General features: G+C 41.2%; 43 protein-coding genes, 12 tRNA genes, 9 rRNA genes and 1 riboswitch (2 of these 65 cut by a window edge). Of the genes, 14 read left to right on the forward strand and 50 right to left on the reverse strand.

What is annotated here, in order from left to right; genetic code table 11:
- The 9 genes from rplA to AVFI_RS12690 all read right to left on the reverse strand — a co-directional run.
- Nucleotides 1-469, reverse strand: partial view of a 50S ribosomal protein L1 gene (gene rplA, locus AVFI_RS12650; protein WP_005421325.1) — the 5' portion only. It extends 236 nt beyond the left edge of the window; the window shows 469 of its 705 coding nt (coding positions 1-469); its start codon is at nucleotides 467-469; its stop codon lies off the left edge, out of view.
- A 4-nt stretch (nucleotides 470-473) separates the two neighbouring features.
- On the reverse strand, nucleotides 474-902 hold the full coding sequence (gene rplK / locus AVFI_RS12655) for a 50S ribosomal protein L11 (protein WP_005421326.1): 429 nt from the start codon (nucleotides 900-902) through the stop codon (nucleotides 474-476).
- 120 nt (nucleotides 903-1,022) lie between these two features.
- Complete coding sequence (gene nusG / locus AVFI_RS12660; protein WP_005421327.1) at nucleotides 1,023-1,568, reverse strand: transcription termination/antitermination protein NusG; 546 nt, start codon at nucleotides 1,566-1,568, stop codon at nucleotides 1,023-1,025.
- A gap of 12 nt (nucleotides 1,569-1,580) precedes the next feature.
- Complete coding sequence (gene secE / locus AVFI_RS12665) at nucleotides 1,581-1,958, reverse strand: preprotein translocase subunit SecE (RefSeq protein ID WP_005421329.1); 378 nt, start codon at nucleotides 1,956-1,958, stop codon at nucleotides 1,581-1,583.
- A 216-nt stretch (nucleotides 1,959-2,174) separates the two neighbouring features.
- The gene (gene tuf, locus AVFI_RS12670) at nucleotides 2,175-3,359 is read right to left on the reverse strand and encodes an elongation factor Tu (protein ID WP_005417220.1); all 1,185 of its coding nucleotides are present in this window, start codon (nucleotides 3,357-3,359) and stop codon (nucleotides 2,175-2,177) included.
- A 98-nt stretch (nucleotides 3,360-3,457) separates the two neighbouring features.
- Nucleotides 3,458-3,533 (reverse strand) — tRNA-Thr (locus AVFI_RS12675).
- Nucleotides 3,534-3,545: 12 nt separating this feature from the next.
- Nucleotides 3,546-3,620: transfer RNA gene (locus tag AVFI_RS12680), tRNA-Gly, on the reverse strand.
- Nucleotides 3,621-3,655: 35 nt separating this feature from the next.
- Nucleotides 3,656-3,739, reverse strand: a tRNA-Tyr gene (locus tag AVFI_RS12685).
- 34 nt (nucleotides 3,740-3,773) lie between these two features.
- Nucleotides 3,774-3,849: transfer RNA gene (locus AVFI_RS12690), tRNA-Thr, on the reverse strand.
- A 193-nt stretch (nucleotides 3,850-4,042) separates the two neighbouring features.
- Here AVFI_RS12690 and coaA point away from each other — a divergent pair.
- Complete coding sequence (gene coaA / locus AVFI_RS12695) at nucleotides 4,043-4,966, forward strand: type I pantothenate kinase (protein WP_188863968.1); 924 nt, start codon at nucleotides 4,043-4,045, stop codon at nucleotides 4,964-4,966.
- On the opposite strand, the gene birA is transcribed toward coaA, so the two are convergent.
- Both birA and murB read right to left on the reverse strand, forming a co-directional pair.
- Nucleotides 4,967-5,926 carry a bifunctional biotin--[acetyl-CoA-carboxylase] ligase/biotin operon repressor BirA gene (gene birA / locus AVFI_RS12700; RefSeq protein WP_017019192.1) on the reverse strand — a complete coding sequence of 320 codons (960 nt, stop codon included), beginning with the start codon at nucleotides 5,924-5,926 and terminating at the stop codon, nucleotides 4,967-4,969. It abuts the gene before it with no gap.
- Nucleotides 5,910-6,959, reverse strand: coding sequence for a UDP-N-acetylmuramate dehydrogenase (gene murB / locus AVFI_RS12705; protein ID WP_017019191.1), 1,050 nt, complete (start codon nucleotides 6,957-6,959; stop codon nucleotides 5,910-5,912). Before murB ends, birA begins: the two co-directional genes overlap by 17 nt.
- 71 nt (nucleotides 6,960-7,030) lie before the next feature.
- Between murB and AVFI_RS12710 the strand changes: the two genes are divergently transcribed.
- Nucleotides 7,031-7,462: a GNAT family N-acetyltransferase gene (locus AVFI_RS12710; RefSeq protein ID WP_017019190.1), complete on the forward strand. Its 432-nt coding sequence runs from the start codon at nucleotides 7,031-7,033 to the stop codon at nucleotides 7,460-7,462.
- 72 nt (nucleotides 7,463-7,534) lie between these two features.
- Complete coding sequence (pssA, locus tag AVFI_RS12715; RefSeq protein ID WP_011262800.1) at nucleotides 7,535-8,887, forward strand: CDP-diacylglycerol--serine O-phosphatidyltransferase; 1,353 nt, start codon at nucleotides 7,535-7,537, stop codon at nucleotides 8,885-8,887.
- A 488-nt stretch (nucleotides 8,888-9,375) separates the two neighbouring features.
- Here pssA and AVFI_RS12720 read toward each other — a convergent pair.
- From AVFI_RS12720 to AVFI_RS12800, 17 genes are all read right to left on the reverse strand, one after another.
- A tRNA-Asp gene (locus tag AVFI_RS12720) sits at nucleotides 9,376-9,452 on the reverse strand.
- Nucleotides 9,453-9,533: 81 nt separating this feature from the next.
- A 5S ribosomal RNA gene (rrf, locus tag AVFI_RS12725) occupies nucleotides 9,534-9,649 on the reverse strand.
- Between the two features lie 94 nt (nucleotides 9,650-9,743).
- Nucleotides 9,744-12,634: ribosomal RNA gene (locus tag AVFI_RS12730) — 23S ribosomal RNA — on the reverse strand.
- A gap of 281 nt (nucleotides 12,635-12,915) precedes the next feature.
- Nucleotides 12,916-12,991: transfer RNA gene (locus tag AVFI_RS12735), tRNA-Val, on the reverse strand.
- A gap of 31 nt (nucleotides 12,992-13,022) precedes the next feature.
- Nucleotides 13,023-13,098: transfer RNA gene (locus AVFI_RS12740), tRNA-Ala, on the reverse strand.
- A gap of 24 nt (nucleotides 13,099-13,122) precedes the next feature.
- Nucleotides 13,123-13,198: transfer RNA gene (locus tag AVFI_RS12745), tRNA-Lys, on the reverse strand.
- 2 nt (nucleotides 13,199-13,200) lie between these two features.
- A tRNA-Glu gene (locus AVFI_RS12750) sits at nucleotides 13,201-13,276 on the reverse strand.
- Nucleotides 13,277-13,371: 95 nt separating this feature from the next.
- A 16S ribosomal RNA gene (locus AVFI_RS12755) occupies nucleotides 13,372-14,924 on the reverse strand.
- A 364-nt stretch (nucleotides 14,925-15,288) separates the two neighbouring features.
- Nucleotides 15,289-15,404, reverse strand: a 5S ribosomal RNA gene (gene rrf, locus AVFI_RS12760).
- A 94-nt stretch (nucleotides 15,405-15,498) separates the two neighbouring features.
- Nucleotides 15,499-18,389 (reverse strand): 23S ribosomal RNA (locus AVFI_RS12765).
- Between the two features lie 268 nt (nucleotides 18,390-18,657).
- Nucleotides 18,658-18,733 (reverse strand) — tRNA-Ala (locus AVFI_RS12770).
- A 36-nt stretch (nucleotides 18,734-18,769) separates the two neighbouring features.
- Nucleotides 18,770-18,846: transfer RNA gene (locus AVFI_RS12775), tRNA-Ile, on the reverse strand.
- Nucleotides 18,847-18,915: 69 nt separating this feature from the next.
- Nucleotides 18,916-20,468 (reverse strand): 16S ribosomal RNA (locus tag AVFI_RS12780).
- Nucleotides 20,469-20,832: 364 nt separating this feature from the next.
- A 5S ribosomal RNA gene (gene rrf, locus AVFI_RS12785) occupies nucleotides 20,833-20,948 on the reverse strand.
- Nucleotides 20,949-21,042: 94 nt separating this feature from the next.
- Nucleotides 21,043-23,933 (reverse strand): 23S ribosomal RNA (locus tag AVFI_RS12790).
- Between the two features lie 274 nt (nucleotides 23,934-24,207).
- Nucleotides 24,208-24,283, reverse strand: a tRNA-Ala gene (locus AVFI_RS12795).
- Between the two features lie 67 nt (nucleotides 24,284-24,350).
- A 16S ribosomal RNA gene (locus AVFI_RS12800) occupies nucleotides 24,351-25,903 on the reverse strand.
- The 16S, 23S and 5S rRNA genes sit together here with 8 tRNA genes alongside, the layout of an rRNA operon.
- Before the next feature lie 552 nt (nucleotides 25,904-26,455).
- Here AVFI_RS12800 and AVFI_RS12805 point away from each other — a divergent pair.
- The gene (locus tag AVFI_RS12805; protein ID WP_005421336.1) at nucleotides 26,456-26,938 is read left to right on the forward strand and encodes an RNA recognition motif domain-containing protein; all 483 of its coding nucleotides are present in this window, start codon (nucleotides 26,456-26,458) and stop codon (nucleotides 26,936-26,938) included.
- On the opposite strand, the gene murI is transcribed toward AVFI_RS12805, so the two are convergent.
- The 3 genes from murI to AVFI_RS12820 all read right to left on the reverse strand — a co-directional run bounded on the left by murI (nucleotide 26,901) and on the right by AVFI_RS12820 (nucleotide 30,325).
- Nucleotides 26,901-27,689: a glutamate racemase gene (gene murI / locus AVFI_RS12810; protein ID WP_054776288.1), complete on the reverse strand. Its 789-nt coding sequence runs from the start codon at nucleotides 27,687-27,689 to the stop codon at nucleotides 26,901-26,903. The two genes, AVFI_RS12805 and murI, sit on opposite strands and share 38 nt — an antisense overlap.
- A gap of 65 nt (nucleotides 27,690-27,754) precedes the next feature.
- On the reverse strand, nucleotides 27,755-28,426 hold the full coding sequence (locus tag AVFI_RS12815) for a Dph6-related ATP pyrophosphatase (RefSeq protein ID WP_155662870.1): 672 nt from the start codon (nucleotides 28,424-28,426) through the stop codon (nucleotides 27,755-27,757).
- A 54-nt stretch (nucleotides 28,427-28,480) separates the two neighbouring features.
- Complete coding sequence (locus AVFI_RS12820) at nucleotides 28,481-30,325, reverse strand: TonB-dependent receptor domain-containing protein (RefSeq protein ID WP_155662869.1); 1,845 nt, start codon at nucleotides 30,323-30,325, stop codon at nucleotides 28,481-28,483.
- Nucleotides 30,326-30,371: 46 nt separating this feature from the next.
- Nucleotides 30,372-30,596, reverse strand: a riboswitch (cobalamin riboswitch).
- Between the two features lie 148 nt (nucleotides 30,597-30,744).
- Between AVFI_RS12820 and trmA the strand changes: the two genes are divergently transcribed.
- Together trmA and AVFI_RS12830 are read left to right on the forward strand one after the other, a co-directional pair.
- Nucleotides 30,745-31,851: a tRNA (uridine(54)-C5)-methyltransferase TrmA gene (gene trmA, locus AVFI_RS12825; protein ID WP_005421342.1), complete on the forward strand. Its 1,107-nt coding sequence runs from the start codon at nucleotides 30,745-30,747 to the stop codon at nucleotides 31,849-31,851.
- 91 nt (nucleotides 31,852-31,942) lie between these two features.
- A protein-coding gene (locus tag AVFI_RS12830; RefSeq protein ID WP_408580437.1) for an IS3 family transposase occupies nucleotides 31,943-33,171 on the forward strand; the annotation gives its coding sequence in 2 pieces (ribosomal slippage) (nucleotides 31,943-32,306 and nucleotides 32,306-33,171; 1,230 coding nt in all).
- A 49-nt stretch (nucleotides 33,172-33,220) separates the two neighbouring features.
- Here the strand turns inward: AVFI_RS12830 and AVFI_RS12835 are convergent.
- Both AVFI_RS12835 and fabR read right to left on the reverse strand, forming a co-directional pair.
- Nucleotides 33,221-33,595: a YijD family membrane protein gene (locus AVFI_RS12835; protein WP_005421343.1), complete on the reverse strand. Its 375-nt coding sequence runs from the start codon at nucleotides 33,593-33,595 to the stop codon at nucleotides 33,221-33,223.
- A gap of 50 nt (nucleotides 33,596-33,645) precedes the next feature.
- Nucleotides 33,646-34,323 (reverse strand): HTH-type transcriptional repressor FabR, encoded by a 678-nt coding sequence (fabR, locus tag AVFI_RS12840; RefSeq protein WP_005421344.1) that lies wholly within the window; start codon nucleotides 34,321-34,323, stop codon nucleotides 33,646-33,648.
- Nucleotides 34,324-34,557: 234 nt separating this feature from the next.
- Between fabR and sthA the strand changes: the two genes are divergently transcribed.
- On the forward strand, nucleotides 34,558-35,973 hold the full coding sequence (gene sthA, locus AVFI_RS12845) for a Si-specific NAD(P)(+) transhydrogenase (protein ID WP_017019516.1): 1,416 nt from the start codon (nucleotides 34,558-34,560) through the stop codon (nucleotides 35,971-35,973).
- 67 nt (nucleotides 35,974-36,040) lie between these two features.
- Here the strand turns inward: sthA and dinF are convergent, their stop codons facing one another.
- The 3 genes from dinF to lexA form a co-directional block, all read right to left on the reverse strand.
- A complete protein-coding gene (gene dinF / locus AVFI_RS12850) occupies nucleotides 36,041-37,372 on the reverse strand; it encodes an MATE family efflux transporter DinF (protein ID WP_155662867.1) in 1,332 nt (443 codons plus the stop codon).
- Between the two features lie 125 nt (nucleotides 37,373-37,497).
- Nucleotides 37,498-38,292: a class I SAM-dependent methyltransferase gene (locus AVFI_RS12855; RefSeq protein WP_155662866.1), complete on the reverse strand. Its 795-nt coding sequence runs from the start codon at nucleotides 38,290-38,292 to the stop codon at nucleotides 37,498-37,500.
- Nucleotides 38,293-38,417: 125 nt separating this feature from the next.
- Nucleotides 38,418-39,044: a transcriptional repressor LexA gene (lexA, locus tag AVFI_RS12860; protein ID WP_005421350.1), complete on the reverse strand. Its 627-nt coding sequence runs from the start codon at nucleotides 39,042-39,044 to the stop codon at nucleotides 38,418-38,420.
- A gap of 241 nt (nucleotides 39,045-39,285) precedes the next feature.
- On the opposite strand from lexA, the gene plsB reads away from it, so the two are divergent.
- Nucleotides 39,286-41,709 (forward strand): glycerol-3-phosphate 1-O-acyltransferase PlsB, encoded by a 2,424-nt coding sequence (gene plsB / locus AVFI_RS12865; RefSeq protein WP_017019519.1) that lies wholly within the window; start codon nucleotides 39,286-39,288, stop codon nucleotides 41,707-41,709.
- Nucleotides 41,710-41,942: 233 nt separating this feature from the next.
- Here plsB and ubiA read toward each other — a convergent pair whose 3' ends face one another.
- Nucleotides 41,943-42,806, reverse strand: coding sequence for a 4-hydroxybenzoate octaprenyltransferase (gene ubiA, locus AVFI_RS12870; protein ID WP_054775829.1), 864 nt, complete (start codon nucleotides 42,804-42,806; stop codon nucleotides 41,943-41,945).
- Nucleotides 42,803-43,345, reverse strand: coding sequence for a chorismate lyase (locus AVFI_RS12875; protein WP_054775828.1), 543 nt, complete (start codon nucleotides 43,343-43,345; stop codon nucleotides 42,803-42,805). Before AVFI_RS12875 ends, ubiA begins: the two co-directional genes overlap by 4 nt.
- A gap of 121 nt (nucleotides 43,346-43,466) precedes the next feature.
- Here AVFI_RS12875 and AVFI_RS12880 point away from each other — a divergent pair, with 121 nt between their 5' ends.
- On the forward strand, nucleotides 43,467-43,877 hold the full coding sequence (locus tag AVFI_RS12880; RefSeq protein WP_005421359.1) for a flagellar basal body-associated protein FliL: 411 nt from the start codon (nucleotides 43,467-43,469) through the stop codon (nucleotides 43,875-43,877).
- A 78-nt stretch (nucleotides 43,878-43,955) separates the two neighbouring features.
- Here AVFI_RS12880 and glpG read toward each other — a convergent pair whose 3' ends face one another.
- The 6 genes from glpG to ftsY all read right to left on the reverse strand — a co-directional run bounded on the left by glpG (nucleotide 43,956) and on the right by ftsY (nucleotide 49,539).
- A complete protein-coding gene (gene glpG / locus AVFI_RS12885; RefSeq protein ID WP_012534343.1) occupies nucleotides 43,956-44,798 on the reverse strand; it encodes a rhomboid family intramembrane serine protease GlpG in 843 nt (280 codons plus the stop codon).
- A 6-nt stretch (nucleotides 44,799-44,804) separates the two neighbouring features.
- Nucleotides 44,805-45,128, reverse strand: a complete 324-nt coding sequence (glpE, locus tag AVFI_RS12890) for a thiosulfate sulfurtransferase GlpE (protein WP_012534374.1) — start codon at nucleotides 45,126-45,128, stop codon at nucleotides 44,805-44,807.
- Nucleotides 45,129-45,606: 478 nt separating this feature from the next.
- Nucleotides 45,607-46,467, reverse strand: coding sequence for an RNA polymerase sigma factor RpoH (gene rpoH, locus AVFI_RS12895; RefSeq protein ID WP_005421372.1), 861 nt, complete (start codon nucleotides 46,465-46,467; stop codon nucleotides 45,607-45,609).
- A gap of 215 nt (nucleotides 46,468-46,682) precedes the next feature.
- Nucleotides 46,683-47,636, reverse strand: coding sequence for a permease-like cell division protein FtsX (ftsX, locus tag AVFI_RS12900; protein WP_005421374.1), 954 nt, complete (start codon nucleotides 47,634-47,636; stop codon nucleotides 46,683-46,685).
- Nucleotides 47,629-48,297, reverse strand: a complete 669-nt coding sequence (gene ftsE, locus AVFI_RS12905; protein ID WP_005421376.1) for a cell division ATP-binding protein FtsE — start codon at nucleotides 48,295-48,297, stop codon at nucleotides 47,629-47,631. The genes ftsX and ftsE overlap by 8 nt, the downstream gene beginning before the upstream one ends.
- 3 nt (nucleotides 48,298-48,300) lie before the next feature.
- The gene (ftsY, locus tag AVFI_RS12910; protein ID WP_012534380.1) at nucleotides 48,301-49,539 is read right to left on the reverse strand and encodes a signal recognition particle-docking protein FtsY; all 1,239 of its coding nucleotides are present in this window, start codon (nucleotides 49,537-49,539) and stop codon (nucleotides 48,301-48,303) included.
- A gap of 70 nt (nucleotides 49,540-49,609) precedes the next feature.
- Here ftsY and rsmD point away from each other — a divergent pair, with 70 nt between their 5' ends.
- The 3 genes from rsmD to AVFI_RS12925 all read left to right on the forward strand — a co-directional run bounded on the left by rsmD (nucleotide 49,610) and on the right by AVFI_RS12925 (nucleotide 51,217).
- Entirely contained in the window at nucleotides 49,610-50,212 is a 603-nt protein-coding gene (rsmD, locus tag AVFI_RS12915; protein WP_012534366.1) for a 16S rRNA (guanine(966)-N(2))-methyltransferase RsmD, read from the forward strand.
- Nucleotides 50,213-50,479 (forward strand): DUF1145 domain-containing protein, encoded by a 267-nt coding sequence (locus tag AVFI_RS12920; protein ID WP_005421383.1) that lies wholly within the window; start codon nucleotides 50,213-50,215, stop codon nucleotides 50,477-50,479.
- A gap of 144 nt (nucleotides 50,480-50,623) precedes the next feature.
- Nucleotides 50,624-51,217, forward strand: a complete 594-nt coding sequence (locus AVFI_RS12925) for a YhgN family NAAT transporter (protein ID WP_005421385.1) — start codon at nucleotides 50,624-50,626, stop codon at nucleotides 51,215-51,217.
- A gap of 64 nt (nucleotides 51,218-51,281) precedes the next feature.
- Here the strand turns inward: AVFI_RS12925 and AVFI_RS12930 are convergent, their stop codons facing one another.
- Nucleotides 51,282-51,524, reverse strand: coding sequence for a YecH family metal-binding protein (locus AVFI_RS12930; RefSeq protein ID WP_011262818.1), 243 nt, complete (start codon nucleotides 51,522-51,524; stop codon nucleotides 51,282-51,284).
- Nucleotides 51,525-52,348: 824 nt separating this feature from the next.
- Nucleotides 52,349-52,714 (reverse strand): hypothetical protein, encoded by a 366-nt coding sequence (locus tag AVFI_RS12935; protein ID WP_011262820.1) that lies wholly within the window; start codon nucleotides 52,712-52,714, stop codon nucleotides 52,349-52,351.
- Between the two features lie 298 nt (nucleotides 52,715-53,012).
- Here AVFI_RS12935 and AVFI_RS12940 point away from each other — a divergent pair, with 298 nt between their 5' ends.
- Both AVFI_RS12940 and recG read left to right on the forward strand, forming a co-directional pair.
- Entirely contained in the window at nucleotides 53,013-53,345 is a 333-nt protein-coding gene (locus AVFI_RS12940) for a DUF2500 domain-containing protein (protein WP_005421391.1), read from the forward strand.
- 21 nt (nucleotides 53,346-53,366) lie between these two features.
- Nucleotides 53,367-55,448: an ATP-dependent DNA helicase RecG gene (gene recG / locus AVFI_RS12945; protein ID WP_054775827.1), complete on the forward strand. Its 2,082-nt coding sequence runs from the start codon at nucleotides 53,367-53,369 to the stop codon at nucleotides 55,446-55,448.
- A gap of 80 nt (nucleotides 55,449-55,528) precedes the next feature.
- Here recG and nfuA read toward each other — a convergent pair whose 3' ends face one another.
- The 4 genes from nfuA to AVFI_RS12965 form a co-directional block, all read right to left on the reverse strand.
- Complete coding sequence (nfuA, locus tag AVFI_RS12950) at nucleotides 55,529-56,113, reverse strand: Fe-S biogenesis protein NfuA (protein WP_005421395.1); 585 nt, start codon at nucleotides 56,111-56,113, stop codon at nucleotides 55,529-55,531.
- Nucleotides 56,114-56,231: 118 nt separating this feature from the next.
- Nucleotides 56,232-57,050: a 3'(2'),5'-bisphosphate nucleotidase CysQ gene (gene cysQ, locus AVFI_RS12955; protein ID WP_054775826.1), complete on the reverse strand. Its 819-nt coding sequence runs from the start codon at nucleotides 57,048-57,050 to the stop codon at nucleotides 56,232-56,234.
- Nucleotides 57,051-57,055: 5 nt separating this feature from the next.
- On the reverse strand, nucleotides 57,056-57,607 hold the full coding sequence (gene nudE / locus AVFI_RS12960) for an ADP compounds hydrolase NudE (RefSeq protein WP_012534379.1): 552 nt from the start codon (nucleotides 57,605-57,607) through the stop codon (nucleotides 57,056-57,058).
- 10 nt (nucleotides 57,608-57,617) lie between these two features.
- A protein-coding gene (locus AVFI_RS12965; protein ID WP_054775825.1) for a type II secretion system protein N crosses the window boundary here: on the reverse strand, nucleotides 57,618-57,671 show its final stretch. It continues 708 nt past the right edge of the window; the window shows 54 of its 762 coding nt (coding positions 709-762); the start codon falls outside the window, past its right edge; its stop codon occupies nucleotides 57,618-57,620.

The following is a 57,671-nucleotide window of genomic DNA, read 5'->3' on the forward strand; positions in this document are numbered from 1 at the left end:
TAGCGTTCTTAACAGCTTCAGCTACGTTAGGCGTTACAGTACCAACTTTAGGGTTTGGCATAAGACCGCGAGGACCTAGGATTGTACCTAGTTGACCAACAACGCGCATTGCATCAGGAGAAGCAACAACAACGTCAAAGTTCATTTCGCCTTTCTTAACTAGTTCAGCAAGATCTTCCATACCAACTAGATCAGCACCAGCTTCTTTAGCAGCTTCTGCGTTTGCACCTTGAGTGAAAACAGCAACACGAATGTCACGACCAGTACCGTGTGGTAGTACAGTTGCACCACGAACGTTTTGGTCAGATTTACGTGCATCGATGCCAAGGTTAACAGCAACGTCAACGCTTTCTGTGAACTTAGCAGTAGCAAGTTCTTTTAGAAGAGCAACAGCTTCGTTGATGTCGTATTCTTTAGTAACTTCAACTTTTTCGCGGATATTGCGCATGCGCTTAGTAAGTTTTGCCATTATATTAACCCTCTACCACTAGGCCCATTGAACGAGCAGTACCAGCAATTGAACGCTTCATAGCTTCAATGTCAGCACCAGTCATGTCCGCAGCTTTAGTTTCTGCGATCTCTTGTAGTTGAGCGTCAGTAACAGTACCAACTTTCTCAGTGTTTGGACGACCAGAACCAGACTTAACGCCTGCAGCTTTCTTAAGAAGAACTGCTGCTGGTGGAGTCTTAGTAACGAACGTGAAAGAACGGTCGTTGTATACAGAGATAACTACTGGGATTGGTAGACCTTTCTCGATAGATTCTGTTTTTGCGTTAAACGCTTTACAGAATTCCATGATGTTCACACCGTGTTGACCTAGTGCAGGACCAACTGGTGGACTTGGGTTCGCCATACCTGCTGCAACTTGCAGTTTGATATAAGCTTCAACTTTCTTAGCCATGATATTTCCTAATACTTGGGTTCAAACGCTATCCAACTGGATTAGCTCCCCGTTAACAAAAAGGCGCGAAATTATAGTAATAATTCGCGCCTTTGACAATACCTTTTGCTGATTTTTCGATCAGTTTTTTTCTACTTGGCTGAACTCTAGTTCTACTGGAGTTGCACGACCAAAGATAGATACAGATACTTTTAAGCGACTCTTCTCGTAATCCACTTCTTCAACAGTACCGTTAAAGTCTGCGAATGGGCCTTCAGTAACACGAACCACTTCACCAGCTTCAAACAATGTCTTAGGACGTGGAGCTTCGCTCGCTTGCTCAAGACGGTTTAAAATGGCATCCGCTTCTTTATCAGTAATTGGTGCAGGGCGATCCGAAGTACCACCAATGAACCCCATTACACGTGGAATACTACGTACTAAGTGCCATGATTCATCATTCATGATCATTTGCACTAAAACGTAACCAGGGAAAAATTTACGTTCGCTTTTACGACGTTGGCCAGCACGCATTTCTACCACTTCTTCAGTTGGTACTAGTACTTCACCAAATAACTCTTCCATGTTATGCATTTTAATATGTTCGCGTAGCGATTGAGATACACGACCTTCAAAGCCTGAAAAAGCTTGAACTACATACCAACGTTTTTTTGGAGCTTCACTCATGATCACTTATCCTCAAACACCTGTGATTAAGCCAATTAGTCTAACCATAATACCATCAATGCCCCATAAAATCAGAGCCATCACGATACATACAGCTAGAACAATGAAAGTTGTTTGTGTTGTTTCTTGGCGTGTAGGCCAAACAACCTTTCTAACTTCCATTCTTGATTCACGAGCAAATGCAATTGCAGTTTGACCTTTTGCTGTGAAAGCAGCAATACCACCAGCAGCAGCAATTAATGCAACCACACCGGCAGCTCGAATAACAACAGATAAATCAGCTAGTAAGTAATTACCAACAACAGCAGCAGATAATAGAACTAAAACAAGTAACCATTTTACTGTATCAGCTGCGCCTGAAGTTTCTGTTGTCTCAGTATTTGTTTTCATAAACCAACCTGTGACATAACCATAATTTACTTCTATCACTTGATAGAAATTGTTAACCAGACTTAATATAGCCTAGTATCTTCATTCCATAAACCAACAATTTCGTTGATTCATCTGCGCTGTGCTGTGTATTTTCTAAAAATGCAAAACAACACACAATACAACGCAGAAAAAGGGCATCAAATGATGCCCTTTTTACTAGTACTTAGTCAAATCTTAAGCAAAGATTTTAGCAACAACACCAGCACCAACTGTACGGCCACCTTCACGGATCGCGAAGCGTAGACCTTCGTCCATTGCGATTGGAGCGATTAGCTCAACCGTCATTTGAACGTTATCACCTGGCATTACCATTTCTACGCCTTCAGGTAGAGTGATGTCGCCTGTTACGTCAGTTGTACGGAAGTAGAACTGTGGACGGTAACCTTTGAAGAAAGGAGTGTGACGGCCGCCTTCATCTTTAGAAAGAACGTACACTTCTGACTCAAATTTAGTGTGTGGGTTGATTGAACCTTTAGCAGCAAGTACTTGGCCACGTTCAACGTCATCACGCTTAGTACCACGTAGTAGTGCACCAACGTTCTCACCTGCACGACCTTCGTCAAGCAGTTTACGGAACATTTCAACACCTGTACAAGTAGTCATTGTTGTTTCTTTGATACCAACGATTTCTACTTCGTCACCTACGCGTAGGATACCGCGCTCGATACGACCAGTTACAACTGTACCACGACCTTGGATTGAGAATACATCTTCAATTGGTAGTAGGAACGGTTGGTCAACAGCACGCTCTGGTTCTGGGATGTAAGAATCTAGTGCTTCTGCAAGCTCAACGATCTTGTCTTCCCACTCTTTTTCGCCGTTTAGAGCGCCAAGAGCTGAACCTTGAATTACTGGTAGATCATCACCTGGGAAGTCGTACTCAGAAAGAAGTTCACGAACTTCCATTTCAACTAGTTCTAGAAGCTCTTCATCATCAACCATGTCACATTTGTTCATGAATACGATGATGTAAGGGATACCAACTTGACGACCAAGTAGGATGTGCTCACGAGTTTGTGGCATTGGACCATCTGTTGCAGCAACAACTAGGATACCACCATCCATTTGAGCAGCACCAGTGATCATGTTTTTAACATAATCGGCGTGTCCAGGACAGTCAACGTGTGCGTAGTGACGTGCAGGAGTATCGTACTCAACGTGAGAAGTTGAGATTGTGATACCACGCTCGCGCTCTTCAGGAGCGTTATCGATTGATGCGAAATCTTTAGCTACACCGCCGTAGATTTTTGCAAGTGTAGTACAGATAGCAGCTGTTAGAGTTGTTTTACCGTGGTCAACGTGGCCGATAGTACCAACGTTTACGTGCGGTTTCGTACGTTCAAATTTTTCTTTAGACATGGATAGTCCCTCTAGGTACGGATATTAGTGGCTTTGAATGACCACGTAACCAAATATAGATTGAATATATGATTTTTTAAAAGGAGAAATAGGCAATCTGGTGCTAATACCCAGATTTGAACTGGGGACCTCACCCTTACCAAGGGTGCGCTCTACCAACTGAGCTATATCAGCGCACAAAAGATATGGAGCGGGCAGCGGGAATCGAACCCGCATCATCAGCTTGGAAGGCTGAGGTAATAGCCATTATACGATGCCCGCACACGTAACTCGATTGAGCTATTTAACCTGAAATATGGTGGAGGGGGACGGATTCGAACCATCGAAGCTTTCGCGGCAGATTTACAGTCTGCTCCCTTTGGCCACTCGGGAACCCCTCCAAATTTTACTTCTACCTTTCGAAAAAAGTAAAAGTGGTGCCGACTACCGGAGTCGAACTGGTGACCTACTGATTACAAGTCAGTTGCTCTACCTACTGAGCTAAGTCGGCACAATTGGTGCGCATTCTAGTGAATCTAGAAATATCATGCAACTGAAAATTCAAATAAAACGTTTTTTTTTGCTTTTTTACTCAAAAAGTTGTCTATCTCATCAAATCCATAACCAAAAAGTAATAAGACCGCTTTTTTCTTAAAGAGGCTTATTGTATTGTTCAACATTCATTAATCCATTAGGTAAGTCATGTGAACTCTTATTTAACATTTACTCGTGAGCATTGGGCTGAATTGCGAAAATCGACGCCTATGACACTTACAGAAAAAGAGTTAACGAGCTTACGAGGCATCAATGAAAATATAAGCATTGATGAAGTGAGTGAAATTTATTTGCCTTTAATTCGCTTATTGCAATTACATATTGATAGCCATCGCGAAAAAAACATTATTTTAGAAAAATTTCTTTCACACCAAGATATAAAATCCCCTTTTATTATTGGTATAGCGGGAAGTGTTGCAGTAGGAAAAAGTACAACAGCAAGAATCATTCAGACTCTGCTCAAACAGTTATTACCAAACTTAGATACTCAACTGGTGACAACAGATGGTTTTCTTTATCCTAATGAAGTTCTAAAAGTTAAGAACATCATGCATAAAAAAGGCTTTCCAGAGTCTTATGATACCAACTCATTGGTTTCTTTTGTTTCTGATGTAAAATCGGGAAAAAAATCGGTATCGGCACCTTTATATTCACACCTGACTTATAACGTAACCGGTGAGCGAAAAGTTATTGAATCACCAGACATCTTGATCATTGAAGGTTTAAATGTACTTCAAAATAGTAACGATTATCCTGACGAACAGCATCACCGTTTTGTGTCAGACTTTCTTAACTTCTCAATATATGTAGACGCATCGGCAGAACAACTTAAAGAATGGTATGTCGAACGTTTTTTAAAATTACGAGAAAGTGCTTTTAAAGAAAATGGATCTTATTTTTCGCACTACACAGAACTGTCTACAACTGACTCAATTAAGAAAGCTCAACATATTTGGGATACGATTAATGGCCTCAATCTTGTGGAAAACATTTTACCAACAAAGAATCGAGCTAGTCTTATTCTTTCAAAAGGTGAAAACCATTCAATTAATCAAGTAGCGATAAGAAAGTAACTATTGTTTCTTTATCGATATTTCACCGCCATTGTAAGCTGTTAGACCATCAGCATTGATAAGTAACAGCGCACCTTGGGCATCAATACCGTTGCAAACTCCTGTAACGGTACCATTTCCTAATTGAAGCGAAATTTCTTGGCCTTTAAAGTTATCGTATTTATTCCATCTTTCAACAAAACGGGATAGACCAAAACACTCAAACTCTTTCATCGTTTCTTCAAGCGAAACTAATAATGCGTTCGCTAATTTATTTCTGATGTGGTTTTGGCCAAGAATCGTTTTTAAATCAACCCAAGGTTGGTCTATTTCAGTAGTAAATCGTTCACTAAGATCAACATTTATCCCGATACCAATGACGACATGGGCGGCGCCACCTGATTGGGCTGAAAGTTCAATAAGAACACCACCTAGCTTTCTGTTATTCCAATAAATATCATTAGGCCACTTTAATTTAAGATTTCTACAACCTAATTTTTCTAAAGCCTCAACAACAGCAATACCAACAGCTAAACTTAATCCCATTGTAGCAGCAAGGCCATCATCCAATCTCCAATAGAGAGACAAATAGATATTTCCTCCAAATGGAGATACCCATGAACGCCCTCTTCGACCTCGTCCAGCAGATTGATATTCAGCTATACAAGATTGTCCGCACTCAAGAGAGGTCATATTATTTAGCAAATACTGATTTGTTGAATCAACAACGCCAAGAACTTCAGGTTTCGGTAGCTTATTATGAGAAACTAACTCTTGTTGTAATAACTCAATAGGAGTTGAGAGTGAGTAACCTTTACCTTTTACTTTGTAAATCTCAAGTCCCCAACTCTGAATCACATTAATGTGTTTGCTTATTGCGGCTCGAGAAATATTAAGTTGTTCACCCAACTCTTCACCTGAATGAAAGTGTCCATCACTAAGCAGTCTTAAGATCTCAAGTTTTTTAGTGTGTTCTTTCATCAAAGAGCTCCGATAAAAAAGATTCTTCACCATTTAGATAAAATCTAACTTCATGTTCAAGTTCAATATCATACATATCTAAGACAATGTTTTTTACATAATTTGCTAACTCTAAAATATCTTCAGATGTCGCTGTACCAGTGTTAATTAGCACCAACGCTTGTTCTTGATGTACTTGGGCTCCATTAATTTTGAAACCTTTTAAACCAGCATTATCAATAAGCCAACCAGCTGCTATTTTCTTCCCTTCAGTGACATCATAAGCAGGTAAATTAGGGTAAGTTTCACATAAGGCTAAATAGTGATCTTCTGATATAACAGGATTCTTAAAGAAACTACCTGCATTTCCAATCACATTTGGATCAGGGAGTTTTTTACTTCGAATTTCACAAATTTTATCAAATACGTTCTTAGGTGTGGTTTTACTATTTCGTAAATCACTCAATGGGCCATAAGCAAGAACAGGCTGCCATTGTTTATTTAAACGAAGTGTTATCGCTGTAATGATGCAACGATCTTTGAGCTCGTGCTTAAAAATAGATTCTCGATAACCAAATAAACATTCTGAATTCTTCAATGTTTTAATTTGAAGTGTTTCAAGATCCAAATATTCAACAGACTCACATATATCTTTTAGCTCAAGACCATAAGCACCGATATTTTGAATAGGAGCAGAGCCTGCACAACCTGGAATCATTGCTAGATTCTCAATGCCGGCGAATCCATTATCAACACACCACTCAACTAATGCAGGCCAATCTTCTCCACTAGAAATTTTCAGCAAATAATCAGTATCCGTTTCTGTTACTGATTTTCCGAAAAGTCGATTAAGAACAACGACACCATTAAAGTGATTACAAAATAAGGTATTACTCCCTCGCCCTAAAGGTAGTTTTGTCATGTCTGTGTATTTTTTATCAGACCAAATATCAATTAGATCCTCTATAGAATCAGCTTGAATGATTAAATCAGCACTCTCGTTAACTGAAAAACTATTATAAGGCTTAAGTGTTTTATTAAGTAAAATCTGCATAGTGCTGTATTTAATTGATTAGATTAAGTACATTCTAACTTAATACATAACAACTATATAGAACAGAGCTAATGAATCTTACCGTTTCTCATCTAGACAAATTACGCCTTCCTTTATTGCATAAAATCTACAAGGAAAACTACCCGTCAGGAAAGCCTAAGGGAAAAGAAGAAATAATAGTAATAGAGGGGGATAAGAAAATCTTAGGGGCTATGCGTATAAAGACCTATGAAGAGTGTCATTTTTTAACAGGAATGATGATAATCAAAGAAAGAAGAGGCGAGAGTCTTGGAAGCCAACTGTTATTTAAGCTAAATGAATTTTTATCATTAGAACACTGCTATTGCTTTTGTGAACCTCAGTTAAGTGAGTTTTATTTGAAAAACGATTTCATTCATATAGATAAAAAGAATATTCCTTATGTACTCAAATCTAAGCATGATAGATATACAAATACTGGAAAAGAATTGGATATCCTTCTCTATAAAAAAACTAACAATTAGATATTACTCTCGGCAATACCCATGAAGTTTGCTAAAATCTATCCCCTTATATTGATTATTTAATGATTGGTTATGAATTTGAAACCTCAAGAAAGTAAAGAACAGCTATCTAAGCTCCCAATGTTGTCTCAAAATCCTGAGAATATTAAGATTCTTCACACCGCTGCAGATTTTCGGTATGAACTTCTTAAACAAATAGAAAATGCACAACAACGCATTTATATAGTTGCACTTTACTTAGAAAATGATGATGCTGGTAGAGAAATCTTTACCGCTCTGTATGAAGCTAAACAGAAAAATCCGACACTAGACATTAATGTTCTTGTTGATTGGCATCGAGCTCAAAGAGGACTTATCGGTGCTGAAAAGAGTGATGGTAACGCAGCGTTATATCGAGAATTTTCTGAAAAATATGAGCATTCAATAAATGTCCTTGGTGTTCCAGTAAGAAATAAAGAAGTTTTCGGCGTTTTGCATCTAAAAGGTTTTATCTTTGACGACACCGTTGTTTATAGCGGCGCTAGCTTAAATGATGTATACCTTGCCCATAAAGATAAATACCGTTTCGACAGATACCACGTTTTAAATAATGCTCTTCTTGCTAATTCAATGGTTTCATTTATTAAGAAAACATTGATTGCTAGTCCTGCTGTAAATTGTTTATCACAACAAAATAGACCTGATACAAAATCCCTTAAGCCAGAAATTAAAGAGTTAAGAAAGCAGCTCGGTTTAGCAAACTACCAATTTACGTCTCAGACAAGAAAAGAAGGTGAAGTTGGTATAACACCTCTTGTTGGCTTAGGAAGAAAAGGGAATAAATTAAATAATTATATTCGCACTCTTTTAGCATCAGCCACATCTGAAATTACAATCTGTACTCCTTACTTCAACTTCCCTAAACCTATTGCAAAAGAACTTAAAAAAGCACTACGACGAGGAGTGAAAGTAACAATTATTGTCGGTGACAAAACTGCTAATGATTTCTACATTTCACCTGAAGAAGAATTTAAGACTATTGCAGGGTTACCATACCTATATGAGATAAATCTAAGAAACTTTGCTAAAGCTAATGAGACTTACATTGCTAGCAGACAATTATCTCTTAACTTATGGAAACATGAGAACAACAGTTTTCATCTAAAAGGTATGTGGGTAGATAAAGAATATACACTAATTACAGGTAGTAATCTAAACCCAAGAGCATGGAAACTAGATCTTGAGAATGGACTATTATTGCAGGATCCTGAACAGTTACTTGTAGATACGAAGCAGGCTGAACTAGATGTAATCTTAGAACATACACAATTAATTGGTTCATATAAACAAGTAGATAAGCTTGATAGTTATCCTGTTGAAGTAAAAAAATTAATCAAAAGAATTAAGCGAATTAAAGCAGATCATATACTGAATCAAATTCTATAATTAAGTTATGGGTGTGCATTAATACGGTGCATACCCATTTTGATATTTAAGCTGTACACCCCCCCCCGCCTCTATTCATCTAAAATTACACGTCCTAGAGTCTCCATCATTTAATTATCTCAATATAAGTAGCTATATTTATATGCTTTTTATCAAGTTTAAGAGCAACACATCCCCCAGCAGCCGTTAAGCTCTCCAATAAAAAGCCTAACCAACTGAACTACCATTTCGCTCTGCTTATCTCATTCCGTTTTCTACAGATGCAAAAAAGCCCTAATCTTTCGATTAGAGCTTCTTCAAATAAGTGACTACGTTAACGGGACTTTCTATCAACCTTGAAAGCAACACGTCCCCCGGAGTGATAGACCGCTAAGCTCTCCAATAAAAAGCCTAACCAACTGAGCTACCACTTCGCTCTGCTTATCTCATTCATTTTTTTACAGACGTAAAAAAGCCCTAATCTTTCGATTAGGGCTTTTTCAAATAAGTGGCGGAGTGGACGGGACTCGAACCCGCGACCCCCGGCGTGACAGGCCGGTATTCTAACCAACTGAACTACCACTCCGCAGTGGACTACTTGTCGTCGATGACAAGTGTTCATAACACTTTTGTCTTCACTTTTTAAAAAAGTGAAAATAAATTGGAAGCCTGGCGATGTCCTACTCTCACATGGGGAAACCCCACACTACCATCGGCGCTATTACGTTTCACTTCTGAGTTCGGCATGGGATCAGGTGGGTCCATAATGCTATGGTCGCCAAGCAAATTCTTTAATTTGGAAAGCTTATTGTGTTCTTAATCACATTCAATTTGTTTCTTGCAACTTCAAATCCGTTCAAAACCCCTTGGGTGTTGTATGGTTAAGCCTCACGGGCAATTAGTATCAGTTAGCTCAATGCCTCGCAGCACTTACACACCTGACCTATCTACGTCGTAGTCTCCAACAACCCTTTAGGATACTTAAAGTATCAGGGATGACTCATCTCAGGGCTCGCTTCACGCTTAGATGCTTTCAGCGTTTATCGATTCCGAACTTAGCTACCGGGCAATGCCACTGGCGTGACAACCCGAACACCAGAGGTTCGTCCACTCCGGTCCTCTCGTACTAGGAGCAGCCCCCTTCAATCATCCAACGCCCACGGCAGATAGGGACCGAACTGTCTCACGACGTTCTAAACCCAGCTCGCGTACCACTTTAAATGGCGAACAGCCATACCCTTGGGACCGACTTCAGCCCCAGGATGTGATGAGCCGACATCGAGGTGCCAAACACCGCCGTCGATATGAACTCTTGGGCGGTATCAGCCTGTTATCCCCGGAGTACCTTTTATCCGTTGAGCGATGGCCCTTCCATTCAGAACCACCGGATCACTATGACCTGCTTTCGCACCTGCTCGAATTGTCATTCTCGCAGTCAAGCGGGCTTATGCCATTGCACTAACCTCACGATGTCCAACCGTGATTAGCCCACCTTCGTGCTCCTCCGTTACTCTTTGGGAGGAGACCGCCCCAGTCAAACTACCCACCAGGCACTGTCCGCAACCCCGATAAGGGGCCAACGTTAGAACATCAAGCATACAAGGGTGGTATTTCAAGATTGCCTCCACAAATACTGGCGTACTTGCTTCAAAGGCTCCCACCTATCCTACACATGTAGGGTCAATGTTCAGTGCCAAGCTGTAGTAAAGGTTCACGGGGTCTTTCCGTCTAGCCGCGGGTACACTGCATCTTCACAGCGATTTCAATTTCACTGAGTCTCGGGTGGAGACAGCGTGGCCATCATTACGCCATTCGTGCAGGTCGGAACTTACCCGACAAGGAATTTCGCTACCTTAGGACCGTTATAGTTACGGCCGCCGTTTACTTGGGCTTCGATCAAGAGCTTCGACCGAAGTCTAACCCCATCAATTAACCTTCAAGCACCGGGCAGGCGTCACACCGTATACGTCATCTTACGATTTAGCACAGTGCTATGTTTTTAATAAACAGTTGCAGCCACCTGGTATCTGCGACTCCCGGCAGCTTAGAGAGCAAGTCTCATCACCGCTAGGAGCGTACCTTCTCCCGAAGTTACGGTACCATTTTGCCTAGTTCCTTCACCCGAGTTCTCTCAAGCGCCTTAGTATTCTCTACTCGACCACCTGTGTCGGTTTGGGGTACGATTCCTTACAATCTGAAGCTTAGAGGCTTTTCCTGGAAGCATGGCATCAATGGCTTCACTACCGTAGTAGCTCGACATCGTATCTCAGCCTAGTGTATTCCCGGATTTGCCTAAGAATACAGCCTACATACTTGAACTTGGACGACCGTCGCCAAGCCCACCTAGCCTTCTCCGTCCCCCCATCGCAATTGTAAGAAGTACGGGAATATTAACCCGTTTCCCATCGACTACGCCTTTCGGCCTCGCCTTAGGGGTCGACTTACCCTGCCCCGATTAACGTTGGACAGGAACCCTTGGTCTTCCGGCGAGCGGGTTTTTCACCCGCTTTATCGTTACTCATGTCAGCATTCGCACTTCTGATACGTCCAGCACGCTTTACAACGCACCTTCAACCGCTTACAGAACGCTCCCCTACCCAATACAGTAAACTGTATTGCCGCAGCTTCGGTGTATAGTTTAGCCCCGTTACATCTTCCGCGCAGGCCGACTCGACCAGTGAGCTATTACGCTTTCTTTAAATGATGGCTGCTTCTAAGCCAACATCCTGGCTGTCTGAGCCTTCCCACATCGTTTCCCACTTAACTATAACTTTGGGACCTTAGCTGGCGGTCTGGGTTGTTTCCCTCTCCACGACGGACGTTAGCACCCGCCGTGTGTCTCCCGGATAGTACTTACTGGTATTCGGAGTTTGCAAAGGGTTGGTAAGTCGGGATGACCCCCTAGCCTTAACAGTGCTCTACCCCCAGTAGTATTCGTCCGAGGCTCTACCTAAATAGATTTCGGGGAGAACCAGCTATCTCCAGGTTTGATTGGCCTTTCACCCCTAGCCACAAGTCATCCGCTAATTTTTCAACATTAGTCGGTTCGGTCCTCCAATTGATGTTACTCAATCTTCAACCTGCCCATGGCTAGATCACCTGGTTTCGGGTCTATATCCAGAGACTGAACGCCCAGTTAAGACTCGGTTTCCCTACGGCTCCCCTAAACGGTTAACCTTGCCACTGAATATAAGTCGCTGACCCATTATACAAAAGGTACGCAGTCACACCACGAGGGTGCTCCTACTGCTTGTACGTACACGGTTTCAGGTTCTATTTCACTCCCCTCACAGGGGTTCTTTTCGCCTTTCCCTCACGGTACTGGTTCACTATCGGTCAGTCAGTAGTATTTAGCCTTGGAGGATGGTCCCCCCATATTCAGACAGGATATCACGTGTCCCGCCTTACTCGTTTTCACTGATGATGAGATGTCGGTTACGGGGCTATCACCCTGTATCGCGGCACTTTCCAGAGCCTTCACCTGTCTCATTAAAAGCTTAAGGGCTAACCCAATTTCGCTCGCCGCTACTTTCGGGATCTCGGTTGATTTCTCTTCCTCGGGGTACTTAGATGTTTCAGTTCTCCCGGTTCGCCTCACTACACTATGTATTCATGTAGTGATACGTGCTTATGCACGTGGGTTTCCCCATTCAGAAATCCCAGACTCAAGTGGTTTTTACTACCTAATCTGGGCTTATCGCAAGTTAATACGTCTTTCATCGCCTCTGACTGCCAAGGCATCCACCGTGTACGCTTAGTCACTTAACCATACAACCCCAAGAGGTTTCGTATGGCATAAACAACCAAGGTTGAACTCGTCATTGCGAGTTCTGGTTTTTCGCCGGATTCAAAATACAAGAACACTTGAATGTGTTGTTCTTCGTTTTACAAAGTAAAACAAAGGATATTAAGAACTTTTAAATTTTGATTTAGATAACTCGTAAGTTATTTAAATCAGTCAGCTTTCCAAATTGTTAAAGAGCAATGTTTCTTTCGAAACCATTTTTAAAGACTCTCATCGGCTTTTTGCTTCAAAGAACGCTTAAAGATGGTGGGCGATACCGGGCTCGAACCAGTGACCCCCTCCTTGTAAGGGAGGTGCTCTCCCAACTGAGCTAATCGCCCACGAAAGTTTTAATTCTTTCGTGAGAAAGAATGGTGGAGCTATGCGGGATCGAACCGCAGACCTCCTGCGTGCAAGGCAGGCGCTCTCCCAGCTGAGCTATAGCCCCAAATTTTATTTCCTTGGGAGGAAATGGTGGGTCGTGCAGGATTCGAACCTGCGACCAATTGATTAAAAGTCAACTGCTCTACCAACTGAGCTAACGACCCAATGGTATCCCGTAGGGGAGTCGAACCCCTGTTACCGCCGTGAAAGGGCGGTGTCCTAGGCCTCTAGACGAACGGGACACTGGATATTTGAAGATGTTGGGCATCTTCATTGCTTCTTTACGTTTTTAACCTAATCAATCTGTGTGAACACTCATAAACCGTAATCTATCGTTTAAGGAGGTGATCCAGCCCCAGGTTCCCCTAGGGCTACCTTGTTACGACTTCACCCCAGTCATGAACCACAAAGTGGTGAGCGTCCTCCCGAAGGTTAAACTACCCACTTCTTTTGCAGCCCACTCCCATGGTGTGACGGGCGGTGTGTACAAGGCCCGGGAACGTATTCACCGTAGCATTCTGATCTACGATTACTAGCGATTCCGACTTCATGGAGTCGAGTTGCAGACTCCAATCCGGACTACGACGCACTTTTTGGGATTCGCTCACTATCGCTAGCTTGCAGCCCTCTGTATGCGCCATTGTAGCACGTGTGTAGCCCTACTCGTAAGGGCCATGATGACTTGACGTCGTCCCCACCTTCCTCCGGTTTATCACCGGCAGTCTCCCTGGAGTTCCCACCATTACGTGCTGGCAAACAAGGATAAGGGTTGCGCTCGTTGCGGGACTTAACCCAACATTTCACAACACGAGCTGACGACAGCCATGCAGCACCTGTCTCAGAGTTCCCGAAGGCACTAAGCTATCTCTAGCGAATTCTCTGGATGTCAAGAGTAGGTAAGGTTCTTCGCGTTGCATCGAATTAAACCACATGCTCCACCGCTTGTGCGGGCCCCCGTCAATTCATTTGAGTTTTAATCTTGCGACCGTACTCCCCAGGCGGTCTACTTAACGCGTTAGCTCCGAAAGCCACTCCTCAAGGGAACAACCTCCAAGTAGACATCGTTTACGGCGTGGACTACCAGGGTATCTAATCCTGTTTGCTCCCCACGCTTTCGCATCTGAGTGTCAGTGTCTGTCCAGGGGGCCGCCTTCGCCACTGGTATTCCTTCAGATCTCTACGCATTTCACCGCTACACCTGAAATTCTACCCCCCTCTACAGCACTCTAGTTCACCAGTTTCAAATGCGGTTCCGAGGTTGAGCCCCGGGCTTTCACATCTGACTTAATGAACCACCTGCATGCGCTTTACGCCCAGTAATTCCGATTAACGCTCGCACCCTCCGTATTACCGCGGCTGCTGGCACGGAGTTAGCCGGTGCTTCTTCTGTAGGTAACGTCAAATGCTGCAGCTATTAACTACAACACCTTCCTCCCTACTGAAAGTACTTTACAACCCGAAGGCCTTCTTCATACACGCGGCATGGCTGCATCAGGCTTTCGCCCATTGTGCAATATTCCCCACTGCTGCCTCCCGTAGGAGTCTGGACCGTGTCTCAGTTCCAGTGTGGCTGATCATCCTCTCAGACCAGCTAGAGATCGTCGCCTTGGTGAGCTCTTACCTCACCAACTAGCTAATCTCACCTGGGCTAATCTTAGCGCGAGAGGCCCGAAGGTCCCCCTCTTTGGTCCGAAGACATTATGCGGTATTAGCTATCGTTTCCAATAGTTATCCCCCACACTAAGGCATATTCCCAGGCATTACTCACCCGTCCGCCGCTCGACGCCCTTAACGTTCCCCGAAGGTTCAGTTAAGTCGTTTCCGCTCGACTTGCATGTGTTAGGCCTGCCGCCAGCGTTCAATCTGAGCCATGATCAAACTCTTCAATTAAAGTTTTTTGGTTTGTTTCAGCAGAAACAAAACCGACTCAATGATTAATACTGATTGTTACATAAAAGTAATTTTGTGTAGTCACTCAGTTCATTGATAATTTGTTGATTATCAATTCACAAGTGCCCACACAGATTGATTTGGTTAAATTGTTAAAGAGCTTGTCTTTCAACCACTTAGCGTTTCCGCTTCGTCGTTTCAGGCTGCGTATAATACGCTGTCTGATTTGAAAGTCAAGATAATATTTTCAACTTTTTCAATTATTTTTGAATCGTTAAAAACGTTATGTTGACTTGGCTCACAGTGACAGTCTGGGAGCGAAATAAAAGCCCGTTCAACTGAACGGGCTCTCATTCAAATTCAAGCCTGGCGATGTCCTACTCTCACATGGGGAAACCCCACACTACCATCGGCGCTATTACGTTTCACTTCTGAGTTCGGCATGGGATCAGGTGGGTCCATAATGCTATGGTCGCCAAGCAAATTCTTTAATTTGGAAAGCTTATTGTGTTCTTAATCACATTCAATTTGTTTCTTGCAACTTCAAATCCGTTCAAAACCCCTTGGGTGTTGTATGGTTAAGCCTCACGGGCAATTAGTATCAGTTAGCTCAATGCCTCGCAGCACTTACACACCTGACCTATCTACGTCGTAGTCTCCAACAACCCTTTAGGATACTTAAAGTATCAGGGATGACTCATCTCAGGGCTCGCTTCACGCTTAGATGCTTTCAGCGTTTATCGATTCCGAACTTAGCTACCGGGCAATGCCACTGGCGTGACAACCCGAACACCAGAGGTTCGTCCACTCCGGTCCTCTCGTACTAGGAGCAGCCCCCTTCAATCATCCAACGCCCACGGCAGATAGGGACCGAACTGTCTCACGACGTTCTAAACCCAGCTCGCGTACCACTTTAAATGGCGAACAGCCATACCCTTGGGACCGACTTCAGCCCCAGGATGTGATGAGCCGACATCGAGGTGCCAAACACCGCCGTCGATATGAACTCTTGGGCGGTATCAGCCTGTTATCCCCGGAGTACCTTTTATCCGTTGAGCGATGGCCCTTCCATTCAGAACCACCGGATCACTATGACCTGCTTTCGCACCTGCTCGAATTGTCATTCTCGCAGTCAAGCGGGCTTATGCCATTGCACTAACCTCACGATGTCCAACCGTGATTAGCCCACCTTCGTGCTCCTCCGTTACTCTTTGGGAGGAGACCGCCCCAGTCAAACTACCCACCAGGCACTGTCCGCAACCCCGATAAGGGGCCAACGTTAGAACATCAAGCATACAAGGGTGGTATTTCAAGATTGCCTCCACAAATACTGGCGTACTTGCTTCAAAGGCTCCCACCTATCCTACACATGTAGGGTCAATGTTCAGTGCCAAGCTGTAGTAAAGGTTCACGGGGTCTTTCCGTCTAGCCGCGGGTACACTGCATCTTCACAGCGATTTCAATTTCACTGAGTCTCGGGTGGAGACAGCGTGGCCATCATTACGCCATTCGTGCAGGTCGGAACTTACCCGACAAGGAATTTCGCTACCTTAGGACCGTTATAGTTACGGCCGCCGTTTACTTGGGCTTCGATCAAGAGCTTCGACCGAAGTCTAACCCCATCAATTAACCTTCAAGCACCGGGCAGGCGTCACACCGTATACGTCATCTTACGATTTAGCACAGTGCTATGTTTTTAATAAACAGTTGCAGCCACCTGGTATCTGCGACTCCCGGCAGCTTAGAGAGCAAGTCTCATCACCGCTAGGAGCGTACCTTCTCCCGAAGTTACGGTACCATTTTGCCTAGTTCCTTCACCCGAGTTCTCTCAAGCGCCTTAGTATTCTCTACTCGACCACCTGTGTCGGTTTGGGGTACGATTCCTTACAATCTGAAGCTTAGAGGCTTTTCCTGGAAGCATGGCATCAATGGCTTCACTACCGTAGTAGCTCGACATCGTATCTCAGCCTAGTGTATTCCCGGATTTGCCTAAGAATACAGCCTACATACTTGAACTTGGACGACCGTCGCCAAGCCCACCTAGCCTTCTCCGTCCCCCCATCGCAATTGTAAGAAGTACGGGAATATTAACCCGTTTCCCATCGACTACGCCTTTCGGCCTCGCCTTAGGGGTCGACTTACCCTGCCCCGATTAACGTTGGACAGGAACCCTTGGTCTTCCGGCGAGCGGGTTTTTCACCCGCTTTATCGTTACTCATGTCAGCATTCGCACTTCTGATACGTCCAGCACGCTTTACAACGCACCTTCAACCGCTTACAGAACGCTCCCCTACCCAATACAGTAAACTGTATTGCCGCAGCTTCGGTGTATAGTTTAGCCCCGTTACATCTTCCGCGCAGGCCGACTCGACCAGTGAGCTATTACGCTTTCTTTAAATGATGGCTGCTTCTAAGCCAACATCCTGGCTGTCTGAGCCTTCCCACATCGTTTCCCACTTAACTATAACTTTGGGACCTTAGCTGGCGGTCTGGGTTGTTTCCCTCTCCACGACGGACGTTAGCACCCGCCGTGTGTCTCCCGGATAGTACTTACTGGTATTCGGAGTTTGCAAAGGGTTGGTAAGTCGGGATGACCCCCTAGCCTTAACAGTGCTCTACCCCCAGTAGTATTCGTCCGAGGCTCTACCTAAATAGATTTCGGGGAGAACCAGCTATCTCCAGGTTTGATTGGCCTTTCACCCCTAGCCACAAGTCATCCGCTAATTTTTCAACATTAGTCGGTTCGGTCCTCCAATTGATGTTACTCAATCTTCAACCTGCCCATGGCTAGATCACCTGGTTTCGGGTCTATATCCAGAGACTGAACGCCCAGTTAAGACTCGGTTTCCCTACGGCTCCCCTAAACGGTTAACCTTGCCACTGAATATAAGTCGCTGACCCATTATACAAAAGGTACGCAGTCACACCACGAGGGTGCTCCTACTGCTTGTACGTACACGGTTTCAGGTTCTATTTCACTCCCCTCACAGGGGTTCTTTTCGCCTTTCCCTCACGGTACTGGTTCACTATCGGTCAGTCAGTAGTATTTAGCCTTGGAGGATGGTCCCCCCATATTCAGACAGGATATCACGTGTCCCGCCTTACTCGTTTTCACTGATGATGAGATGTCGGTTACGGGGCTATCACCCTGTATCGCGGCACTTTCCAGAGCCTTCACCTGTCTCATTAAAAGCTTAAGGGCTAACCCAATTTCGCTCGCCGCTACTTTCGGGATCTCGGTTGATTTCTCTTCCTCGGGGTACTTAGATGTTTCAGTTCTCCCGGTTCGCCTCACTACACTATGTATTCATGTAGTGATACGTGCTTATGCACGTGGGTTTCCCCATTCAGAAATCCCAGACTCAAATGGTTTTTACTACCTAATCTGGGCTTATCGCAAGTTAATACGTCTTTCATCGCCTCTGACTGCCAAGGCATCCACCGTGTACGCTTAGTCACTTAACCATACAACCCCAAGAGGTTTCGTATGGCATAAACAACCAAGGTTGAACTCGTCATTGCGAGTTCTGGTTTTTCGCCGGATTCAAAATACAAGAACACTTGAATGTGTTGTTCTTCGTTTTACAAAGTAAAACAAAGGATATTAAGAACTTTTAAATTTTGATTTGAATAACTCGTAAGTTATTTAAATCAGTCAGCTTTCCAAATTGTTAAAGAGCAATGTTTCTTTCGAAACCATTTTTAAAGACTCTCAAATGAGAATACTTAAAGATGGTGGAGCTATGCGGGATCGAACCGCAGACCTCCTGCGTGCAAGGCAGGCGCTCTCCCAGCTGAGCTATAACCCCAAATATAATGTTATCCAATACTTTCTGGAGAAGTATTGGTGGGTCTGAGTGGATTTGAACCACCGACCTCACCCTTATCAGGGGTGCGCTCTAACCAACTGAGCTACAGACCCAACATTAAGTCTCTTAATTTTTTAACCTAATCAATCTGTGTGAACACTCATAAATCGTAATCTATCGTTTAAGGAGGTGATCCAGCCCCAGGTTCCCCTAGGGCTACCTTGTTACGACTTCACCCCAGTCATGAACCACAAAGTGGTGAGCGTCCTCCCGAAGGTTAAACTACCCACTTCTTTTGCAGCCCACTCCCATGGTGTGACGGGCGGTGTGTACAAGGCCCGGGAACGTATTCACCGTAGCATTCTGATCTACGATTACTAGCGATTCCGACTTCATGGAGTCGAGTTGCAGACTCCAATCCGGACTACGACGCACTTTTTGGGATTCGCTCACTATCGCTAGCTTGCAGCCCTCTGTATGCGCCATTGTAGCACGTGTGTAGCCCTACTCGTAAGGGCCATGATGACTTGACGTCGTCCCCACCTTCCTCCGGTTTATCACCGGCAGTCTCCCTGGAGTTCCCACCATTACGTGCTGGCAAACAAGGATAAGGGTTGCGCTCGTTGCGGGACTTAACCCAACATTTCACAACACGAGCTGACGACAGCCATGCAGCACCTGTCTCAGAGTTCCCGAAGGCACTAAGCTATCTCTAGCGAATTCTCTGGATGTCAAGAGTAGGTAAGGTTCTTCGCGTTGCATCGAATTAAACCACATGCTCCACCGCTTGTGCGGGCCCCCGTCAATTCATTTGAGTTTTAATCTTGCGACCGTACTCCCCAGGCGGTCTACTTAACGCGTTAGCTCCGAAAGCCACTCCTCAAGGGAACAACCTCCAAGTAGACATCGTTTACGGCGTGGACTACCAGGGTATCTAATCCTGTTTGCTCCCCACGCTTTCGCATCTGAGTGTCAGTGTCTGTCCAGGGGGCCGCCTTCGCCACTGGTATTCCTTCAGATCTCTACGCATTTCACCGCTACACCTGAAATTCTACCCCCCTCTACAGCACTCTAGTTCACCAGTTTCAAATGCGGTTCCGAGGTTGAGCCCCGGGCTTTCACATCTGACTTAATGAACCACCTGCATGCGCTTTACGCCCAGTAATTCCGATTAACGCTCGCACCCTCCGTATTACCGCGGCTGCTGGCACGGAGTTAGCCGGTGCTTCTTCTGTAGGTAACGTCAAATGCTGCAGCTATTAACTACAACACCTTCCTCCCTACTGAAAGTACTTTACAACCCGAAGGCCTTCTTCATACACGCGGCATGGCTGCATCAGGCTTTCGCCCATTGTGCAATATTCCCCACTGCTGCCTCCCGTAGGAGTCTGGACCGTGTCTCAGTTCCAGTGTGGCTGATCATCCTCTCAGACCAGCTAGAGATCGTCGCCTTGGTGAGCTCTTACCTCACCAACTAGCTAATCTCACCTGGGCTAATCTTAGCGCGAGAGGCCCGAAGGTCCCCCTCTTTGGTCCGAAGACATTATGCGGTATTAGCTATCGTTTCCAATAGTTATCCCCCACACTAAGGCATATTCCCAGGCATTACTCACCCGTCCGCCGCTCGACGCCCTTAACGTTCCCCGAAGGTTCAGTTAAGTCGTTTCCGCTCGACTTGCATGTGTTAGGCCTGCCGCCAGCGTTCAATCTGAGCCATGATCAAACTCTTCAATTAAAGTTTTTTGGTTTGTTTCAGCAGAAACAAAACCGACTCAATGATTAATACTGATTGTTACATAAAAGTAATTTTGTGTAGTCACTCAGTTCATTGATAATTTGTTGATTATCAATTCACAAGTGCCCACACAGATTGATTTGGTTAAATTGTTAAAGAGCTTGTCTTTCAACCACTTAGCGTTTCCGCTTCGTCGTTTCAGGCTGCGTATAATACGCTGTCTGATTTGAAAGTCAAGATAATATTTTCAACTTTTTCAATTATTTTTGAATCGTTAAAAACGTTATGTTGACTTGGCTCACAGTGACAGTCTGGGAGCGAAATAAAAGCCCGTTCAACTGAACGGGCTCTCATTCAAATTCAAGCCTGGCGATGTCCTACTCTCACATGGGGAAACCCCACACTACCATCGGCGCTATTACGTTTCACTTCTGAGTTCGGCATGGGATCAGGTGGGTCCATAATGCTATGGTCGCCAAGCAAATTCTTTAATTTGGAAAGCTTATTGTGTTCTTAATCACATTCAATTTGTTTCTTGCAACTTCAAATCCGTTCAAAACCCCTTGGGTGTTGTATGGTTAAGCCTCACGGGCAATTAGTATCAGTTAGCTCAATGCCTCGCAGCACTTACACACCTGACCTATCTACGTCGTAGTCTCCAACAACCCTTTAGGATACTTAAAGTATCAGGGATGACTCATCTCAGGGCTCGCTTCACGCTTAGATGCTTTCAGCGTTTATCGATTCCGAACTTAGCTACCGGGCAATGCCACTGGCGTGACAACCCGAACACCAGAGGTTCGTCCACTCCGGTCCTCTCGTACTAGGAGCAGCCCCCTTCAATCATCCAACGCCCACGGCAGATAGGGACCGAACTGTCTCACGACGTTCTAAACCCAGCTCGCGTACCACTTTAAATGGCGAACAGCCATACCCTTGGGACCGACTTCAGCCCCAGGATGTGATGAGCCGACATCGAGGTGCCAAACACCGCCGTCGATATGAACTCTTGGGCGGTATCAGCCTGTTATCCCCGGAGTACCTTTTATCCGTTGAGCGATGGCCCTTCCATTCAGAACCACCGGATCACTATGACCTGCTTTCGCACCTGCTCGAATTGTCATTCTCGCAGTCAAGCGGGCTTATGCCATTGCACTAACCTCACGATGTCCAACCGTGATTAGCCCACCTTCGTGCTCCTCCGTTACTCTTTGGGAGGAGACCGCCCCAGTCAAACTACCCACCAGGCACTGTCCGCAACCCCGATAAGGGGCCAACGTTAGAACATCAAGCATACAAGGGTGGTATTTCAAGATTGCCTCCACAAATACTGGCGTACTTGCTTCAAAGGCTCCCACCTATCCTACACATGTAGGGTCAATGTTCAGTGCCAAGCTGTAGTAAAGGTTCACGGGGTCTTTCCGTCTAGCCGCGGGTACACTGCATCTTCACAGCGATTTCAATTTCACTGAGTCTCGGGTGGAGACAGCGTGGCCATCATTACGCCATTCGTGCAGGTCGGAACTTACCCGACAAGGAATTTCGCTACCTTAGGACCGTTATAGTTACGGCCGCCGTTTACTTGGGCTTCGATCAAGAGCTTCGACCGAAGTCTAACCCCATCAATTAACCTTCAAGCACCGGGCAGGCGTCACACCGTATACGTCATCTTACGATTTAGCACAGTGCTATGTTTTTAATAAACAGTTGCAGCCACCTGGTATCTGCGACTCCCGGCAGCTTAGAGAGCAAGTCTCATCACCGCTAGGAGCGTACCTTCTCCCGAAGTTACGGTACCATTTTGCCTAGTTCCTTCACCCGAGTTCTCTCAAGCGCCTTAGTATTCTCTACTCGACCACCTGTGTCGGTTTGGGGTACGATTCCTTACAATCTGAAGCTTAGAGGCTTTTCCTGGAAGCATGGCATCAATGGCTTCACTACCGTAGTAGCTCGACATCGTATCTCAGCCTAGTGTATTCCCGGATTTGCCTAAGAATACAGCCTACATACTTGAACTTGGACGACCGTCGCCAAGCCCACCTAGCCTTCTCCGTCCCCCCATCGCAATTGTAAGAAGTACGGGAATATTAACCCGTTTCCCATCGACTACGCCTTTCGGCCTCGCCTTAGGGGTCGACTTACCCTGCCCCGATTAACGTTGGACAGGAACCCTTGGTCTTCCGGCGAGCGGGTTTTTCACCCGCTTTATCGTTACTCATGTCAGCATTCGCACTTCTGATACGTCCAGCACGCTTTACAACGCACCTTCAACCGCTTACAGAACGCTCCCCTACCCAATACAGTAAACTGTATTGCCGCAGCTTCGGTGTATAGTTTAGCCCCGTTACATCTTCCGCGCAGGCCGACTCGACCAGTGAGCTATTACGCTTTCTTTAAATGATGGCTGCTTCTAAGCCAACATCCTGGCTGTCTGAGCCTTCCCACATCGTTTCCCACTTAACTATAACTTTGGGACCTTAGCTGGCGGTCTGGGTTGTTTCCCTCTCCACGACGGACGTTAGCACCCGCCGTGTGTCTCCCGGATAGTACTTACTGGTATTCGGAGTTTGCAAAGGGTTGGTAAGTCGGGATGACCCCCTAGCCTTAACAGTGCTCTACCCCCAGTAGTATTCGTCCGAGGCTCTACCTAAATAGATTTCGGGGAGAACCAGCTATCTCCAGGTTTGATTGGCCTTTCACCCCTAGCCACAAGTCATCCGCTAATTTTTCAACATTAGTCGGTTCGGTCCTCCAATTGATGTTACTCAATCTTCAACCTGCCCATGGCTAGATCACCTGGTTTCGGGTCTATATCCAGAGACTGAACGCCCAGTTAAGACTCGGTTTCCCTACGGCTCCCCTAAACGGTTAACCTTGCCACTGAATATAAGTCGCTGACCCATTATACAAAAGGTACGCAGTCACACCACGAGGGTGCTCCTACTGCTTGTACGTACACGGTTTCAGGTTCTATTTCACTCCCCTCACAGGGGTTCTTTTCGCCTTTCCCTCACGGTACTGGTTCACTATCGGTCAGTCAGTAGTATTTAGCCTTGGAGGATGGTCCCCCCATATTCAGACAGGATATCACGTGTCCCGCCTTACTCGTTTTCACTGATGATGAGATGTCGGTTACGGGGCTATCACCCTGTATCGCGGCACTTTCCAGAGCCTTCACCTGTCTCATTAAAAGCTTAAGGGCTAACCCAATTTCGCTCGCCGCTACTTTCGGGATCTCGGTTGATTTCTCTTCCTCGGGGTACTTAGATGTTTCAGTTCTCCCGGTTCGCCTCACTACACTATGTATTCATGTAGTGATACGTGCTTATGCACGTGGGTTTCCCCATTCAGAAATCCCAGACTCAAATGGTTTTTACTACCTAATCTGGGCTTATCGCAAGTTAATACGTCTTTCATCGCCTCTGACTGCCAAGGCATCCACCGTGTACGCTTAGTCACTTAACCATACAACCCCAAGAGGTTTCGTATGGCATAAACAACCAAGGTTGAACTCGTCATTGCGAGTTCTGGTTTTTCGCCGGATTCAAAATACAAGAACACTTGAATGTGTTGTTCTTCGTTTTACAAAGTAAAACAAAGGATATTAAGAACTTTTAAATTTTGATTTGAATAACTCGTAAGTTATTTAAATCAGTCAGCTTTCCAAATTGTTAAAGAGCGATTTCACGCTTATGCGTGTAACCATTTTTAAAGACTCTCAAGTGAGAATACTTAAAGATGGTGGAGCTATGCGGGATCGAACCGCAGACCTCTTCGCTGCCAGCGAAGCGCTCTCCCAGCTGAGCTATAGCCCCACATAGTCTCTTTAATTTTTTAACCTAATCAATCTGTGTGAACACTCATAAATCGTAATCTATCGTTTAAGGAGGTGATCCAGCCCCAGGTTCCCCTAGGGCTACCTTGTTACGACTTCACCCCAGTCATGAACCACAAAGTGGTGAGCGTCCTCCCGAAGGTTAAACTACCCACTTCTTTTGCAGCCCACTCCCATGGTGTGACGGGCGGTGTGTACAAGGCCCGGGAACGTATTCACCGTAGCATTCTGATCTACGATTACTAGCGATTCCGACTTCATGGAGTCGAGTTGCAGACTCCAATCCGGACTACGACGCACTTTTTGGGATTCGCTCACTATCGCTAGCTTGCAGCCCTCTGTATGCGCCATTGTAGCACGTGTGTAGCCCTACTCGTAAGGGCCATGATGACTTGACGTCGTCCCCACCTTCCTCCGGTTTATCACCGGCAGTCTCCCTGGAGTTCCCACCATTACGTGCTGGCAAACAAGGATAAGGGTTGCGCTCGTTGCGGGACTTAACCCAACATTTCACAACACGAGCTGACGACAGCCATGCAGCACCTGTCTCAGAGTTCCCGAAGGCACTAAGCTATCTCTAGCGAATTCTCTGGATGTCAAGAGTAGGTAAGGTTCTTCGCGTTGCATCGAATTAAACCACATGCTCCACCGCTTGTGCGGGCCCCCGTCAATTCATTTGAGTTTTAATCTTGCGACCGTACTCCCCAGGCGGTCTACTTAACGCGTTAGCTCCGAAAGCCACTCCTCAAGGGAACAACCTCCAAGTAGACATCGTTTACGGCGTGGACTACCAGGGTATCTAATCCTGTTTGCTCCCCACGCTTTCGCATCTGAGTGTCAGTGTCTGTCCAGGGGGCCGCCTTCGCCACTGGTATTCCTTCAGATCTCTACGCATTTCACCGCTACACCTGAAATTCTACCCCCCTCTACAGCACTCTAGTTCACCAGTTTCAAATGCGGTTCCGAGGTTGAGCCCCGGGCTTTCACATCTGACTTAATGAACCACCTGCATGCGCTTTACGCCCAGTAATTCCGATTAACGCTCGCACCCTCCGTATTACCGCGGCTGCTGGCACGGAGTTAGCCGGTGCTTCTTCTGTAGGTAACGTCAAATGCTGCAGCTATTAACTACAACACCTTCCTCCCTACTGAAAGTACTTTACAACCCGAAGGCCTTCTTCATACACGCGGCATGGCTGCATCAGGCTTTCGCCCATTGTGCAATATTCCCCACTGCTGCCTCCCGTAGGAGTCTGGACCGTGTCTCAGTTCCAGTGTGGCTGATCATCCTCTCAGACCAGCTAGAGATCGTCGCCTTGGTGAGCTCTTACCTCACCAACTAGCTAATCTCACCTGGGCTAATCTTAGCGCGAGAGGCCCGAAGGTCCCCCTCTTTGGTCCGAAGACATTATGCGGTATTAGCTATCGTTTCCAATAGTTATCCCCCACACTAAGGCATATTCCCAGGCATTACTCACCCGTCCGCCGCTCGACGCCCTTAACGTTCCCCGAAGGTTCAGTTAAGTCGTTTCCGCTCGACTTGCATGTGTTAGGCCTGCCGCCAGCGTTCAATCTGAGCCATGATCAAACTCTTCAATTAAAGTTTTTTTGGTTTGTTTCAGCAGAAACAAAGCCGACTCAATGATTAATACTGATTGTTACATAAAAGTAATTTTGTGTAGTCACTCAGTTCATTGATTATTTGCTTGCTTTCGCAAACAGTGATTATCAACTCACAAGTGCCCACACAGATTGATTTGGTTAAATTGTTAAAGAGCTTTTCTTTCAACGACTTGCGTTTCCGTTTCGTCGTTTGAGGCTGCGTATAATACAGAGCCAAATTATTAAGTCAAGGATTATTTTCAAATTATTTTGAAGTCCTAAAACTCATTGTTCTCATGGCTAAAGTTATTTATCTTTTCCTTGGGAACGGAGGCGCATTATAGAGAGCTAATTAGGATTGGCAAGCGATATTTAAAAATAATCATCTAAGTGATTATTTTCTACACAGATCACTTTTTTTCAAACAAACCCCCTACAAGAAATGAACAATGGCTTAATTAGTTGGCAATTGATACACAATATAAGTAGTATCAATGTGATTTTATTGTTAATTCATCACTTTCCATTTATTTACTAGACCTTACTTATCATGAAATCTACTAATTCAAACATTGCTATTATTGCTATCGCTGCACTAGGTGCAGGAGCAATCTCTTTATTTCCAACAGTATCTCCGGCTTTTGCTTTCGCTTTTGGCGCAGTGATTACAGGTTTTACGGTTTTAACTATTAACAAAGCTCCAGCACAATCAAACTCAAATGATTCTGCTGATACTGCTCCAAACTCAGATCAAGCTAGTACTACATTATATGTGGGTAATTTACCTTATCGTGCAAATGAGTCAGATGTAAAAGAACTCTTTGCTGAATTTGGTGATGTATTTGCAGTACGTTTAATGAAAGACAAGCGTACAGGTAAAAGAAGAGGCTTTGGTTTCGTAGTAGTTGCAACAAAAGACGCTGACAACGTTATTGAAAACTTAAACAATAACGAATTTGATCAGCGAACTCTAAAAGTGCGTATTGCTAATGATCCTAAAACTTCGGGTAACCCAAACACTGAAGAGAACTAAAATTTAGTTCTTTGAATGTATGATTTAGTGCCTCTTCTTTTATAGAGGGGGCACTACAAAATACCTCACCTTCAAAAAGAACTGCACTTTCCACCCCATCCCCATTCAATAATTGTTTTACCCTTCTAGCTATTGCCTCTCCAGAATCAATAAGCAATATTTTATTTCCCAGTGCTTTTTTTATTTCATTCTTTAGAAAAGGAAAATGAGTACAACCTAGAACGATCGTATCTACTTTATTTTGCCAAGGAGATAAAATCTCTTTTAGCTCCGCAATATCTACATCAATTCCGATCATCTTTTCTTCCGCCATTTCAACCAGTCGCGTTGAGCCTAATAGCTGGACATCAGATATAGGAGCAAAAGATTTGATCAAATCATACGTGTAGCTTCTCTTTACTGTCGCAGGCGTTGCAAGTAAACCAATCTTATTTGATACCAGAGCTGCGGGTTTGATGGCAGGAACAACACCTACTACAGGTATATCTAATTTATCCCTAAGAGAAGGAAGTACAACAGTGCTTGCTGTATTACAAGCAATCACAACGATATCGATAGGGAATTTAGAACATAACTTAGAGATAATGTGTGTCGTTCTTTCTATAAGTACAGATTCAGTTAGTTCACCATAAGGAAATGCCGCATTATCAAACGCATAAATATACTTAGCTAAAGGTAACTGATATTTAATTTCTTTATATACCGATAATCCACCGATACCTGAATCAAAAATCAAAATGTGTTTTGGCATAACTGAAACCACAGACTCTATTGTAAGCCGATATAAAAAGATGAGCTCTAATCATACCTCTTGCACTAGTTTTGTAAAACAGAAGCGTTATAACGAAGATGAGTAAAGCGCTCCTGTTTTTCAATTTGCATCTCAGATAATTGGATTGAACCTTTAAAACATGGTGCGCTAACCACTAAAGAATGAAACTCACCGTTTTCTCCGCAAGGATCTACTTCTATTGGTAACTGTGCAATCAATTCTCTTGTGTATACTTTTCCACAAAACTGATTATCAAGTTGAGTCCCATCAGTTGTAACAAGAATAGTTTTAATACCTAATGAAATAATCTCCTCAGCCAAGTCTCTGCTTGATTGCCCTATTAAAGGAAAAACACAGTCCCAACCTGCTTTTTCGATATAGCTTTTACGATAATCAACAATGCCATTGCAAAACATGTCACCGAAAGCAACAGAATCAAACTCAATACCACATTCTTTTAAACCAGTTATGACTAAACTTTGATATTCATTATTAGCAGGGAACACGGTTGGTAATTCGATTGTGATTAATGGCAGATCGACTAAATCAGCTTGCATTTGAACAACTGATAATGGAGTTACTTGAAATGGGACTTCATTTGCTACATGTGTCGTATATAAAGCAACAACTTCATAGTCAGGATTCTCAAACAACCGAATAAGAGTGAGGGTTGAATCCTTTCCTGATGACCAACTAATAATAACTTTCTTTTTCATTCATACCTCTAAATGAAAAACCGCCAATGAAGGCGGTTTTGCTAACTCTGCTATTTAGAATCTATATGTTACAGTCCCGTAGTAACTACGCTCTTGCGTGTTATAACCACCCGCTGTTTCATATTCTTCATTAAATATATTTGCAATTCGAGCACTCACCGAAAAAGAATCTGTTATAAAATAAGTCCCTGCGAGGTCAAAAAGAGAATATGAATCAAGCATATCACCGCCAGAATAATCTAGACGTTCACCTTGATATAAATAGCTTAAATCAAATAAGAAATCATTAACTGCATATGAGCTATTCCATTTACCACTTTTCTTTGCTCTTCGAGCTAAAACCTCACCAGTATCATCATTTTTAGGATCCATCCAATCAAAACTTAATTGATGGTAAATTGCTCCTGTATTAAAGCTACTGGATATTTCTATTCCTTCAATTGTTGCTTTATCTACATTCTCACTAGGTGTCCCATAAACAATTAAGTCTGTAATTTTATTTTTATATGCCGCTAAACGAATAGTCGCTAAAAAATAATCAACAATAAGTGCAACTTCCATATTTTCCGATTGTTCTGGTTTTAAATTTGGGTTGCCACTATCGCCATAAATAGGATTAGTTGAATAAAGATCATTAAATGTAGGAGCTCTAAATGCAGTTCCAGAATTAAATGTAAGTTTATAATGTTCTATAACTTGGTAACCAACACCAAATTGCCACGTTGTATTATTACCATAACGCTGATTATCATCATTTCGTAAACTAGCTTCTAGCTGGAGGTCATCTTTTTGATAAACTCCCGTTACAAACCCTGCTAAGTTTGTTCTTGAAGTTTCATCAAACTTTGCAGCGTCTGTTGAATTAGATACATCATCTTTATACCAATCAATGCCACCACCAACATTTAACTCATTAGTTAATTGATAAAAACTATTCAAATAAACCGAGTTACGCTGAGTTTCAAAAGTAGCATCAGTATAAACACCAGTCCAAGAACTATAAGAATGTTCATTATTATGATCCTGATTAGTGGCTACAACTAATGACGTTACCCACTTATCAGTTTTGTATTCATTACTTAAAGCTACGTTATAATTCTTACTATCTTTAGAAGATGCAGCTGGATCATAATCAACCGAACCTTCGCTATAATCAATATTTACTCTGCTATTAAATGATTCTGAAAATTTATATGCTAATTCTAAAGATAAGTTATTACTTTCAAACCCATCATTATCACTATCTTTACTAGGGTCATAATTACTATTCGATTCACTATATGCGGAAAAACCATCTTCTTTTTCTTGGCTTACAGCTACTTTCACATATAAACTATCGTTTACTTTTGTACTTGTTACTGCACTAAGTTGTTGATATTTATTAGAACCAAGACCACCACTAATTTCAGTATATTCATTAGTTGTCGATGTAATGATATTAATAACACCGCCGATAGCATCTGCACCATAAATAGCAGTACGAGGACCTCTAATATACTCAACTCTTTCTACACCATTAAGTGAAATAGCATTAATGGCTGCCACTCCCGAAGTTGCACTTCCTAATCTAACACCATTCATTAGAATTAATACATGATCTGATTCCGTACCACGAATAAATAAACTCGTTTTCTGGCCATAGCCACCATTTTTTCCAATTTGAACACCAGGTAATCGGCGAAGAACCTCATCAAGAGATTTAGCTTGCATTGCTTCAATATCTTCTTTTGTAACTACTTCTACAGGCGCAATCACATCTTTGGCTGACTGCTCAAATCTGTTCGCAGTAACAACCATGGTTTCATCGGTTTCTGTTGTGGTATTTTTAGCAAATACAGGGGGTGTATAGGCGTGTGAAAGCAGCGACACTACAGCTGTCGCTAAGGCAGTTTTTTTCATTTCCGTTGTTTCCTAAAATCGCGTTAAGTCCATATAGCAATACGTAATGTATTACTTATTGCTGGCAGGTCTTCGGACTTGAGAGCAGTTAACCTAGAGTACTCACTTCCCATTATTTTTCGATATCCTTAAAATATCTAAACTTAACAGTGTGAAAAATTGTACCTTCGTTCTCTCTTACCGCTGCGCGTCAGTTCTGGATTTTCACCAGATTCCCTATTCAGGCTATAATTAATATTAAAAATAGCGCACCAACATGGGCGAAATAGTAGTGACCTACACTATCTTTGTCTAGGTTTATGCGCTCAATATCACGTATTAGTATTAATTAGTTTCGATCAATAACACACAAATACTGGACAACAGATCTCTATCGCATAAAATCGGCGCTCTTATTTTGAGCAGCGTGAGGCAAGACGATGACACAATCAGTCATGAACCCAGAAAATTATCAAGTACAATTAGATGAAAAAGCAGAAGCACTCTCTGCTATGTTTTCTGAATTTAATGTTCCAGAACTGGAAGTCTTTTCCTCTCCTGCTGAAAACTACCGCATGCGTGCTGAATTTCGTGTGTGGCATGAAGGTGACGAAATGTATTACGTCATGTTCAACCAAGAGACCAAAGAAAAATACCGTGTTGATTACTTCTTACCTGCAAGCCGTTTAATTAACGATTTAATGCCATTACTAACAGAAGCAGTAAAAGAAAGTAAAACACTTCGCTATAAAATGTTCCAAGTGGATTTCTTATCGACGCTTAGTGGCGAAATTTTGGTGTCGATGCTTTATCACCGTCAACTAGATGATGCTTGGAAAGAAGAAGCGAAAGCATTAAAACAACGTCTGAATGATGAAGGTTTTAACCTAAATATCATTGGTCGTGCACGTAAAATGAAAATCGTTTTAGACCAAGAGTTTGTTATTGAAAAACTTAAAGTTAATGACGACATCTTAACGTATAAGCAAGTTGAGAATAGCTTTACACAACCAAACGGCATTGTTGCTCAAAAAATGCTGGAATGGGCAGTGGATTGTACACAAAACAGTCAAGGCGACCTACTTGAATTATATTGTGGTAACGGTAACTTCTCATTGGCATTAGCGAAAAACTTTGATCGCGTTCTGGCTACCGAATTAGCAAAACCATCTGTTGATTCTGCTCAATACAACATTGCTGCAAATAACATTGATAATGTACAAATCATTCGAATGTCTGCTGAAGATTTTACTGATGCTATGGAAGGTAAACGTGAATTTAGACGCTTAAAAGATCAAAATATCGATCTAAAAAGCTATAACTGCAACACTATCTTTGTTGATCCACCTCGTTCTGGAATGGATGAAGGGACTTGTAAGATGGTTCAAGGTTACGAGCGTATTATGTACATCTCTTGTAATCCTGAAACGCTAAAAGAAAACTTAGAAATTTTAAGCCAAACGCACAACATTACGCGTTTTGCTTTATTTGACCAGTTCCCATATACACACCATATGGAAGCAGGCGTTTTCTTAGAAAGAAAATAAACTTAAAAAAAAGGCTCAGAGCGTAATGTTCTGAGCCTTTTTTTATGAACTGTCTCGTCCTGAAATGTGTTTACACATTTAGGACTTTTATATGACAAATCAAGAAAAAACAAAGAATAAGCGAACTCAACGCGATTATTCATTAGGCTTTAAATTGCAGCTTGTTGCCGCTATAGAAAAAGGCGATATGACCTATAAGCAAGCTCAAAACATTTATGGCATTCAAGGTCGATCTACCGTACTTACTTGGTTAAGAAAACACGGTAAGATGGACTGGTCTCAATCACCTAAGATTATTATGCCTAAATCCCCGAAAGCGAAAGAATCGCCTGCACAAAAAATTAAACGTTTAGAGCGAGAGCTTGATGATGAAAGAATGCGTAATTTATTACTTAATGAAGTAGTGAATATCATGGACGCAGAACATGGTGCAGGCCTTAGAAAAAAGTATATTGCCAAGGAGCAAGAAGTCTTCAAAAGCAGAAAATGATCAGCTTAGAGCGAGCTAGTCAGCTACTTGGCATTACAAGACAATGTATATACCAACAAGAACGTAGAGCTCTGAAACGTGCCGTTGAACTTTCACCGGTTAAAAATATGGTGCAAGAAATTCGTCGATATATGCCTCGTATTGGAGGTAAAAAATTATATTTTTTACTTAAGCCCAAATTCATCACTCATGGCATAAAGTTAGGCAGAGATAACTTTTTTTCCTATTTAAGAAATGAGTGCTTATTAGTAAAACCTAAACGAAGTTATACAAAAACTACCTATAGTAAGCATTGGATGAAAAAACATCCTAATTTACTTAAAGAAGTAACACCTCAAGCATCTGAAGAGGTTTTTGTTAGTGATATCACTTACGTTCAATCACAAAAAGGTATTCATTATTTATCTTTAGTAACAGATGCTTATAGTCGAAAGATAATGGGATATGAATTAAGTGATGAAATGAAAGCTACTGATGTAGTCAAAGCTCTTGATATGGCGATAGATAGCCGTCAATATCAAAGGAGTACGATTCATCATTCAGACCGAGGATTACAGTATTGTTCAAAGGTTTATCAGGAAAAATTGAATAAAAATGATATTAAGCCATCAATGACGGATGGTTATGATTGCTATCAAAATGCATTAGCAGAGCGAATAAATGGGATACTTAAACAAGAGTTTCTTTTGTATGACTGTAAAGATTTAGAGGAGTTAAGGCATTTAGTTGAAGAATCTATTTTTATTTATAATGAAATGCGGCCACATTTAAGCTTGGGAATGAGTACACCAAATCAAGTACACAAAAAAGCCAAGTGCGTACGCACTTAGCTTTCAATTAAAAATCGTCAACGTATTTTAGGACGAGACAAACGGTTATTTATATTTCTGTGTGAGTATCTTTCTTTTTCAAAATACCCATTTTCACACCAATCCAAAGTAACAAAGCCAGAGCGACTAAAATCGAAAAGAAATTAGAACCCGCTTCTGGGTATTGTGCTTTTACTAATGCTGAATGACCAAACAATCCTACAAAAAAACAAGCCACTGCAATAAGCGGAGTATCTTCGCTCACTGGCGGTCGTAAGTATTCTTGATATAAACCTTGAGCCGCTAGAACCAATGCAATAATCGGAAAAATTGAGAAAGCAACTTCAGTTACTGTTAATCCAACCCAAACGGCATTTAAACAAAGACCTGCCACCACTGATAGCGCTAATGTCTTTCGTTCATTTCTACTATTTTCATGTGTCATGTTTTTACCTCATACAGACATTGATTCACTGCGATCAATGCATCTACATTCTATTTTTCATTTTCTTTACGATACCAATACGCTCCTTTAGAGAGCATTCGTAATTGAAAAATGAGTCGCTCAGATAATTCAGTTCGTGATGCCGAGTCTAAATCTAACGCCTCTGCTCCTGAACTAAATACAAGTGTTACCGATGCCTCAGCCTGAACCAATGCTTCTTCACGAGCTACTCCTGTTGTGGCAACTAAATATTCGGTAAGTTCCGCAACAAAGTGTTGGATTTCTCTTGCTACCGCAGCACGAAAAGCGGGTGATGTTCCTGAACGTTCACGTAGTAATAAGCGAAAAACGTTAGGACTTCCCTCAATAAACTCCATGAAAGTTTCAACAGAAGTTCTAATGACACTCCCTTCTACGACTATACGTTGGCGAGCCTGTCTCATTAATTGACGTAATATCAAACCACCTTCATCTACCAGAGTTAGGCCTAACTCATCCATATCTTTAAAGTGTCGATAAAAAGACGTTGGAGCAATTCCAGCTTCTCGAGTAACCTCTCGTAAGCTTAAACTCGTAAAACCTCGCTCGGCACATAATAGGCAAAAAGCAGCATCAATGATGGTTCTTCGAGTTCTTTCTTTTTGTTGAGCACGAACGCCTTTTGCACTCACTGGGCGCTTTACTTCTGAGACTGCATTGAGATCATCAGCTTCAAATTCAGGATACATATACTTTACCGTTTATTGCGTGATTTAATTTAATGGGTATCACAAACTTCCGCCAACCCACATTATCGATTTCTACTTACCTATGTAAATAATGAAATCACTAATACGACAGATTTCCATAAACAACGTGATCCTCTCCACTCTATCTTAATCACTTGATTTACCAAACGAATGAAAAGGTTAAAATACTTTTTTAGCAATGTTGCGATATTGATAATAATTAAGGCGCTAATAATGACTAATTCAACCCCTATACGTTCAACCCATTTTGATGCCATTGTAATTGGTAGTGGCCCAGGTGGAGAAGGGGCTGCAATGGGTCTAACTAAAGCCAACTTAAATGTCGCAATTATTGAAAGAGAACCAAGTGTTGGTGGCGGGTGTACACACTGGGGAACCATTCCATCGAAAGCACTGCGTCATGCGGTTAGTCGTATTATCGAGTTTAACTCAAACCCTCTTTACTGTAAGAATAATACCAGTCTTCATTCTACTTTTTCGGATATTTTAGGTCATGCGAAAAGTGTAATAGATAAGCAGACTCGTATGAGACAGGGGTTCTACGATCGCAACCAATGTTCTCTCATCTTTGGAGAAGCGAGTTTCGTAGAAAAAAATACTGTTGCGGTTACAGCAAAAGATGGCTCCATTGAAACCTACACAGCAGATAAATTTATTATTGCTACAGGCTCTCGTCCATATCGTCCTGAAGGTATTAATTTTAACCATAGTCGTGTTTATGACAGCGATTCTATCTTATCTCTTAAACACGATCCTCGTCATATCATTATTTACGGTGCCGGTGTCATTGGAAGTGAATACGCTTCTATTTTTAGAGGACTAGGTGTAAAGGTTGATTTAGTTAATACTCGTGATCGCCTACTTTCCTTTTTAGATAATGAAATGTCAGATGCGCTTTCCTATCACTTTTGGAACAGCGGTATCGTCACTCGCAATGATGAAAATTTTGAGCACATCGAAGCAAATGATGATGGTGTAATCATGCATTTAGAATCAGGCAAAAAAATGAAAGCCGATTGCATACTTTTTGCAAATGGACGAACAGGTAATACGGACAAGCTAAACCTTTCAGCTGTTGGTCTTGAAGCTGATTCCCGTGGTCAATTAAAAGTAAATGATAATTACCAAACAGACGTCGAGCACATTTATGCGGTTGGTGATGTGATTGGATACCCAAGCTTAGCCAGTGCAGCTTATGACCAAGGGCGATTTACCGCTCAAGCCATTACTAAAGGAAAAGCAGAAGCTAGGCTCATCGATCATATTCCTACTGGAATTTACACCATCCCAGAAATTAGCTCTGTAGGAAAAACGGAACAAGAACTTACCGCAGCAAAAGTACCTTACGAGGTTGGCCGCTCATCATTTAAACATTTAGCACGAGCACAAATTGCAGGTAAAGATATCGGTAGCCTAAAAATATTATTCCACCGTGAAACCAAGGAGATATTGGGCATTCATTGCTTTGGCGAACGTGCGGCTGAAATCATTCATATCGGTCAAGCCATTATGGAGCAAAAAGGCGAAGCCAACACTATTGAGTATTTTGTTAATACCACATTTAACTACCCTACAATGGCAGAAGCTTATCGAGTAGCCGCTCTCAATGGCCTAAATAGATTATTCTAATTACAAAAAAGGGCTGCATACTGCAGCCCTTTTTTTGTATAGCGATCAATTAGGTAATGCATTTGGCCTATGATAGGAAAATTGCTTTTTTCCATTGATAATAGAATGTCACAGCCAAACTCAAACCACGCATTGCCATAAATGAAATCATAGCAGCCCAAAGCGCATGATTTCCGTTATCTTGCATTAACCACCAAACAGAGAAAAAGGTTATCATTGCGATAAACATGGAGTTTCTCATCTCAGAGCCTTTGGTTGCTCCAACAAAAATACCATCCAACAAGAAACACCACATTGATACCAATGGCATAGCAATTAACCAAGGTAAATAAATCAACGCCGTTTTTTGCACATCTTCAATTGAAGATATCACTGCGATTAACTGATAACCAAATACACCAAATACCAAACTGAGTAAGCTACTTATCACTAAACTCCAAAAAGTCGTACCAATAAGAGAATCCGCTAGCTGAGTTCTACTTTTTGCTCCAATTGCCTTTCCTACCATTGCCTCCATTGCATAAGCAAACCCATCCATACCATAAGAAATCATCATTAAGAAGCTCATTAATACTGCATTTGCAGCAACAATATCTACACCTAATGATGCTCCTTGAAACGTCATAAAAGTAAAGCAAGCTTGTAAACACAGAGAACGTAAGAATATATCTCGATTTAAATTCAAGAGACGCTTAAAACCCGATAATAAATCAGATAGAGACATAATAAAGCTAGGTAATACGAGCTTATTACTCTGTTTTAAGACAAACCACAAACCGATTACTAATGAGGAATAATCGGCAATGACGGAAGCAAGTGCCGCACCTTCAACTTTCCAATGAAAACCAACCACAAATAAAAGATCGAGAATAATATTAATGCTATTGGTTATGATAACCAGCCACATAGGATAACGAGCATTTTGCGTACCCAGTAACCAGCCCATAATAACTAAATTACTTAATGCTGCTGGCGCACTCCATATACGAATAGAAAAATATTGCTCGGCATAGTGCTTCACTTCAACAGAAGCGTCACTGAATGAAAAAATGATCTGAGAAAGTGGCTGATGAAAAAGCAGTAAAATAAAAGAGAAGCACAGAGCAAGAAAAATACCTTGAGAAAACGTCTGGCTCAGCGCATTTTTATTTTCTGCACCGTAAGCTTGAGCGGTTAATCCTGTTGTTGCCATGCGAAGAAAACCCAATAACCAAAACGTCACACTGATCATTGTGCCGCCCACCGCTACACCACCTAAATACCAAGCATGCTCTAAATGCCCAATAACAGCAGCATCAATCAACCCCAATAGAGGAATGGTAATATTTGATAGCACCATCGGAATGGCTAATGCTAGCACTTGCCGATGTAATGAAAGGTTTTTTAATGAATTCCACATAGGGAGTACCAATAGAAAAAAGTAGTCACATTATTGCCTACTTTCTTATGATCCTAAACCCTGTACCCTTCAATTCATACTCTTGTCATTAAATAGAAACACCCATTCAAATAAGACAAGTATCATTACCAATTCATATGGATCAGCAAAGGAGTAACCCGGTGCTTAAATAATGGGAACTTAACCAACCAACGCTGCCATGACTTCCAACGAGTACAGTTATGCTCTATCGGTGAAGTAACGGATAGATTTTCAATCCATGGTAACCATCCAGTAAAATCATGTTTAGGTTGATGTAAACCATGTTGGTATTCAGCACTACCAAGCTTTTTTCCTATCATGGTATTGCAGCGATCCCCTGCAACAACGAATAACGCTTCTGCATGATTAAAACGACGGCCAAGCAGTTGGATAAATTTAGATAGTTGAGTTTTAGTGCAATCTAACAAAGCTTGCTCACACACAATCATGACAGGCACATTACTAGGGACAGGAAGCTCATCAATCCAATGCTCGTCACCAACAGAGCCACAACGTAAATAATATCGTTCATTGGTATGGAAGAGTTTTTGGCGCCAAAGCAAATTTTCATTAATATCAAGTTCAAGCCAATGACAACGTCCATTATCTAAACGATAAAAACGCGTATCTAAGCCTGCGCCAACATTGACAACCCAGCCAGATGGATTTGATTTTAGAAATTTAGAAACTTGCTGATCACACTGAACCGTCAGTGTCGCATGAAGAAGCTGTTTTTGATCTATATTTCCAGAGAGACATTCAGCAGAAAGGTGACAGCGCTGACAAGCCGCTGCAGCAATAGGGTCATAAATGAGCCCATTGTCGATCATACTTTCACGGCTTCTTAACCAAAGAGGTTGTAATAAACGTGAAGGAATTTTATGGCCGAGGTTCGTCATTATCATCATCCTTAGTGAATAGGCCTAAATGATAATAACTATCATTACCACTTGTAAAGGTTTATTTCAGCTAAACAAGCGATAATGATGATTATATAATGTCAATCTAGATGATTAGATTGTAATTACATCCAAGTTGTACTTCTGATCACGCCAACAGCAAGACCTTCAATACTTAAACTTTGAGAGGTTAAATCCACTTCAATTGGTGAAAACTCTTCATTTTCGGCATGAAGAAATACCATAGAGCCTTTACGCTCTAAGCGTTTTACCGTTACATCATCATCAACACGCGCAACAACGACTTGGCCATCGCGAACGTCTTGAGTTTTATGAACCGCAAGTAAATCACCATCCATAATTCCAATGTCTTTCATGCTTTCGCCGTTCACGCGTAATAAGAAATCAGCTTGTGGCTTAAACATTCCAGGATCAACTTTATAGTGGCTCTCAACATGCTCTTGAGCAAGAATAGGCTCTCCTGCTGCAACTTGACCAATGAGTGGAACACCCAGTTCTTCATCATGATGATCTGCATCTTGCAGTAAAATACGTATTCCACGAGATGCACCAGGAATAATTTCTATCACCTGCTTACGAGCTAATGCCTTTAAGTGCTCTTCCGCCGCATTCGCTGAACGAAATCCCAACTCACGAGCAATTTCTGCACGTGTTGGTGGCATGCCAGTATCATCAATTTTTGCTTTGATAAGATCAAAGACTTCTTGCTGTCTTGCCGTTAGCGGCTTCATAAATCACCTGTCTGTTTATACAGTTCACTGTGAGTATATACAGCTGTGCTATGCTTTGAAAGACCTATTGATTAAAAATAAGACAAAATCGCTTACTTTTCTGTCATATGACTCATACAATTGCGGATATTCTGTTCATCCCTATTAAAAGGTTTGACCAGTTCTGCTATTCTTGCCTGAAATTGTAAGCATCTATTATACGGCCGACTGCTCGGTACATAACTAAGGCGTTATTGTCATTATGTCTACAGGACACACTATTTATCATTCTTTACTAAAGTTACCACTATCGGTAATGGTGAAGAGTAGCTCGATTCCATCGAATCCTATTGAAGATTTAAACATTGATCTTGAGCGCCCAATTATTTACGCACTACCATTTCGTTCACATGTGGATTTACTTACACTACAAAAAAGTGCCCTAGAACTTGGTTTGCCTGACCCTCTATCTCCTATCGAGATTGAAGGCGTAAAATATCCACGCTATGTATTTACTTCTATCGGACCAAAAATGTTCGATACTGATGACGATCTTCCACAAGAGTCGTTAGACCTATTTAAGATTGTATTAAAGCACCATGCTGATAATCCAGACGCTGATTTCCAACTGATCCCTACCTCTATTTTGTGGGGAAGAAAGCCAGGTAAAGAAGGTACAAGTAAACCTCACTTAATGCCACTTAACGGACCTCAAAAATTTGTCACGTTAATAAAAGCAGGACGAGACTCAACCGTTCGTATTAGCCCAGTGGTATCTTTACGTTACATGGCTGATAACCACGGCTCTGATGAAGCCATTGCACATAAATTAGCGCGTGTTGCAAAAATACACTTTTCTCGCCAAAAATTAGCGGCATCAGGTCCTAACCTACCTAATCGCCAAGCGTTATTTAATCGCTTATTAAAATCACAAGCGATTGAGAAAGTCATTTTAGAAGAAGCAAAAAGTCGAAATGTCGATGTAGAGAAAGTGCGTAAAGAAGCCATGGGTATCATGGAAGAAATCGCTACCAACTTCTCTTATTCTCTAATTAAAAATGGCAACCGTATTTTAAAATGGTTATGGAACCGTTTATATCAGGGATTAAACATCAATAACGCTTCTACTGTGCGTAAATTAGCACAAGAAGGCCATGAGATTGTTTATGTTCCTTGTCATCGTAGTCACATGGATTACCTACTCCTTTCTTATGTTTTATACCATGAAGGTTTAGTTCCACCACATATTGCTGCAGGCATTAACTTAAACTTCTTCCCTGCGGGTCCTATTTTCCGTCGCGGTGGTGCTTTCTTTATTCGTCGTAGCTTTAAAGGTAATCGCCTGTACTCAACCATCTTCCGTGAATATTTAGCTGAGCTTTTTGCAAAAGGATACTCAGTTGAATACTTCAGTGAAGGTGGACGTTCACGTACCGGTCGTTTATTACAAGCGAAAACAGGTATGTTAGCAATGACGGTACAAGCAATGCTACGTGGCTTAAACCGCCCAGTTACCTTAGTACCTGTTTATATTGGTTATGAACACGTAATGGAAGTAACCACTTACGCAAAAGAGCTGCGTGGTAAACGTAAAGAAAAAGAAAATGCAGGTCAGGTATTACGTACACTACGCAAACTACGTAATTTCGGACAAGGTTACGTTAACTTTGGTGAGCCTATCTCATTAAACCATTACTTAAATGAGCATGCTCCAAATTGGTCTGAATCGATCAACCCGATTGAACCACAGAAACCAGAATGGATGACACCAGTCGTAAACGGCATCGCTAATAAGATGATGACACATATTAATGATGCAGCGGCAGCTAACGCATTAACATTATGTGCAACCGCTTTACTTGCTGCAAACCAACGAGCACTAAGTAAGGAAGACTTAACTGAACAATTAGATTGTTACCTGCAAATTCTACGTAATGTTCCATACTCAGCAACGGCAACTGTTCCAAGTGAAGATGCTGACGCTTTACTAGAACATGCCATTAAGCTGGATAAGTTTGTTATTGAGAAAGATACGCTAGGTGAGATTGTTTCATTAGATCGTAACCAGTCTCTACTGATGACTTACTATCGAAATAACATTATCCATCTATTTGCACTACCATCATTGATTGCAAAACTCGTCGTTCACCATGACACGATTACCGTAGAACAAATTCAGGACCAGATAAAATTAATTTATCCTTTCCTAAAAGCGGAATTGTTCTTACATTACAAAGAGGAAGAATTGACCTCTATAGTAAATAATCATATTGATGAATTAGTTCAACAAAATCTGATTTTACGTGATGGTGATACACTGCAACTGTGTAATGCAAATATTCGCAAATTGCATTTACTTGCTCATACCATTTCAGAAACTCTACAGCGCTATGCTATCGCACTAACGCATCTTCAAGCATCACCAGATTTGGGCAAAGATGAATTAGAAGAGCAAAGCCAAATCATGGCTCAACGTTTAAGTCGTCTACATGGTATCAACGCACCTGAGTTCTTTGATAAAGGTGTATTCTGCATTCTGTTTAATACTCTAAAAACAGAAGGATACCTTGATGAAGATGGCGCAGCAGTGTTAAGTAAAGTTGAACCGTTATCGCAAGATATCGCACACCTTCTTACTCCTGAAATTAAGCTAACGATTCATGCAGTAATGACAAAAGAAGACTAATTTAACGTCCCTTTCTTTAAATACAAAAAAGCCAGTATGATATTAGTCATACTGGCTTTTCTTTTAAAACAACACTTTAAATTAATATCAATCACAGTAAGTAAGTGAGCAGAAATAGCGAAGAAAAAATGCTTGAGAACAAGGCAGAATTTTTCGATAAGTAGTTATTCTACAATCAAAAGTTCTAACGTAATTATCGAACATTTTAACAAGCTAGAGCGATCAGTTATTGACTACGATTGGTATAACACACTTGCACTGATAGCAATAAAAATCAGTCCACCGACATAGTTATTATTTAAAAACGCTTTAAAGCAAGCTTCCCTTTCACGTCCTTTTATTAACCATTGCTGATACACAAAAAATCCAGCAGCCGCTAATATTCCCCAATAATAAATACCAGAAAGCGCTAATTGAGAGCCTAATACGATCAATAATGCCAATACCGATAACTGCAATAAACCGATAATCGTTTTATCATAGCGTCCAAACAAAATGGCTGTTGATTTAATACCAATCTTTACATCATCATCTCTGTCCACCATTGCATACTGTGTATCGTAGGCGATCGTCCACAATGCATTAATCACAAACAGTAACCACGCTTCAGGTGGTACCTGATTTGATTCTGCTGCGTATGCCATTGGAATTGCCCAGCTAAATGCTAGTCCAAGTACAAACTGAGGGAGATACGTCACTCGTTTCATAAAAGGGTAAGCAATGGCAAGAACAATACCGATACCAGATAGCATAATCGTTAAGGTGTTCATGGTTAAAACAAGAAGAAAAGAACACACAACCAAAACAGCAAAAAGAGACAACGCTTCTTTTGAAGAGATAACTCCAGAAGGCAATGGACGATTAGCCGTTCGTTTTACATGACCATCCACTTTACGGTCCGCAAAATCATTAATCACGCACCCCGCAGAACGCATAAAAATTACACCTAATACAAATACAATAAGTACATGCCAATCAGGTAATCCATCGGCTGCTAAAAATAAAGCCCATAATGTTGGCCATAAAAGTAATAGAGAACCAATTGGACGATTCATTCGGGTCAATTGCCAAAACGCCTCTGCTTTTGACATATTCATGATTCCACTTCCTTTGAATAAATGGGTGCTTCTGGTAAAAATAACTCTGCAACTAGCATGGGTTTATTATTCATCCATAATCGAGAACGACGAGCAAACAACTCTCCTCTTTCTGTCATTATTTTTCCTACTTGTAATTTATCTCTATGTGCACTTTGAGCACTAAATACAGTAATACCTAGAGGTGTATGACCTTGACGAGTTAAATCATGCGGTTGATCTTGCAATGATGATAACGGAATTAATGTTCTACCATAAACCCATGACTGCTGATCGCCTTTTAAGATAACTTTTCGACGCAAACACACTTCTCCGCTAAGAAGATCTTTCTCTTCTACGGTTAATTTATTTGGGTTCACATGGGTATTATCCAATACCGATACCGATAACACATGGCAATGTTGCTCTAAACGACGTGATAGTGAATCTAATCCTAGCAACCAATAACGCTGCAGATCGTTACAACACTCAAATGTATCGGCCTCTTGCCACTGCACTCTTTTTAGTACAGAAGCACACCAAGAATTGATATCTGACATATTCTCTATAACATCTTTCACATATATTGCTTATATTGAAAGATTGTAGTTAATTTTTTCTCACAACTGCCGACTATTGTATCAAGTAATAAAATAAATTGACTGATGAATGGATTAGAAAATGACAAAGAAATCATTATTTGCAGGGTTACTGCTGATTATTAGCCAAATATTCTCCCCTGCGATCCACGCAGAAGAAGAAGTCGCTCCTCAAATGGGCTACTTTACACTGGCACCAGATTTAACAACGAATTTTGTAACAACAGGAAAAAAGCTAGGTTACATCCAAATTCGAGTAGATATTCTTGTTGCAGATAACCGAGATTTACCGCAATTAGAGCGTCACAACCCACAGATCCGAAACGCATTAGTTGAAGTATTAGGACAACAACCAGAACAAAGAATTAAATCCCTTGCGGGTCGTGAAGAAATTAGAAAAGAGTGTTTAACTGCAATTAATGAACTGTTGCTTGCAGAGACAGGAAAAACGTTAGCCGTTGATTTACTGTTTACCAAATACATCTACCAATAACCATTTTGGTACCAGATATTTTCATTTATCTGTGTCGATATAAAATGAGCGAGGTAATCATTACCTCGCTCATTTTTTTTAACTCAATGAAGATCTTTTAAAGCGACTATCAATACCTGCAATCACACATCCCGTAATTAAACCGGCTAAATGTGCAGTATTTGCAATAGCCATAAAAGGTTGGACATAACCAAGAACTAGCCAAACAAGCATAAAACCAACTATCGGTTTAGAAACTGAAACGCCTCTCTCTGGCGCTAGCCAGCCAATAAACCAAGAATAACCAAGTAGCGCATACACCACACCAGATAGCCCACCAAAATTAGCACCTTCTACCCAGAACTGACCTAAACCAGAAAACAGTGCAGAAAATAAAAACAGTTGTACTAACTTAGTGCGACCTAATCGTAATTCAATATCCCCACCTAACTGCCACCACCACAACAAGTTAAAAATTATGTGTGTCGCAGAAAAGTGCAGCAATGCATGTGAGAACCAGCGCCATACTTCAACACTTTGTCCTTGATAGGCAGGAAAGTGTAATGCTTGGAAAATAGAGTTATTCCAACCTAATTGCTGCAAAGCAAAAATCACAATACACACAAGCATAATCGACAACGTAAAGATCCCGGCTTTCGCTTTGATCATTTTGATGAGATTAGGCGAACCATATGCAAATTTTGCCGTTCGTGTATCCGCCATATCCCATGATGCTGATTGGTATTTAACATCATTAGGATTACGTAAAAATGCCTGTAATTCTGATTCAACTTCCAGTAAATAAGCATCATCAGAAACAACCCACAAAGCAAACTGCCCATCTCCTTCAGGCATCATTCTGATATCGATATGTCTTGATGCCATATAATCAATAAATGCCTGTCCTGCTCTGGGGTTTGATAATGCGATTAATCTTTGCATATGCTTTTATTTCTCCACAGGTAACCCTGCTTTATGCCAACCTTCAAATCCACCATCAACACTATAAACTTCTTCATAACCTTGATTCACTAAATACTGAGCTGCACCTTGGCTACTATGTCCGTGATAGCACATAACCAACACCGGCTGTTCAAAATCAACCTCATTCATTAATTCAACGATCGTGTCGTTCGTTAAATGAAATGCATTTTCTACATGCCCTCTAATGAAGGATTGTGGATCCCTAATATCTACCAATACAGCATTAAGATCTTGCTGCTTTAACTTTTCCTGAGCGTCTACTACTGATATATGTTGAAACTGATCCATTATGAGCCTTTCTCTCTATTTTTTATTTATTGTACTCTCGATTAACCACAAGAAAAACACAGAGTACGTAAGGGTTAAACAAAGTTATCCACATAGTTATTATCCACACATTTTTTTAGGCTATTTTTAGTTGTTTAATTTTTACTCACCTGTGGAGAAAGCTGTGAATTACGTTGATAAAGTAGTTTATGAAAAAGTGATCCACTACATGTAGTGAAGATCCTTTTTAAAGTGTGGATATAAATTCTGTTGCTAAGCTATCGTGTTATCTAGGTTTTACTAAATTCAATCAAGATCTAAACAGATAACTCCCTACTTATACACAAGATATTTTTATTATAATCCATCGAATTAATCAAACTCTTGATCATACCAATACGGTTAGATTAGATATTCCACTCAATTACTGACGTTTCTATAGGTATAAAAAAAGGCTGAACTCTTTCAAGTTCAGCCTTCTTTAAAATTCTTATTGTAATTAAAGAACGTCGCCAACGGCATCCTTCAATTTTTTCATCGCATTCTTCTCAAGTTGACGAATACGCTCCGCCGATACTTGATAAGTATCCGCTAACTCTTGCAGTGTCGCTTTCTCATCAGCTAACCAACGAGATTGAACAATATGCTGACTACGCTCATCTAACGTCGCAATCGCATTTGCTAAACGATTATTTGTATAATCTTCCCAGTTATCTTCTTCTAAAGAGTAAGCAACATCTGATTGCTTATCTTCTAGATAGTAAACTGGTGCAGTAAACGCCATATCACGGTCGTCATCTTCTGCAGGAGCTTCAAACGTTGAGTCTTGAGCAGCAAGTCGTGCTTCCATCTCTCTAACTTCAGACGGTGCAACACCAAGATCTTTTGCAACCGCTTCAACTTCACCGTTGTTAAACCAACCTAAACGTTTTTTATTCTTTCTTAAATTAAAAAACAATTTACGTTGTGCTTTGGTCGTTGCTACCTTCACAATACGCCAGTTTCTTAATACGTATTCATGAATTTCAGCTTTAATCCAGTGCACAGCAAAAGACACCAAACGCACACCCACTTCAGGGTTAAAACGTTTTACTGCTTTCATTAAGCCTACGTTACCTTCTTGAATAAGATCCGCCAAAGGTAGACCGTAACCTGAATAACCACGGGCAACATGTACGACGAAACGAAGATGAGATAAGATCAGCTCTTTCGCTGCCTCTATTTCTTCTTTGTAGTGTAAACGCTCCGCTAGCTCACGTTCCTCTGCCACAGTTAACATTGGGTAACTATTAACAGATCGTAGATAGCTATCGATACTATCTTGTGAAACGACAGCCATTGAATACATTTCTTTCGACATTCAAATCCCCATTTATATCTTGGTATTACTTAACTTAACCTTGCAATAATGTACTTAAAGTAAACAGACTGCAAGTGAAAGGCGGAAAATTATCCACACTTTATTGACTAATTTCTGTTAAGTAAGTTCAGTTTTTAACAAAACAAAAACAAAAAAGCCGCTAATTCAATCAATTAGCGGCTTAAGATCTTATTTAAAACAAAGATCGTTTTCTTTTATACCGGTTCAATTTCTTTTAAATGACGCAACACTGAAATTCGAGCCGCTAGTAGACCTAAAAATGACGATAACATAAGCAATAGCAAACTCTCATCCCACGTTAAACCAACTAAACGAAAGATACTATCGTAAAGTACAGCCACATTATCTACCGCTCCATTTAGAGTAACCGTAATAATTGCAGTTAATAGCCAAGCAACAAAACCACCTAATAGACCAAACCACATACCCGTGTATAAATAAGGGCGTAAGATAAAAGTATTGGTTGCACCAACTAATTTCATTACTTGGATTTCATCTTTTTGCTCTAATACATTAAAACGTAATGTATTACCTACAATCAAAAAGACAGCAACAAACATTAGAATAGCCAATGTCGTTGCGACTACGACAGCTACGTGTTTAATGGCATCCAATCGAGCTAACCAATCATCATCCAAACGAACTTCGTTTACATAAGATTGCTGCTTCAAACGATTAACGAGCTGGTTTACTTGTTCTGTACCTTGCCACTCTGTTTTTGGTGAAACAATTAACACGGCAGGTAGCGGATTGCTATCTAATAGTGTTAGTGCTTGCTCAAAACCTGAATGCTCACTCAGCTCTTTTAACCCCTCTTGTGGAGAGATGTATTGAACAGCTTCAATCTCTTTCCAGCGTTCTAGCTCGCTCTTTAAGGTTTGAACTTTCGTTTCTGCAACATCTTGTTGTAAGTACAAACTGACTTGCGAAGGCGCTTGCCATTTTGAAGCGACAATCGTTAAGTTTTTACCAATTAAGTACATACTTGAAGGTAAGGTTAATGACATAGCAATCACCGCTAATGTCAGCATATTACCTAAAGGACGACGTAATAGTTCTTGAAAAGAAAGCTTGGCTTGTTTTTTATGAGTAGCCCAGAAACCGTCATTTGATGCACCTTGAGTATTTTTAGGTTTACGCTTAGCCATGATCAGCAACCTCGCGTAAACACCCTTGGTGTAAATCAAAACGACGGTACTTATTACCACCAATTAATGATAAATCATGAGAAGCCATTAATACGCTTACTCCCACACGATTAAATTCAGCAAAAAGATTAAACACCTGACGAGATAACTGTGGATCTAAGTTACCTGTCGGTTCATCAGCCAATAACAACATAGGTTTATTTACAACCGCACGAGCAATACCCACACGTTGTTGTTCACCACCAGACAATTGCATAGGGTAACTTTTTGCTTTATCTAATAACCCAGTTTTATCTAATGCTGCCGAGACTCGGCGCTTAATATCATTTTCTCGTACTGATTCAACACGCATTGGTAATGCAACATTATCGAAAACAGTACGATTCATCAGTAATTTATGATCTTGAAAAACGATACCGATATTACGACGTAAAAATGGAATATCTTGATTCGAAATTTTTGTAATATCATGACCATTAAATAAGATCTTGCCATCACTTGGACGTTCAATTGCACAGATCAGTTTCAACAACGTACTTTTACCAGCCCCTGAATGACCACTCAAAAAAGCCATTTCACCTCTATTTAAATGAAAATTTACTTTTTGTAATGCTGGACGACCACCTCGATAGGCTTTCGACACTTGCTGAAATCGAATCACGCGCTATTCCTCACGACTAAATAATGCTTCAATAAAATCTTGCGCCACAAATGGACGTAAATCATCAATGCCTTCACCAACACCGATAAAACGGATTGGAATTTGGAATTGATCCGCAATAGAGAAAATAACACCACCTTTTGCTGTACCGTCCAATTTCGTTAATGTAATTCCAGTTACTGGAGCAACATCACTGAACAATTTAGCTTGGCTAATGGCATTTTGGCCCGTACCCGCATCTAAAGTTAACATGATCTCATGCGGTGCTGATGGGTCAATTTTCTTCATTACACGAACAATTTTACGCAATTCCTCCATTAAGTTACTCTTATTTTGGAGACGACCTGCAGTATCAGCAATAACAACATCAACTTTACGTGCTCGTGCAGCTTCAATCGCATCATAAATAACAGACGCACTATCAGCTCCAGTATGTTGAGCAATAACAGGAACATCATTACGCTGACCCCAAACCTGAAGTTGCTCAACAGCCGCTGCACGGAACGTATCGCCCGCCGCCAACATGACCGACTTACCTTCATTTTGGAATTGTTTTGCTAACTTACCGATCGTTGTTGTTTTACCAACACCATTTACGCCAACCATTAAAATCACGTGTGGCATATTTTTTTCATCAATTTCCAGAGGTTGTTCAACTTTAGCTAAGATTTCAGCCATTTCTTCTTTTAGTAAACCATATAATGCTTCACCATCTTTAAGATCTTGCTTACTCGCTTTTTCAGTTAGACTATCAATAATTCTAACTGTCGTGTCCATTCCCACATCGGCAATTAATAACTGCTCTTCAAGCTCTTCAAACAGTTCATCATCAATTTTTTTACCGCTAAATAAACCAAAGAATCCTGCACCAATATTCTCTTTTGTGCGTTGCAAACTACGCTTTAAGCGAGCAAAGAAGCTTTCGGTTGGTTTTTCTTGAACTTCTTCGACTTTAATTACAGGCTCAGCCTCTAATTCCGCTTCAGGTTCTTTCTCAGTAACAACTTCTTCCGCTTCTGTCGTTTCTTCAGCTTGTACCGTTACTTTCTCACTTTCTTTAGGCTGTTCAAGCTCTGCATCTTCCACTACACTCTCTACGGCACTATCATCTTTAGATGGAGCCTGAGAAAGCGTTTCTGCATTTTCTTCTACTGATTGTTGTTCTACTGCTGGTTGTTCGGCTTTTTCTTCATCACCAAAACCTAACCAAGACAATAATCCGCGTTTCTTTTTGCCTGTCATTGGGAAATCCTAGAATTAAATTGGTACAATTTTCTCGTATACTATCACTTTCTGAGCGGTCAAAAAATCTATGGTTAAACGTAAACAACACTCACCTCGCACTTCTGGCACAAATGGTCGCTCAGGAAGCATTCGTATTATCAGTGGACGCTGGCGCGGACGCAAACTTCCAGTACATGATGCAGAAGGGTTACGACCAACCACGGACCGTGTAAAAGAGACTGTTTTTAACTGGTTAGCACCTGATATTCCTCGAGCTCGTTGTTTGGATCTTTTTTCTGGTAGCGGCGGTTTAGGTTTTGAAGCCGCTTCTCGTGGTGCTGAACACGTCGTAATGCTTGAGTTAAATAAACAAGCTCATGCACAACTTAAACAAAATGCAGAGAGTTTAAAAGCAGATAATATCGAAATTCATCATACCGATGCATTGACGTTTTTAAATCAAGCTGCAACTCCATTTGATGTTGTCTTTATTGATCCTCCATTTAGAAAAGATTTATTAGAAGAAACCTTAACAAAATTAGAAAATAATGGATGGTTAGCGGCAAACGCTATGATATACATTGAAGCAGAAAAAGAGTTAAGCTCATTGCCTGTTCCTGCCCATTGGCATCTAAGCAAAGACAAAACCGCAGGACAAGTTACCTTCAAATTATATGAAAGAGAGGAATAGATGAAAGGATTGATCATTCTTGCTAAAGCGGCCATTGCCTTTGTGTGGTTTATTTTAATTTTAAATTTCTTTATGCCATTTCCAGGTAAAGCAGCCATTGCTCTTTACATCATGACTGCATTTTTATTTATGATGCATGGTTTGCAGATGCTTATCTTTATTGGCGCTTTTGGCGATAAAATATCAATGAGCCGTTGGGAAAAGTGGTCAATACTCATCTTTGGTGTATTTGCTTTATTAGACATCAGAAAAAAACACATGATGTAAAACACCCACTATAAATAGATTATTTTAAAAGGAGCGCTCAGCTCCTTTTTTTATACTACGACTCCACCTCTTCAACTCATTTTTAATGGGTATCTATGCTACCATTGCCGATATTCTTCTGAACTTTAATCTTGGTACACATTTATGGATACGCTTTCTGCCGCTGTCATGCTTTTTCTAATAATGGACCCTATGGGTAACTTACCTGTATTTACAGCCATTCTTAAACACGTAGAAAAAAAGCGTAGACGTATAATTTTAATCAGAGAGCTACTTATTGCCTTGGCAATTATGATGGCATTTCTGTTTATGGGGGAGCAAATCCTGAATTTCTTAAGCCTTAAAAAAGAAGCGGTATCTATTTCTGGTGCCATTATCTTATTCTTAATTGGCTTAAAAATGATTTTCCCACCAGAGGGAGGATTAGGAGCAAGTTTAGGTGCTGGCGATGAACCTTTAATTGTACCACTTGCAATCCCTATGATTGCTGGTCCTTCAATTCTTGCTACATTATTACTTTTAGCTCACCAAGAGCCAGATCGTATGCTTGATTGGAGCCTTGCTTTATTAGGTGCATGGTCAGCAACAACTGTTATTTTAATGTTTTCTGAAATATTCCAACGCGTGGTTGGTGAGAAAGGGTTAGCAGCAATAGAACGCTTAATGGGTATGCTATTACTTATGATATCGGTACAAATGTTCTTAGACGGCATCATGAGCTACTTCAGCCATATTTAATCTAAACCATCACTTTCAAATAAAAAGGTCGCTATATGCGACCTTTTTATTTACACCAATATAATTAATGGTGACACATGCGCTCAGGGTTTGCTGTAAGCCCTTCTTCCGTTGCGACAATCTTCTTTTTAGATAGTAAAAAATCAAGCAACTCAGCCAACGTTAAATCTTGTTGGCTACAAGTATGAAAACAAACCTCAGAACCAAATTCACTCTCTATTTTCTCTTCCAATTGAGCGCGTGGTAACGGCTCTTTAGAATCAATAAGAATATTTAAAACAACATGACCATGGATATCTTGTTTCATTTCACTTTCTCATCATTTATTAAAGACCGTCTTAGCATACCAGATAACAACGGTTAGCTTTATGCTTTCTATTTTTATCGATAAATAGCTCATAGAAAGCAATAGTAAGCCAAAACAACTAAAAGAATAGCCCATATTAAAAAAGACTATTTTATCGACAAGATAAAAAACATAAAAACAAAAGATAAAACACAATAAATACAACAAGTTAAACGATGTATATATTAATTTTTCATATATATAAAAGTAACTTATAACCAGTGTAATATGATTTTTTATTAGAAAAATATGCTCTTTAGAATCTAATGATATAAAAGTCACTTAAAAGCCGATCATATTGAAGCAATAAAAAAGGCAAAATTGAAAGTAGAGCAAGATATCGCACCTAAACTCTAAAATCACAACTAAAATAGGTGATTAATAAACAAACCATAAAAAACCCAATTAAAACAAACAAAATCAACAACTTAAATCAAGTTAACATGAATTAAACACAAAAAACCACAATAACAACAGACAAAAACACACCTTAACCAAGGAGGTAATGGGCACTATTGTCATAGAAAAGTTATTTTTTTAAGCTTTAGAGCAATCAGTGCTTGATCAATAACCAAAAACGGTGTTATTCTATTTGTCAAGCAATGATAGATGACATTAGAGGAGCATAGTAATGATTACTTCATCGCAAAAACAAGGACTTATGATGATCGCAGTAGTTGTTGGACTAATGACTCTGCCAATGATGTACTAATCTACATTCAAATAAGTTCATATAAAAAAACGGACGCAAATGCGTCCGTTTTTTTATATCTAAAATATAGCGCTTAAAATAAATGCTTAATATTTTCCCAATGAATCATATAGATAGCTAAAGATATCAAGGTAGCAATCAATACGATCCCCCCCACCAATTTCCATAAAAAACGACTGGCTCTTGGGGTCAAAATATCATTCATTTCTTTACACGTAGCTTTGAAAGCGGATTTATCTTCTAACTTATACCCTTCTTCGTGCACAACTTTGTTTCGCATAGTTGCAATAAAGCGTAATTTCTTAATCACTTCATGAGGAAGACGCTCCTCACAACTACTAATAAGCTGATGAAGTCCTTTTCCTTCTGCGTGATAATGTGTCTTTAATAAAGATTCAATTTTACGACTTTGCTTCACAACAAGATCAATATCAGACATATCACTCTCCTAATCTTTGACTCTGAAATCTCTTTCTACTTTATACCATGCAAATGCGAGTTTCTCTTTCTGATCCTTCAGATTATTATCTTTAGTACACAGTAAAATAATAGGGGATAATTTTAAGATAATGTTCGAGCTAGATCTCAGTTCGTCTCTTGATTTCTACTTCTAAAGAAAAGATACATAAAATAACTAGAAAACCCGCACAAACTCGATAAATACTCCTTATCTATCTTTCTATAAAGAGTAGAATAATGATGAACTTATGTATTTACTTGCACGTTTAAGGAAAATCATGCCTGTTACTTATATTATTTTGTTACTTATTTTTATTTTTGCTGCGGCATTTTTATTTAAACGCTTCCAAAGCAAATATATCTTAGGAGAAAATGCCCCTGAGATGACGGCCGAAGTAACTATTTTAGATAAGCAAATAGTTGAAATCCCAGACACTCAACCCGGAGAAGAAGATCAGGAATTTTGGATTTATGTACAAAAAGGACGATTTGGACCAAAACGAGAATTTGAAGTCGGCGTCCATTATTTTCATGCTCTAAATCCAGGAGATAAAGGTATAATGACTTATCAAGGGCGTAAATTTCATCACTTTGCCTTAAAGCGAGATTAAAGAAATACTAGGGAACCACTTATGACCAATACCATGCTTTCTGCCATTCCATTAACCTCTCTTGCTGGTGTGGGAGCAAAAGTCGCAGAAAAGCTCGAAAAAATAGGATTGGTCTCCATTCAAGATTTACTTTTCCACCTCCCATTACGCTATGAAGATCGAACACGTGTATATCCAATGGCACGTGTTCACTCTGGTTTGTTTGCCGCAGTGCAAGGCAAAGTCATGTCTTGCGATATGCAATTTGGCAAAAGAAAAATGTTACTGGTAAAAATCAGTGATGGAAACGGCACTATTACCCTACGCTTTTTTAATTTTAATGCGGGCATGAAAAACAGCTTTAGCGAAGGCAAACTCGTTCATGCTTATGGCGAAATTAAACGTGGAGGCAGTGGTTTAGAAATTGTTCATCCTGAATATCAATTTCATGTGCCATCCCAGCCACTTGAAATTGAAGCAAGCTTAACGCCTGTCTACCCAACAACGGACGGATTACGTCAAAATACATTACGTAGCCTAACTGACCAAGCCTTAGAGTTATTAGATAAAGCTGCGGTTACTGAGCTTTTACCACAAGGTTTATACAATAACCAAATTACCCTTAATCAAGCGCTTCATATTATTCATCGTCCAGATCCATCGATAAATCTTGATGCATTTGATGAAGGCAAACACCCTGCTCAACAACGCCTCATTATGGAAGAGTTGTTGGCTCAAAATTTATCTATGTTGTCTGTTCGCAGTAAAGGACAACAAGAAGATGCATTACCCTTAGCAACACTGACTAATTTAAAGCAACAGCTCTTAGCGCAACTTCCTTTTACACCCACGAACGCACAACAACGTGTGGTTACCGAAATCGAGCAAGATTTAGCAAAACCTCACCCAATGATGCGCTTAGTACAAGGTGATGTAGGTTCAGGTAAAACCTTAGTTGCAGCATTAGCAGCGGTACAGGCTATTGAACATGGCTATCAAGTCGCTTTAATGGCTCCGACGGAATTACTCGCAGAACAACACGCCGCTAACTTTGCACATTGGTTTGAATCGATGGGAATTACTGTTGGTTGGCTTGCAGGTAAACTAACAGGTAAAGCGAAAGAAAAAGAATTAGAACGCATAGCCAGTGGCGAGGCGAAAATGATAGTGGGTACTCACGCACTGTTTCAACAAAATGTAGAGTTCCATCATCTTGCTCTGGTTATTATTGATGAACAACATCGTTTTGGTGTTGATCAACGCTTAGAACTGCGTGAAAAAGGCCAAAAAAATGGAGCCTATCCACATCAATTAATCATGACAGCGACACCGATACCTAGAACGCTAGCCATGACGGCTTATGCTGACTTAGAAACCTCTGTTATTGATGAGCTTCCTCCGGGTAGAACACCGATTCAAACGATAGCGGTTCCTGATACACGTCGTGATGAGATAGTAAACAAAGTTCGTAGTGCGTGTATGAACGATGGTAGACAAGCCTACTGGGTTTGTACTCTTATTGATGATTCCGAAGTATTAGAAGCCCAAGCCGCTTCAGACACCGCAGAAGCGTTACGCCTACAACTACCCGAACTAAACATTGGTTTAGTGCACGGCAGAATGAAACCAAAAGAAAAACAGCAAATAATGCAGGAATTTAAAGAAGGGAACCTGCATTTGTTAGTGGCTACTACGGTTATCGAAGTGGGGGTAGATGTGCCTAACTCAAGTTTAATGATCATTGAGAACCCTGAGCGCTTAGGGTTAGCACAACTGCACCAATTACGTGGGCGTGTGGGTCGAGGTTCTGTTGCAAGTCACTGTGTACTCTTATATCACTCGCCATTATCAAAGACCGCACAAAAACGCTTAAGTGTTTTACGAGAGAGTAATGATGGCTTTGTGATTGCCCAACGTGATTTAGAAATTCGAGGGCCAGGTGAATTGCTTGGAACCAAGCAAACGGGGTTGGCTGACTTTAAAATTGCTGATTTAGTTCGAGACCAACACTTAATACCAGAAGTACAGCGCATTGCTCGTCACCTACATGATAACTACCCACAAAATGCGAAAGCCATTATTTTACGTTGGTTAGGGGAACGAGACATTTACTCGAATGCGTAAATAATTCCCTTCTCATAAATAGCAGATACAAAAAAGGTGAGTAACTACTCACCTTTTCTTTATTGCGATTAAACTTACAATTAGTAGTAAGAGTGCTCACCACGATCATGCTCAGTTAAATCTTTAACTGCTGTTAATTCGCCTTCGAATTGAACCAATAGTTCTTTTTCGATGCCTTCTTTTAGTGTCACATCAACCATTGAACAACCATTACAACCACCACCGAACTGAACGATAGCAACACCTTCATCGTTAATTTCCATCAGGCTAACATGGCCACCGTGACCAGCTAATTGTGGGTTAACTTGAGTTTGAATTGCGTATTCAACACGTTCAAATAATGGTGCATCATCGGCTACTTTACGCATTTTCGCATTAGGTGCTTTAAGAGTAAGCTGAGAACCCATCTTGTCAGTAACATAATCAATGTCAGCATCTTCAAGGAATGGTAGGCTTAACTCATCAACGTATGCTGATAATTTTTCAAACTTCAGCTCAGTATCATTCGCTTCTACTGCTTCTGGTGGACAGTAAGATACGCCACACTCTGCGTTTTGAGTACCCGGATTAACCACGAATACACGGATGTTTGTCCCTTCTGGCTGCTGTGCTAGAAGTTTTGCAAAATGCTCTTGGGCACTTTCAGTAATATTGATTGAAGACACAAGTAATACCTGACTAATTTAGTATGATTAAGGATTGTACTCTGAAAAGAAATAATTTTCGAGTATCGTAGTCAAATTATAGCAATCTTAATAATCAATTTATCAAGATTTGGTCTAATTATTTACATGTAAGAATTTTATTCCACGGTAAATTTTCGTCACCGAGAACAATAAAATTCGGATTTTCTAATGACTCTCGTTCATTATAAGACAGTGGTTCAAGCTCTGTAGATAAGATGCGACCTCCCGCCTCTTGAACAATACACTGCGTTGCTGCGGTATCCCATTCACCAGTTGGACCTAATCGTAAATAACAATCCACTGCACCTTCTGCGACCAAACAGGCTTTAAGCGCAGCTGACCCCAATGGAACCAAATTGTAATTCCAATCAGAGCTCATACAACGTGTTATGTTATTGATATCTTGACGTCGACTGATCGCTATCGCAATTGGCTGTTTTTCATCTTCATGCTTTAACGTGCTAATACGAACACTTTCATCCATATCAGGAATTTTCCACGCCCCTTTCCCTTCATAAGCGTAGTATGTAACACCTGAAACAGGACCATACACAACCCCCATTACCGGACGATTATTTTCAACTAAAGCAATAATCGTAGCAAAATCACCACTGCGCGCGATGAACTCTTGCGTACCATCAAGAGGGTCAACGAGCCAATAACGTTCCCATTGAGCTCGTTGCTCTAAAGATATCCCTGCATCTTCTTCAGAAAGGATAGGAATATCTGGTGTTAATTGAGAAAGTTTTTCGATAATTAATTTATGAGCGGCAAGATCGGCACTGGTCACTGGAGTTTCATCTGATTTAATGAACTCTTCGAAATCTCCTTTCTCGTATATATCGAGAATAAGTTGACCCGATGCACGTGCAATATTGATCACCTCAGGGATAAGGTGAGAAAGTGTAGAATCCATCAATATTACTCCTTAGCTAAAAATTGTTGAGCAAGTAATAGTGCGGTAATGCATCTTGCCTCTGAAAAATCAAGATGATGTAATAACTCAGATGCTTGAGCTAAAGGCCAGCGAACCACATCTAAAGGTTCAGGCTCATCACCTTCTAATCGCTCTGGATATAAATCTTGAGCCAGAATTAATGTCATTTTGCTTGAGAAATAAGAAGGGGCTAATACAATTTCTTTCAATGGTGTGAGTACTTTTGCACCAAAACCAATCTCTTCTTTTAGTTCTCGATTTGCCGCTTCTAACGGGGTCTCTCCTGGATCAATCAATCCTTTTGGAAAACCAAGCTCGTAACTTTCGGTTCCAACAGCATATTCACGAACCAAAAGTAAATCACCTTGCTCTGTTACAGGCACCATCATGACAGCATGACGACCGCTTGGTTTCATTCGTTCATAGGTACGTTCTACACCATTAGAAAAGCGCAAATCAACCGATTCAATACAGAATAGGTTGGATTTGGCTTCAACGCGTGTATCCAAAATCGTTGGCAACTGTTTTTTAGCCATCGTTTTTCCTTTATAGACGTCCTGAGTATGTCACTCTATATTGCCCTTTTGCATCCGGCTTGCC

The organism is Aliivibrio fischeri ATCC 7744 = JCM 18803 = DSM 507 (genome assembly GCF_023983475.1).
Lineage (GTDB): Bacteria > Pseudomonadota > Gammaproteobacteria > Enterobacterales > Vibrionaceae > Aliivibrio > Aliivibrio fischeri.

Coding starts and splice junctions, on each gene's coding strand:
- rplK (WP_005421326.1), bottom strand. CDS start 902: ATGGCTAAGAAAGTTGAAGCTTATATCAAACTGCAAGTTGCAGCAGGT.
- nusG (WP_005421327.1), bottom strand. CDS start 1,568: ATGAGTGAAGCTCCAAAAAAACGTTGGTATGTAGTTCAAGCTTTTTCA.
- secE (WP_005421329.1), bottom strand. CDS start 1,958: ATGAAAACAAATACTGAGACAACAGAAACTTCAGGCGCAGCTGATACA.
- tuf (WP_005417220.1), bottom strand. CDS start 3,359: ATGTCTAAAGAAAAATTTGAACGTACGAAACCGCACGTAAACGTTGGT.
- birA (WP_017019192.1), bottom strand. CDS start 5,926: ATGAAAGAACACACTAAAAAACTTGAGATCTTAAGACTGCTTAGTGAT.
- murB (WP_017019191.1), bottom strand. CDS start 6,959: ATGCAGATTTTACTTAATAAAACACTTAAGCCTTATAATAGTTTTTCA.
- AVFI_RS12710 (WP_017019190.1), top strand. CDS start 7,031: ATGAATCTTACCGTTTCTCATCTAGACAAATTACGCCTTCCTTTATTG.
- pssA (WP_011262800.1), top strand. CDS start 7,535: ATGAATTTGAAACCTCAAGAAAGTAAAGAACAGCTATCTAAGCTCCCA.
- AVFI_RS12805 (WP_005421336.1), top strand. CDS start 26,456: ATGAAATCTACTAATTCAAACATTGCTATTATTGCTATCGCTGCACTA.
- murI (WP_054776288.1), bottom strand. CDS start 27,689: ATGCCAAAACACATTTTGATTTTTGATTCAGGTATCGGTGGATTATCG.
- AVFI_RS12815 (WP_155662870.1), bottom strand. CDS start 28,426: ATGAAAAAGAAAGTTATTATTAGTTGGTCATCAGGAAAGGATTCAACC.
- AVFI_RS12820 (WP_155662869.1), bottom strand. CDS start 30,325: ATGAAAAAAACTGCCTTAGCGACAGCTGTAGTGTCGCTGCTTTCACAC.
- trmA (WP_005421342.1), top strand. CDS start 30,745: ATGACACAATCAGTCATGAACCCAGAAAATTATCAAGTACAATTAGAT.
- AVFI_RS12835 (WP_005421343.1), bottom strand. CDS start 33,595: ATGACACATGAAAATAGTAGAAATGAACGAAAGACATTAGCGCTATCA.
- fabR (WP_005421344.1), bottom strand. CDS start 34,323: ATGTATCCTGAATTTGAAGCTGATGATCTCAATGCAGTCTCAGAAGTA.
- sthA (WP_017019516.1), top strand. CDS start 34,558: ATGACTAATTCAACCCCTATACGTTCAACCCATTTTGATGCCATTGTA.
- dinF (WP_155662867.1), bottom strand. CDS start 37,372: ATGTGGAATTCATTAAAAAACCTTTCATTACATCGGCAAGTGCTAGCA.
- AVFI_RS12855 (WP_155662866.1), bottom strand. CDS start 38,292: ATGACGAACCTCGGCCATAAAATTCCTTCACGTTTATTACAACCTCTT.
- lexA (WP_005421350.1), bottom strand. CDS start 39,044: ATGAAGCCGCTAACGGCAAGACAGCAAGAAGTCTTTGATCTTATCAAA.
- plsB (WP_017019519.1), top strand. CDS start 39,286: ATGTCTACAGGACACACTATTTATCATTCTTTACTAAAGTTACCACTA.
- ubiA (WP_054775829.1), bottom strand. CDS start 42,806: ATGAATATGTCAAAAGCAGAGGCGTTTTGGCAATTGACCCGAATGAAT.
- AVFI_RS12875 (WP_054775828.1), bottom strand. CDS start 43,345: ATGTCAGATATCAATTCTTGGTGTGCTTCTGTACTAAAAAGAGTGCAG.
- AVFI_RS12880 (WP_005421359.1), top strand. CDS start 43,467: ATGACAAAGAAATCATTATTTGCAGGGTTACTGCTGATTATTAGCCAA.
- glpG (WP_012534343.1), bottom strand. CDS start 44,798: ATGCAAAGATTAATCGCATTATCAAACCCCAGAGCAGGACAGGCATTT.
- glpE (WP_012534374.1), bottom strand. CDS start 45,128: ATGGATCAGTTTCAACATATATCAGTAGTAGACGCTCAGGAAAAGTTA.
- rpoH (WP_005421372.1), bottom strand. CDS start 46,467: ATGTCGAAAGAAATGTATTCAATGGCTGTCGTTTCACAAGATAGTATC.
- ftsX (WP_005421374.1), bottom strand. CDS start 47,636: ATGGCTAAGCGTAAACCTAAAAATACTCAAGGTGCATCAAATGACGGT.
- ftsY (WP_012534380.1), bottom strand. CDS start 49,539: ATGACAGGCAAAAAGAAACGCGGATTATTGTCTTGGTTAGGTTTTGGT.
- rsmD (WP_012534366.1), top strand. CDS start 49,610: ATGGTTAAACGTAAACAACACTCACCTCGCACTTCTGGCACAAATGGT.
- AVFI_RS12920 (WP_005421383.1), top strand. CDS start 50,213: ATGAAAGGATTGATCATTCTTGCTAAAGCGGCCATTGCCTTTGTGTGG.
- AVFI_RS12925 (WP_005421385.1), top strand. CDS start 50,624: ATGGATACGCTTTCTGCCGCTGTCATGCTTTTTCTAATAATGGACCCT.
- AVFI_RS12930 (WP_011262818.1), bottom strand. CDS start 51,524: ATGAAACAAGATATCCATGGTCATGTTGTTTTAAATATTCTTATTGAT.
- AVFI_RS12935 (WP_011262820.1), bottom strand. CDS start 52,714: ATGTCTGATATTGATCTTGTTGTGAAGCAAAGTCGTAAAATTGAATCT.
- AVFI_RS12940 (WP_005421391.1), top strand. CDS start 53,013: ATGCCTGTTACTTATATTATTTTGTTACTTATTTTTATTTTTGCTGCG.
- recG (WP_054775827.1), top strand. CDS start 53,367: ATGACCAATACCATGCTTTCTGCCATTCCATTAACCTCTCTTGCTGGT.
- cysQ (WP_054775826.1), bottom strand. CDS start 57,050: ATGGATTCTACACTTTCTCACCTTATCCCTGAGGTGATCAATATTGCA.
- nudE (WP_012534379.1), bottom strand. CDS start 57,607: ATGGCTAAAAAACAGTTGCCAACGATTTTGGATACACGCGTTGAAGCC.